40 protein-coding genes and 1 riboswitch (1 of these 41 only partly in view) are annotated in these 57,671 nt (G+C 53.3%); of the genes, 32 read left to right on the forward strand and 8 right to left on the reverse strand.

Annotation, left to right across the window (positions count from 1 at the left end; translation table 11 throughout):
• Positions 1 to 723 precede the first annotated feature (723 nt).
• The 5 genes from AC3Y2E_RS20475 to AC3Y2E_RS20495 all read left to right on the forward strand — a co-directional run bounded on the left by AC3Y2E_RS20475 (position 724) and on the right by AC3Y2E_RS20495 (position 12,570).
• Entirely contained in the window at positions 724 to 2,034 is a 1,311-nt protein-coding gene (locus AC3Y2E_RS20475; protein ID WP_379213604.1) for an ABC transporter substrate-binding protein, read from the forward strand.
• Positions 2,035 to 2,107: 73 nt separating this feature from the next.
• Positions 2,108 to 3,103: a hydroxyacid dehydrogenase gene (locus AC3Y2E_RS20480; protein WP_379213606.1), complete on the forward strand. Its 996-nt coding sequence runs from the start codon at positions 2,108 to 2,110 to the stop codon at positions 3,101 to 3,103.
• Positions 3,104 to 3,357: 254 nt separating this feature from the next.
• On the forward strand, positions 3,358 to 6,147 hold the full coding sequence (locus tag AC3Y2E_RS20485; protein ID WP_379213608.1) for an FIMAH domain-containing protein: 2,790 nt from the start codon (positions 3,358 to 3,360) through the stop codon (positions 6,145 to 6,147).
• Positions 6,148 to 6,205: 58 nt separating this feature from the next.
• On the forward strand, positions 6,206 to 10,924 hold the full coding sequence (locus AC3Y2E_RS20490; protein WP_379213610.1) for a hypothetical protein: 4,719 nt from the start codon (positions 6,206 to 6,208) through the stop codon (positions 10,922 to 10,924).
• Between the two features lie 203 nt (positions 10,925 to 11,127).
• On the forward strand, positions 11,128 to 12,570 hold the full coding sequence (locus AC3Y2E_RS20495) for an extracellular solute-binding protein (RefSeq protein ID WP_379213612.1): 1,443 nt from the start codon (positions 11,128 to 11,130) through the stop codon (positions 12,568 to 12,570).
• A 307-nt stretch (positions 12,571 to 12,877) separates the two neighbouring features.
• Here the strand turns inward: AC3Y2E_RS20495 and AC3Y2E_RS20500 are convergent, their stop codons facing one another.
• On the reverse strand, positions 12,878 to 13,225 hold the full coding sequence (locus tag AC3Y2E_RS20500) for a hypothetical protein (RefSeq protein WP_379213615.1): 348 nt from the start codon (positions 13,223 to 13,225) through the stop codon (positions 12,878 to 12,880).
• Between the two features lie 499 nt (positions 13,226 to 13,724).
• On the opposite strand from AC3Y2E_RS20500, the gene AC3Y2E_RS20505 reads away from it, so the two are divergent.
• The 4 genes from AC3Y2E_RS20505 to AC3Y2E_RS20520 are packed head-to-tail and all read left to right on the forward strand — an operon-like array spanning position 13,725 to position 17,224.
• Complete coding sequence (locus AC3Y2E_RS20505) at positions 13,725 to 14,687, forward strand: metal ABC transporter solute-binding protein, Zn/Mn family (protein ID WP_379213694.1); 963 nt, start codon at positions 13,725 to 13,727, stop codon at positions 14,685 to 14,687.
• Between the two features lies 1 nt (position 14,688).
• On the forward strand, positions 14,689 to 15,426 hold the full coding sequence (locus AC3Y2E_RS20510; RefSeq protein ID WP_332073317.1) for a metal ABC transporter ATP-binding protein: 738 nt from the start codon (positions 14,689 to 14,691) through the stop codon (positions 15,424 to 15,426).
• Positions 15,423 to 16,346, forward strand: a complete 924-nt coding sequence (locus AC3Y2E_RS20515) for a metal ABC transporter permease (RefSeq protein WP_190927524.1) — start codon at positions 15,423 to 15,425, stop codon at positions 16,344 to 16,346. The genes AC3Y2E_RS20510 and AC3Y2E_RS20515 overlap by 4 nt, the downstream gene beginning before the upstream one ends.
• Entirely contained in the window at positions 16,343 to 17,224 is an 882-nt protein-coding gene (locus AC3Y2E_RS20520) for a metal ABC transporter permease (RefSeq protein ID WP_379213618.1), read from the forward strand. Before AC3Y2E_RS20515 ends, AC3Y2E_RS20520 begins: the two co-directional genes overlap by 4 nt.
• Positions 17,225 to 17,344: 120 nt before the next feature.
• Here the strand turns inward: AC3Y2E_RS20520 and AC3Y2E_RS20525 are convergent, their stop codons facing one another.
• Positions 17,345 to 17,893 (reverse strand): AAA family ATPase, encoded by a 549-nt coding sequence (locus tag AC3Y2E_RS20525; protein ID WP_379213620.1) that lies wholly within the window; start codon positions 17,891 to 17,893, stop codon positions 17,345 to 17,347.
• Positions 17,894 to 18,155: 262 nt separating this feature from the next.
• On the opposite strand from AC3Y2E_RS20525, the gene AC3Y2E_RS20530 reads away from it, so the two are divergent.
• From AC3Y2E_RS20530 to AC3Y2E_RS20540, 3 genes are read left to right on the forward strand one after another with little or no spacing between them, the layout of a single operon-like run.
• The gene (locus AC3Y2E_RS20530) at positions 18,156 to 19,133 is read left to right on the forward strand and encodes a glycosyltransferase family 2 protein (protein WP_379213622.1); all 978 of its coding nucleotides are present in this window, start codon (positions 18,156 to 18,158) and stop codon (positions 19,131 to 19,133) included.
• 60 nt (positions 19,134 to 19,193) lie between these two features.
• Entirely contained in the window at positions 19,194 to 19,991 is a 798-nt protein-coding gene (locus AC3Y2E_RS20535) for a DUF6492 family protein (RefSeq protein WP_379213624.1), read from the forward strand.
• Entirely contained in the window at positions 19,988 to 20,842 is an 855-nt protein-coding gene (locus AC3Y2E_RS20540; RefSeq protein WP_379213626.1) for an alpha-1,2-fucosyltransferase, read from the forward strand. The genes AC3Y2E_RS20535 and AC3Y2E_RS20540 overlap by 4 nt, the downstream gene beginning before the upstream one ends.
• 9 nt (positions 20,843 to 20,851) lie before the next feature.
• On the opposite strand, the gene AC3Y2E_RS20545 is transcribed toward AC3Y2E_RS20540, so the two are convergent.
• The 3 genes from AC3Y2E_RS20545 to AC3Y2E_RS20555 all read right to left on the reverse strand — a co-directional run bounded on the left by AC3Y2E_RS20545 (position 20,852) and on the right by AC3Y2E_RS20555 (position 23,318).
• A complete protein-coding gene (locus AC3Y2E_RS20545; protein WP_379213628.1) occupies positions 20,852 to 21,838 on the reverse strand; it encodes a glycosyltransferase family 2 protein in 987 nt (328 codons plus the stop codon).
• 200 nt (positions 21,839 to 22,038) lie between these two features.
• Entirely contained in the window at positions 22,039 to 22,713 is a 675-nt protein-coding gene (locus AC3Y2E_RS20550) for an HAD family hydrolase (protein WP_379213630.1), read from the reverse strand.
• Positions 22,714 to 22,763: 50 nt separating this feature from the next.
• Positions 22,764 to 23,318 (reverse strand): GNAT family N-acetyltransferase, encoded by a 555-nt coding sequence (locus tag AC3Y2E_RS20555; protein ID WP_379213632.1) that lies wholly within the window; start codon positions 23,316 to 23,318, stop codon positions 22,764 to 22,766.
• Positions 23,319 to 24,328: 1,010 nt separating this feature from the next.
• Here AC3Y2E_RS20555 and AC3Y2E_RS20560 point away from each other — a divergent pair.
• Both AC3Y2E_RS20560 and hepB read left to right on the forward strand, forming a co-directional pair.
• A complete protein-coding gene (locus AC3Y2E_RS20560) occupies positions 24,329 to 25,702 on the forward strand; it encodes an extracellular solute-binding protein (RefSeq protein ID WP_379213634.1) in 1,374 nt (457 codons plus the stop codon).
• A 692-nt stretch (positions 25,703 to 26,394) separates the two neighbouring features.
• Positions 26,395 to 31,629, forward strand: coding sequence for a heparin/heparin-sulfate lyase HepB (gene hepB / locus AC3Y2E_RS20565; RefSeq protein ID WP_379213636.1), 5,235 nt, complete (start codon positions 26,395 to 26,397; stop codon positions 31,627 to 31,629).
• Positions 31,630 to 31,877: 248 nt separating this feature from the next.
• Here the strand turns inward: hepB and AC3Y2E_RS20570 are convergent, their stop codons facing one another.
• Both AC3Y2E_RS20570 and AC3Y2E_RS20575 read right to left on the reverse strand, forming a co-directional pair.
• Positions 31,878 to 32,039 carry a hypothetical protein gene (locus AC3Y2E_RS20570; RefSeq protein WP_332073306.1) on the reverse strand — a complete coding sequence of 54 codons (162 nt, stop codon included), beginning with the start codon at positions 32,037 to 32,039 and terminating at the stop codon, positions 31,878 to 31,880.
• 165 nt (positions 32,040 to 32,204) lie between these two features.
• A riboswitch (cyclic di-AMP (ydaO/yuaA leader) is annotated at positions 32,205 to 32,352 on the reverse strand.
• A gap of 519 nt (positions 32,353 to 32,871) precedes the next feature.
• Positions 32,872 to 33,474, reverse strand: a complete 603-nt coding sequence (locus AC3Y2E_RS20575) for a hypothetical protein (RefSeq protein ID WP_379213639.1) — start codon at positions 33,472 to 33,474, stop codon at positions 32,872 to 32,874.
• Positions 33,475 to 34,311: 837 nt separating this feature from the next.
• Between AC3Y2E_RS20575 and AC3Y2E_RS20580 the strand changes: the two genes are divergently transcribed.
• The 16 genes from AC3Y2E_RS20580 to AC3Y2E_RS20655 all read left to right on the forward strand — a co-directional run bounded on the left by AC3Y2E_RS20580 (position 34,312) and on the right by AC3Y2E_RS20655 (position 51,957).
• The gene (locus AC3Y2E_RS20580; RefSeq protein ID WP_379213641.1) at positions 34,312 to 35,100 is read left to right on the forward strand and encodes a nucleotidyltransferase domain-containing protein; all 789 of its coding nucleotides are present in this window, start codon (positions 34,312 to 34,314) and stop codon (positions 35,098 to 35,100) included.
• A gap of 674 nt (positions 35,101 to 35,774) precedes the next feature.
• Positions 35,775 to 36,110, forward strand: a complete 336-nt coding sequence (locus tag AC3Y2E_RS20585) for a hypothetical protein (RefSeq protein WP_379213643.1) — start codon at positions 35,775 to 35,777, stop codon at positions 36,108 to 36,110.
• Between the two features lie 49 nt (positions 36,111 to 36,159).
• Complete coding sequence (locus AC3Y2E_RS20590; RefSeq protein ID WP_379213645.1) at positions 36,160 to 36,627, forward strand: hypothetical protein; 468 nt, start codon at positions 36,160 to 36,162, stop codon at positions 36,625 to 36,627.
• Positions 36,628 to 36,892: 265 nt separating this feature from the next.
• Entirely contained in the window at positions 36,893 to 37,747 is an 855-nt protein-coding gene (locus AC3Y2E_RS20595; protein ID WP_379213647.1) for a hypothetical protein, read from the forward strand.
• A 603-nt stretch (positions 37,748 to 38,350) separates the two neighbouring features.
• A complete protein-coding gene (locus tag AC3Y2E_RS20600; RefSeq protein ID WP_379213649.1) occupies positions 38,351 to 40,780 on the forward strand; it encodes a TOTE conflict system archaeo-eukaryotic primase domain-containing protein in 2,430 nt (809 codons plus the stop codon).
• A gap of 231 nt (positions 40,781 to 41,011) precedes the next feature.
• Positions 41,012 to 41,638 (forward strand): helix-turn-helix domain-containing protein, encoded by a 627-nt coding sequence (locus tag AC3Y2E_RS20605; protein WP_379213651.1) that lies wholly within the window; start codon positions 41,012 to 41,014, stop codon positions 41,636 to 41,638.
• Positions 41,628 to 42,071 carry a toxin-antitoxin system TumE family protein gene (locus AC3Y2E_RS20610; protein WP_379213653.1) on the forward strand — a complete coding sequence of 148 codons (444 nt, stop codon included), beginning with the start codon at positions 41,628 to 41,630 and terminating at the stop codon, positions 42,069 to 42,071. Before AC3Y2E_RS20605 ends, AC3Y2E_RS20610 begins: the two co-directional genes overlap by 11 nt.
• Positions 42,072 to 42,596: 525 nt before the next feature.
• A complete protein-coding gene (locus AC3Y2E_RS20615) occupies positions 42,597 to 44,099 on the forward strand; it encodes a TROVE domain-containing protein (protein WP_379213655.1) in 1,503 nt (500 codons plus the stop codon).
• Positions 44,100 to 44,159: 60 nt separating this feature from the next.
• Positions 44,160 to 45,386: an RtcB family protein gene (locus tag AC3Y2E_RS20620; RefSeq protein WP_379213657.1), complete on the forward strand. Its 1,227-nt coding sequence runs from the start codon at positions 44,160 to 44,162 to the stop codon at positions 45,384 to 45,386.
• A gap of 226 nt (positions 45,387 to 45,612) precedes the next feature.
• A complete protein-coding gene (locus tag AC3Y2E_RS20625) occupies positions 45,613 to 46,167 on the forward strand; it encodes a sigma-70 family RNA polymerase sigma factor (protein ID WP_379213659.1) in 555 nt (184 codons plus the stop codon).
• Positions 46,160 to 47,218, forward strand: coding sequence for a DUF4179 domain-containing protein (locus tag AC3Y2E_RS20630; RefSeq protein WP_379213661.1), 1,059 nt, complete (start codon positions 46,160 to 46,162; stop codon positions 47,216 to 47,218). The genes AC3Y2E_RS20625 and AC3Y2E_RS20630 overlap by 8 nt, the downstream gene beginning before the upstream one ends.
• Positions 47,219 to 47,517: 299 nt before the next feature.
• Positions 47,518 to 48,063 carry an RNA polymerase sigma factor gene (locus AC3Y2E_RS20635; RefSeq protein WP_379213663.1) on the forward strand — a complete coding sequence of 182 codons (546 nt, stop codon included), beginning with the start codon at positions 47,518 to 47,520 and terminating at the stop codon, positions 48,061 to 48,063.
• On the forward strand, positions 48,050 to 48,775 hold the full coding sequence (locus AC3Y2E_RS20640; protein WP_379213665.1) for a hypothetical protein: 726 nt from the start codon (positions 48,050 to 48,052) through the stop codon (positions 48,773 to 48,775). Before AC3Y2E_RS20635 ends, AC3Y2E_RS20640 begins: the two co-directional genes overlap by 14 nt.
• A 155-nt stretch (positions 48,776 to 48,930) precedes the next feature.
• The gene (locus AC3Y2E_RS20645) at positions 48,931 to 50,856 is read left to right on the forward strand and encodes a 3'-5' exonuclease (RefSeq protein WP_379213667.1); all 1,926 of its coding nucleotides are present in this window, start codon (positions 48,931 to 48,933) and stop codon (positions 50,854 to 50,856) included.
• Positions 50,856 to 51,572 carry a restriction endonuclease gene (locus AC3Y2E_RS20650; protein WP_379213669.1) on the forward strand — a complete coding sequence of 239 codons (717 nt, stop codon included), beginning with the start codon at positions 50,856 to 50,858 and terminating at the stop codon, positions 51,570 to 51,572. Before AC3Y2E_RS20645 ends, AC3Y2E_RS20650 begins: the two co-directional genes overlap by 1 nt.
• 4 nt (positions 51,573 to 51,576) lie before the next feature.
• The gene (locus AC3Y2E_RS20655) at positions 51,577 to 51,957 is read left to right on the forward strand and encodes a hypothetical protein (RefSeq protein WP_379213671.1); all 381 of its coding nucleotides are present in this window, start codon (positions 51,577 to 51,579) and stop codon (positions 51,955 to 51,957) included.
• A 296-nt stretch (positions 51,958 to 52,253) separates the two neighbouring features.
• On the opposite strand, the gene AC3Y2E_RS20660 is transcribed toward AC3Y2E_RS20655, so the two are convergent.
• Positions 52,254 to 53,513 (reverse strand): chymotrypsin family serine protease, encoded by a 1,260-nt coding sequence (locus AC3Y2E_RS20660; protein WP_379213673.1) that lies wholly within the window; start codon positions 53,511 to 53,513, stop codon positions 52,254 to 52,256.
• Between the two features lie 453 nt (positions 53,514 to 53,966).
• On the opposite strand from AC3Y2E_RS20660, the gene AC3Y2E_RS20665 reads away from it, so the two are divergent.
• The gene (locus AC3Y2E_RS20665) at positions 53,967 to 56,159 is read left to right on the forward strand and encodes an MrcB family domain-containing protein (RefSeq protein WP_379213696.1); all 2,193 of its coding nucleotides are present in this window, start codon (positions 53,967 to 53,969) and stop codon (positions 56,157 to 56,159) included.
• On the forward strand, positions 56,125 to 57,671 hold the 5' portion of the coding sequence (locus tag AC3Y2E_RS20670; RefSeq protein WP_379213675.1) for a DUF2357 domain-containing protein. It continues 763 nt past the right edge of the window; only the first 1,547 of its 2,310 coding nucleotides appear in the window; the start codon lies at positions 56,125 to 56,127; its stop codon lies beyond the right edge, outside the window. Before AC3Y2E_RS20665 ends, AC3Y2E_RS20670 begins: the two co-directional genes overlap by 35 nt.

Here is a 57,671-nt window from a genome sequence, read left to right on the forward strand (position 1 = left end):
AACCCAAAGCCTAAACCCAAAGCCTAAACCCAAAGCCTAAACCCAAAGCCTAAACCCAAAGCCTAAACCCAAAGCCTAAACCCAAAGCCTAAACCCAAAGCCTAAACCCAAAGCCTAAACCCAAAGCCTAAACCCAAAGCCCAAAGCCCAAAGCCCAAAGCCTAAACCCAAAGCCTAAGCCTAAATCCAAAGCCTAAACCCAAAGCGTAAACTCAGAACATAAACCCAAAACGTAAACCCAAAATGCAAATCCAAAACGTAAATCCAAAGCATAAACCAACATAATTCCAATACGCACCTAGTAAATCCGTGCCTAAAAAATGCCTGCCAATTCTTACATAGATCACATCGTACTGGTTCCTTTTAAACAAACAAAAGAAAACCACAATTATAGACCGGACATTTTTGAAGAAGGTCGGAAACTTGCAGATAAACCAAAACAAACCCTTATTTTATAAGGGTTTGTTTGCAACCCATTCCAAACCAATGTCTTTATATAAGGCTATAAGTAAGGAACCAGTTGACAATAAATAAAGCGCTTTCTAAAATAAACGTTAGAAACATTGGAACTAGAAAGACACCACAACCCGATTCAATACACGATGACCGGCGGGACTACAGAACGATAAGGGGGATGTTTGTCCGTAAGGGGTCGAAGCGAAAGAAACTGTTTTCGCCGTATTGAGACACAACAAACAAGATGTTTAGGGGAGGGTGGTTGCTATGGTTAAAAAGAAGGGGTATATCGCTATAGCTGCTCTGATGTCCGTTCTGGTGTCCGCCTGTGGAGCTCAGGGTACGAAGGAAGGAGGCGATCCGGCACCGGCGGCGCCGAAGCCGAAGGAACCGTATACGTTGAAAATATGGGGCGGCGGCGTGTCGGCGGCGGAATTCAACGAGCGGTTCAAGGCGATGTTCGCTCAGAAGTTCCCGCACATTACGGTCGAGTATATCGTCAACGGGAAAGGAACAACGATGCCGGAGCTGGTGGCGGCGGGGGACATCCCGGATATTATCCGGTTCGACGTGCCCAGTATCCGCACGAGTTACCTCGATCTCGGGATCGGCTACGACTTGTCCGAGCTGATCAAGACGAACAAGTACGATACGCAGCGATTCGTAAAAGTATTTATGGACGAAGTGATCGACGCCGGACGTTCGGAAGCGGTGTACGGGCTGCCGATGCCGCCTTATTTCCCGCAGGTGCTGTATTACAACAAAGATTTGTTCGATAAATTCGGCGTCGCTTATCCGAAGGACGGCATGACCTGGGATGAGATCTATGACATCGCCAAGAAGATGACGCGTGTGGACGGAGGCGTGGAGTACCGGGGCTTCAGCTCCAATCCGGTCAATACGCTGCGCGACAATCCGTTCTCGCTGCCGATTCTCGATCCGACACGGGATCAGCTCGCCGACCCGGAGAAGTGGAAGCTGCTGTTCACAAATCTGAAGCGGTTTTATGAAATTCCGAACAACAAGATCGAGGCGACGAATACGAATGAAAATGCCGCCTTCTCCAAAGGAAAAGTCGCACTCATGCCGAATCAACACAGTGTCTACTTGACGATCCCCGAGTCGGTGAACTGGGACATGGTGACGTACCCGATCATGGAAGGAGCGCCGAAGCTGGCGCCGCAGCGGGGACCGGCCTATCTGGGTCTCTCCAAGACGAGCAAGCATAAGGAAGAAGCGTTCGAGGTGATTATGGCGATGCTCTCGGACGAGATTCAGCTGGCCGATTCCAAGCGGGGCATCACGACTACGCTGAACAGCAAGGAGATCGAAGGTGCGCTCGGCACCGGACATCCGGTATACAGCAAGAAAAACATGAAGGCCGTTAACCATTACCCGCCGACACCTTATACGCAGAAGCGTAAGGCTGATCTGCTGGACGTTCCCGGCGCGACGCAGCAAAACCTCGTCGGCACGACATTCATCGAGGTCGCTCAAGGCAAGGTCGACCTGAACACGGCGATCCGCCAGCTCGAAGAGAAGCTGAAGGCGGAGCTCGACAAGCAGAAGAACAAATAAAGGAACGAACGGGCATAAGCTTAGTGGACCGGGTACGCCGGACACAACTTACAGGGATGGAGATGGAGAGAAGATGGGAGTTCGAATAGCCGTACTGGCAGAACCTCGAATACAGCAACGGATTTTTGGCGAGAAACACTGGGAGCAGCTGAACGCGCTCGGGGAGGTCGCCCGGATCGAGCAGGAAGGGCCGATGCAGCCGGATGCCATGAAGGCGGTTATCGAAGGAGCCGACATCGCGATTACCTCGTGGGGGTGCCCTGCGCTGACTGGAGACATTTTGGAAAGGGCCCCGGGATTAAAAGGAGTGCTCCACGCCGCAGGTACGGTGAAAGGGATCGTTACCCCGGAAGTTTGGCGGCGGGGCATCCGGGTGTCGAGCGCCAACGGGCCGCTTGGCATGGGCGTAGCCGAGACGGCGCTTGGCTTCACGATCGCTTCGCTCAAGCATATGTGGTGGCTGTCGCAGTCGACCCGCCAAGGCGGCTGGGGCTCGGGCAGAGATAAAGTGCGCGAGCTGTACCAGGTGACGATCGGCGTCATCGGCGGCGGCAAAGCGGGCGGCCACTATATCCGTCTGCTGCGCAATTTCGACGTCCATATCATGATCTACGATCCGGTGATGACGGCCGAGCAAGCGGCGGCTATGGGAGCGCAGAAGGCGGAGCTGGAAGTCGTGCTGGCCGCAAGCGACATCGTCTCCATTCACGCCCCGTCCCTTCCGGCGACGTATAAGATGATCAACCGCGAGCGGCTGGCCGTCATGAAGGACGACGCGATCCTGATCAATACGGCCCGGGGCTCCATCGTGGACGAGGAAGCGCTGGTCGAGGAGCTCCGCAAGGGGCGGCTGTTCGCCTGCCTCGACGTCACCGACCCGGAGCCGCCTGCACCGGATCATCCGCTGCGGAGCTTGCCGAATTGCATCTTGACGCCGCATATTGCGGGAGCGGTTAATAACGGGGTGAAGCGGGTCGGCCAATTTGCGATCAACGAATTGAAGCGGCTGCTGGCCGGCACGCCGCTCGAAGGCGAGGTCCGCGAAGAGCAGATGAGCACGCTGGCGTAACAGAAGAGGGAGACCGCCGTCTACCGCAGGGGAAAGCGGCGGCCTTTTATTAACGGAAAGGGGTGATGCCCGTTACCAACAAGTTTGTCTGAGGTGCCGTCCAGTCCTGAACGAAAAGGATGACGCGTGAGGCTTTTCGACCAACGGGGCTGACGGGTGCCGGCTAAGCTTGTCCGCATGTGAAAGCTGCCAACACCATGACGACATCGACGAATCGCATCCCGGAACTTAATCAGGAAAGTGGGGATTCGCTTATGTACGTTCGAAACGGGGCTAAAAACGGCCTCATCTGCTGTCTGGCCATGCTGCTGTGCCTCATCTCGGTTATGGTGCCGGGCAAGGCCGGCCTGGCCAGCTCTCCGGCGATAGCGATTGTGAACGCGGGGTTCGAGCAGCAGGCTCCCGGAGGCGTGATTCCGGGCTGGAGGCAAACGTACGGCAACGGCGTGGCTGCGGCTACGTATGGGATTACGAGTACGTCCAAGTATAGCGGGAGCTTCAGTCTTCATCTGGATGACTTGTCTCCTACGGCGGCGCTTGGGGTGGAGAGCGACAAGTTCGCGATCGTCCCGGGGACCGCTTATTCGGCGTCGGCTATGTTTCAGGTGGAGCGCGGGGCGCTGTCCATCTATTTGCAGTTTTTTAATGAAGCCGGGACCCGGGTGGCGAACACTTCGGCCGGTGTAGATTTGGCGGACGGGGAATGGGTGAAAGGCGGCGTGTCCGGCATTGCTCCGGCGGATGCGGTGACGGCTTCGGTGCTGCTGTATTCTTCGACGACAGGACAGGGGGCGGGTCATATCGACGACGTGAAGGTCGAGGTCAATCCGATCGGTACGTTCGAGCTGTTGGGACAGCCGATTATGAATTTCATTAATCAGGACGCCGCGATCGGACGGGAGCAGGGCAAGGATGTCGCGTATACGGTGGTGAAGGGCGCCAATGACAGCACGGTATTTGCCGTAGTCGACCTGCTCACTGCCGATGTGATCAAAACGATCCCGATGCCCGGCGTCACCGGAGCGTGGGGCGTCAAGGCGGCAAGCGACGGTAAAATCTATGCGGGCACTCATTATGACGGCCATCTGTATCAATACACCCCGGGCAGCGACAGTATCGTCGATCTGGGACGGCTGGGCGCGGAGACGCACATCTGGGCGCTGGTGGCCGGGGCGAACGGTAAAATCTATGCCGGCACGTATCCGAATGCCCACGTGTTCGAGTACGACCCGGCGACGAATCAGGTAAGCGATCTCGGCCGGGTACATCCGACGGAGAAATACGTCCGCTCCATCGCTTACGACGGCGACCGCAACGTCGTGTATGCAGGCGTCGGAGGGGTGACGGCGGGGATCGTCAAGATCGATCTGGCCACCGGGACTCACGAAGAAATTTTGCAGACCCTCCTTCCCGCCGCTTACACAAACTACGATTTTGCTTCCAATATGGGTTATGCGCTCGGCAAGCTGTTCGTCAGGCTGAACAAGCCGGATCACCTGCTGATCGTGGATGTCGCCACGGAGACGGTAGAATATTACGACCCGAACGGTCTCGGCATGGGATCGAGGACGCTGGCGGTTATGCCGGGCGACGATCAGAATATTTATTTCGGTGGCTACGTATTGCGCTCGTATAACGTGGTGACCAAAACGTTTGCTGTAGAGTTTGCGGACCCGAACGCGAGAGCGTTCAACTTCTTCGACGGCAAATTTCTGCAGCTGAACGATCCGCAGCGGCCGGGGTATACGTTTGTCGGTTTTAGCGAGAAAGGCCAGATCTTTTTCAACAACAAGCAAACCGGCAATCTGTCTACTCTACAAGTCGACAATTACGGCTCCCCGATTCTGATTCAAAGTTTGCATACCGGCTATGACGGCAATATATACATCGGCGGTTACTTGGGGGCTACCGGCTTTACATCCTATCGTCCGGCGGACGGCACGTTCACGGACGTGCAGCAGTTCGGCCAGGTCGAATCGGTGGCGAGCGTCAACAACAAGCTGTATATCGGCACGTACGGGAATGCGAGGGTGCACGAATATGATCCGACCGCACCGTGGACGTCCACGAATCCGCGAAGGGTAGCCGAGCTGGTCAGCCACGGCCAGGACCGTCCGTTCGCGATGGTCGGCGTCGACTCGCTCTCCAAGCTGTATGTCGGCTCCGTTCCCGATTACGGTTCGCTGAGCGGGGCGCTGACGGTTTATGACGTGCCGACCCGGCAAGTGCAGGTGCACAAGGATATCGTGCACGACCAGGGGGTCGTTTCCTTGGCGCACAAAGACGGCCTCATCTACGGCGGAACGACGATTTACGGCGGTCTTGGCACGAGTGGGCCGTCGGAGACGGAAGGCAAGCTGTTCGTATTCGATACGGCGACGAACAGCAAAGTATTCGAGATCGTGCCGGTCCCCGGCCGTAAAGTCGTGAGCGGCTTGCTGGACGGCCCGGACGGCCTGATCTGGGGCGTGGCGGAGGATACGATCTTCAAGTTCGATCCGGACACGCGGCAAATCGTCTACAAAGCGGCGAGACTCGGACGGTACGGCACCGGCACGGTATGGGTCGACGCATTCCTGGAGGTCGGCAAGGACGGCAATGTGTACGGGACGAACCGGCAAAAGACGCTGTTTATGATCAAGCCGGACACGATGGAGTTTTTCCGGATCAAAACCGGCGCGGGCAATTATTTGACGCAGGACCATCTGGGCAATTTGTATATGGCGAACGATGCGAATCTGTGGAAGTATACGCTGCCGCAGGAAGAGGAGGAAGTAAGCCTGGACTCGATGCAGGCGGCAGTCGAATCCCATCAGGCTGCGGGCGGCATTAACGGCACGTTCGCCGCCGAGCTCAAGTACCGGCTGACTATCATCGGCATCTTGTCCGGTCAGGGAGCGGCAGGCCAGGCGGCTGCCTACATGCAGGACTTCGTCAGCCATATTCAGGACCCGGCTGTTTTGCAGCAGGGGCTCATATCGGCGGCGGCATCGGAACGTTTAAGCGCGGATGCGGCCGTGCTGATCCAGGCGTGGACCGCTTAAGAGGCTTCGCTCCCGCGAAGGGGAGAAGCGGCTTTCCAAGTGATCGGAGGGGAAAAGGATGGGAAGCACAGGACAGCGCGGCGTACGTTTGCGGACGGCAAAGGCGGCACTAAGCATTCTGCTTGCGGTCGCCGTCGTATTCGGCGGCTTCGGCGCCGGGATCGGACTCGGTCCGGCGGAGGTCCGGGGAGAAGCGGCAGGCGAACGGTTTTACGATTTTGAGAATTTCGCAGTAGGCCCCTTGAACGGACAGCACGGCTGGACGAATGCCGGGCCGGAGGTGACGGTGACCGATCAGGTGTATGCGGTCAGCGGCGCCAAGGCGATGAAGATCGCCGATAACGACAAGACGAAGGCGATGGGAGCGCGGGTGTCGTTCGATCCGATCGAACGCGGCAGCGTCGAGTGGTGGGTGAAGGCGGACACCGCCGACCGGCTGGTCATGCTGCTGGAAAGCACGGGCCCGCAAGGGACGAAGCCGGTCGAGTGGATCGGGCTGCTGGCGAACCGGACGATCGAATATTATGACGGGGCTGTCCGGACGAATTCGAGCGAAACGTACGAACCGGGGAAATGGTACCGGTTCCGGGTCGACTTTGACGCTGCGGCAGGCAAGAAGACGATCACGGTATTAAGCGAAGACGGCTTGCTGATGTTCCGTCAGGATACCGGCTTTCGGGATACTTCGGCATCGATGGTGAATGTGTTCCGGTTTGCGACGATCTCGACCGGTCTCGGCACGTTTTATGTGGATAACGTCCGGATTCGCGATGCCGCGCTTGCCGATCCCGGCAGCCTGAGCGGTCTCCGCGCCGATCCGGAGTCCGTGCAGGTGGTGGCGGGGCAGACGAAGAAGGTGCATATGCTGGGCAGTTATACGAATGGAGATGTACGCGTAATGGATGGTGGGACTGTGAACTATACGTCTGCAAATCCCGGAATTGCGACGGCAAGCGGCGGTATCGTGACCGGCGTATCGCCGGGGGCGACCGTGATAGCCGCTGTATACGGAGGTGCGCAGGCGATGCTGGACGTGAACGTGCTCGATCCGAACGATGTGCCGCCGTACAAAGATTTGCCGCTGCGCCCTCTGCAGCGGACGACGGACCTGAACGGGCTGAAGATCGTCGTGCCGGCCGGTCAGGAGTGGCAGGCGCTTGGTGAGCGGATTGCCACGGCGCTCCAGACGAGATGGGGCATTCAAGCCGTTATGGCGGCGCCGGACCGCGACCGGTTCCGCGACGGCTGGTCCGGCAATACGCTGCTGCTCGGCTCGCTCGGCAATAACGACCTGCTTGCCCGGCTGTACGGGATGCGCGCGTCGTATGCCGACGCCGTTTATCCCGGGGACGACGGATATCAGCTGCTGACGGCGATCGACCCGTTCGGTCTCGGCGGCAATACGATTATCGTCGGAGCGGGAGATACGGCGGGAGCGGCGCTTGGCGTCGACCGGCTGCTGGAGATTATCGGTCAGCAGACGACCGCGGAGCTCCCTTGGCTGGTGGAAGCGAAGCTGTCCGATCAGGCGGCTTCCTATCTGCAATATGACGGCGACCCAAGCCCCGCCGATATTCAGTCGGCGCTGGCCGCTGCGGGGACGCGCCTGTCGAAGCTGAAGCCGACGGCGAATAACGAGACGGATGCCAAAGCATTGCATTCCGTGCTGTCGGCGATCAAAATCTACGGCGAAAACTACCAATTGACCGGCAATCCGGGCTTCGGCGAAGTGTACCGCAAGCTGCTCAAAGGGTATGCGTCTTTCCTGAACCGGCATCCGGCGGAGGCGAAGGCGCAACTGAACGAAAGATCGAACATGTGGACGGACGGCGATACGTTCATTCAGAACTGGACCGTCATGGAGGCATCGCCGCTGTTCACGCCGCTTGAGCGCAAGCAGATCGTCTCCGCCCTGTACTTGACGTTCGAGGCCAATGCGAGAGACGGCTACTTGACGGGGGCCGCAGCCAGCGGACCGCGCTGGAACCATCAGATTTTCCCGGCCTTGTCGCTGATCGCGGGAAGCGATTATTTCCTCCGTTATTACAGCTTGGCCGAAGCTTCGGGATGGAGGCAGCTGGGTGAACGTATTTTTACGGGAAATACGTCGTACATCAGCCTGGACGAAGGTTCGGATTACCTGATGCACGTGCCGATGACGAATATCGATTACGCGATGGCGACGGGCAATCTGGATTTCATGCAGCGGAGCCTGCGTCCGAGCGCCGATCTGAACGCGCTGATGATCGATAATTTGGGCGTGATGGCCGGCGGCGGGGACACGTATCCGTTCGGCTACAGCAGCAGCGGGTTCTCGTGGGGGCACTCTCAAGTGATGAACGCCGCCACGTGGCTGTACGGCGATCCGCTTTACCGGTTCCTGCTGGAGCGGGCGAGAAGCGGACCGTTCCCGGATCAGCGGATGGGTGATCTGGATTATCCGATCCACCGGTATATGGCGGTGAAGCCGGATGAGTCGGCCGGTCCGCCGGAAGGAACATACCCGAGGGTGCAGGCATCCTCCATCGAGCCGGGCATCTATGACGACTTGAGGGAGAAGGAGCAGGCGCCGCTTGACGTGGCGCTGGAGGATACGTTCCATAAGCTGACGTTCCGCGAAGGGTTCGGGCTGGATGACAGCTATCTGATTCTGGACGGCTTCTCGGCCGGAGCGCACGGCCATCAGGACGGCAACGCGATTCTCAATTATACGGCGAACGGCAGGCTGTTCCTGACCGACCGGGATTATATCGAGAATACGCCGGAGCATCATACCGGGCTTGTCATCACGAAGGACGGGGAGCAGCGGAAGAAGCCGCCGCTTGCCGAGCTGCAGTGGTCGGCGGACATTGACGGCATCGGACTTAGCCGCAGCGTCGTGCCGAATTACAACGGAACGGACTGGCAGCGCTCGGTTGTAAGTCCGAACGGCAGCTTTTACGTGATCTACGACGATGTCACGGTGAACGAAGCCGGCGACTATGTTCTGAAAAATCTGTGGCAGACGCTGGGGACGCCGAATATTCGTGGCGGCGACCGCTTCGAAGCGGAGCAGCAGGGCGTGACGATGTCGATCCACAGTCTGGACGCCTCGGATCTGCGCACGCAGGACCGGTACGGCCACTTCCGCAAATATTGGAAGTCCGATTACCCGTATCCGTATGCCGATCAGGAAACGGTGCTCAGCGAAGTGTTCGAGGAGCGCGGTTATGAGGCGGGTGAGAAGACCGGCTTTATCAATGTACTGTCCAGCCGTAAAAGCGGTCCCGCGCTTCAGACGCGGCGGCTGAACGAAACGACGCTGGAAATCCGTCAGCAGGGCGAGCAATGGCTGGCCGTCCAGTCGGCGCTGACGAGCAGCGATTTCGCTTCGGACGGGAAGTTCCATCTGATCGGCGAAGGAAAGCTGCTGGCGGCCGAGGCGACCCAGATCCGGATCGGCTCGCAGACGCTGGCGTTCGCACAGCCCGTTATGTTCTCGATGGATACCGCCAGCGGAGAGTGGACGACGCATTCGCTGCGCAAAGACCGGGTCGTCTATGATGCCCAGGGCGAACCGGTCCGGGAGGAAGCGCTTGATTCCGGTACGGCGGTCTGGTCGAGGCAGATGCTGCAGCAGCTGGAGCGGACGGTGAAGGACCGGGAACATCCGTGCGAGTGGAAGAAGCCGCGGCCGGATCATCCGGAAGGGCTGGCCGACTGGCAGCGGGTACACCGGTTCCCCGAGCAAGTGACGGACAGCGCATGGGGCGAACTGAACGGAGACGGCAAGGAGGAGCTGGTGCTTGGAGGCATTCAAGGCGCGGTGCAGGCGATCAACGATGCCGGCCAGGTGATGTGGAGCTTCGCGGCCGCCGGGCGCGTCAATGAAGTGACGATCCAGCAGTTGAACGGGCAGCCGGTCGTATTCGTCGCTACGGAGAACTGGCACGTGCATGCGCTTAATGCGCAGGGCCAGGAGCTGTGGAGTTACGTATTCCCGAGCGGAGCCGCACAGCGCGAGCGCAAGGGGAATCTGCTCGGCGTCACGAACGTCCGGGTCGCGCATGTGAACGGAGCCGATCAACCGCCTTGGGTGATGGTCGGCACGCAGTACCGGTACATTTACGGGCTGGATTCGAACGGAACGCTTCAATACGAAGAGTTGTTGTATTATTACGGAATCGAAGATATGGCGTTTGCCGACTTTGACGGCGACGGCAAGGAGGAGGGCGTCTACGCGCTGGAATATGCGTATTACGCTTACTGGAACGAACGCGTCGTTACCCGCGGCGGCAGCGGCGGCGGTCCGGGCTGGAAGGTGGCGGACGTGCTGGAGCAGGGCGGCAGCGGAGGGTTGCCCGCTTTCTTGATGGGGACGAAACAGAACGAGGTGCGCCTGGCCGGGTATAACGGGAAGCTGCAGGAGCTGTGGCAGCGGAACGTCGGCGGGGAAGTGAACGCGATCCGGCATGGCGATTTCAACGGGGACGGAGTGCCCGAGATTTTGGCCGGCTCGGACGGCTTCCAGTTGTATGCGCTGAATCCCGACGGCACGGTCCGGTTCCGCAAGGCGCTGGAAGACCGGGTGCGGCATGTGGACGGCTGGAGCCGCGGCGGCGTAACCGAGTATTGGGCGGCTGTGGACCGCGGTTTGTTGGTTCAGTTGTCCGATCAGGGCGAGATCGCCAAGAAGACCCGGTTCCAGCATCCCGTCGCGGCCATTCGGGCGGGAGAGGCGCAGCCGAAACCATGGGTCGTTCTGGAGAACGGAGACGTGTACCGTTACCGGCGCTGACCGGATTCTTTTCCGGATTCTTTTCCGGATTCTTTTTTAGATTGCCGCTTGATTCGTCCGTTTATGCGCGCCTGCACCTGTGTGCCGGCGCGGGAACGGGCGGTCAAGCGTTTTTCATTCCCATTTCTTCGTTAACGGCCGGCGTATCCTTATGTTATATTGAAGAGATAAGAAAACTAACGAACAGTGATGGCGGGATTAACATGAACGAGAAACCGAGCCGTAAAACGTTTCACGCCCGACTGGAAAAACTGGTCGACGAGATTCGCAGCGATATTGTACAAGGAGTATTGCGGGAAGGAGATTTCCTTCCATCGGAAAAAGCGTATGCCAAGCAGCACCGGCTCAGCAACAAGTCGGTGCGTCAAGGGCTGGAAGTGCTGGTCGCCGAACGGCTGATCGAGAAAATACCGCGGGTGGGCAACAAGGTGGCGCGGTACGCCCGGAGCGAGACGGTGGTGCTGAAGTTTGCCTGCCACACTTCGCTGCCTAAGGAAGCCGCAATGAAGACGCTGGTTGCCGAATTCCACAAGCGTCATCCCGGCATTCGCGTAGAATTCGTCACCTATAGCGGGGCGATCAATACGTTCCGTACGGTCAAGCAGCTGATCGAAGAAGAAGCGGTCGACGTGTTCACGATGAACTACAACGGGTATGACGACTTCAAGCGCAACGGCGGTCTTGACTATTTGGAGACGCTGGAGCCGAATCCGAATATTTATCCGTTTCTGACCGACGTCATGACGACGAACGACGGGCAGCTCAAGGGGCAGCCGTTTCTGTTTACGCCGCTCATCCTGTGCTACAACAAGGATCATTTCCGCGAGAAAGGCGTGCTGGAGCCGGACAGCGGCTGGCGCTGGGACGTGTTGTTCGAGCAGGCGTCGAAGCTGGCGGTGGAGAACGAGAGACTGGGCTTTTATTTTCACTTCCCGTCGAGCAACCGGTGGCCGGTATTTCTGCTGCAGAGCGGCATTCGCTTCGACCGCGACGAGCGGAACCGGTTCTCCATCGGCGGCACGCAGCTGCTCGACAGCTTGAGGGCTTGCCGCAAGCTGATTCACATGCAGAAGGGGTTTCCGTTGTTTCTGTCGGAGAGGGATGCCGATGCGGAGGATTTGTTTTTCCGGGGCAAAGTATCGATGATTATGACGACTTATCTAAGCTTGAATCATCACGAGCGGCCGGAAGGGCTGGAGTACGACGTGGCGCCGCTGCCGTATCTGAACGACCCGAAGACGCTGCTGATGACGATCGGGCTGGCGGTGAACGCCTCCTCCAAAGTGAAGGACAGCGCCAAGCTGTTCGTCGATTTCCTGGTCTCGTACGAAGCGCAGCTGATGATCCGGCAGAAAACGTTAAGCATCCCGAGTCTCAAGCCGGCGGCGGAATGGACGGGCAAGGAGTCGATGTACCGGCCGTCGCGCTTCCATATGTATCGCGATATTATTCCGGCGTTCCGGACGTTCGGCGCCTTGAATATGTCGATCAAGGAGCTGGATGCGGTGTATGCGGAAGCGAAGCTGTACTGGTCGGGGCTGGAGACCGAGGAAGGGGTGGCTGCGCGGCTGGAGCAGCTGCTGGACCGGTTGGGCGGCAGCGGGGGCGGTCACGGAGCGGCCGGAGTGGCGAATCTCCCGGTTTGAAAGCCGGAAAGTATGAGGGCGTCCTGCTGCAAGAGCCCCCGCAAGAGCATATCGATTAGAAACGAACGCGTTAGGGCGGCTGCGTGTTTTGCGGGCGGCTGGCGGTTCGGCTGTTATTCACAAAAGTCCAAGCACCGGAAGGGGGCTTGGGCTTTTTGCCGTTTAGGAAACTGTACATCCGCAGTCGGAGCCGCAGTTGCCGCAAGCAACCGTGGCCCTTGCCTTGTATGCTGAAATTCCGTGCACGCGGCGGTCAGTCTTCATTCCCCAGTCTTCAATCCTCAATCCTCCCGACCCGGCCCCACATCTACTTCTGCTTGACCAGAACGACGCCCGCCGCGATCAGACCAAGACCGGCCCATGTTTTCCAACTGGTCGTCTCCTTGAAGAACCAATACCCCATCAGCAAGGAAATCAGAATCTCGATACACTTTGCCGCCACAAGCACATAACCGAGCTGGTGAGTCGCTTTGTACCCGAACCGGACCCCGTACCCGATGCACAGGTTGGCGAGTAGAAACAAGGGGAGCATCAGCGTCTGGAACTTGAACGTACTCCAGAAGTGAGGATCGATCTGTTTGCTCTGATAAGAGAAGATCGCGTTAATGACGGTTAATCCGGTGAATAAGAGCCCGGCGCTGTACAAGTATATCATCCGATCCTCCGCAGCAGCATATGATGGCCTTAGTGTTTCCCTGTGCCAACTTTTTTAACCGTGCGCAGAAAATCGGTCGTCGTCGTCACCGTCACCGTGAAGCGGCATATGGGGCGTCCGGGTCGCAGTCTTGCCCGATCGGAATAACGGGCGCGTGAGCCGCCGCCGGGTTGCATTTCCCCGATTCACACCTTCTGGTGCCTCAACCGTGTCTCGTCCCTCCGGCAGCGGAACCGCTGTGCGATAAAGCGCGGAAAAATAATTTTTGGGAGGGTAAACTATGTTTCCCTTAGGCAAATGCGGAAGTTCCCGTCGTTCCAAGCAATTTTCACTTTTTGGCTTATCGGAATGTTCGCAAAAAGTATTGACAAATTGCTCGTGGACAATTAATTTGTATATAACAATAAATTTTGCCCTAGGGAAAAATATTTGTCGGGGTACAAGTTACATATTCATGCCTGACGGCAAATAAAGGAGGAACAAGAAAGTGGTGAGAACTATGCTGAAGACATCGAAATTATGGGGGATCGGATTGCTGGTGGCTTTATCTGTGGTCGTAACGGCGTGCGCATCCGATTCGAAAAATACGGCAGGCCAGCCGGGCGGATCAACCGCCGGAGGCAAACTTAACGTCATTACGACGATCGCCCAGATCGCCGAGCCGATCTCCGTTATCGGTGGCGACAAGGTCAACGTCCAGAGCTTGATGGGTCCCGGAGTCGACCCGCATCTGTACACAGCCACGCAAGGAGATATCAAGAAGCTGGAGAGCGGCGACATCATTTTCTACAGCGGTTTGCATCTGGAAGCGAATATGGTGAAAGTGTTCGCCGAGATCGGCAAGAAAAAGCCGGTGCTCGCGATCGGCGAGACGCTCCCGAAGGAGAAGCTGCTGAAGGACGAGGCAGGCGCAACCGACCCGCACATCTGGTTCGACATCGATCTGTGGAAGCAGGCGCTCGGAGCCGCGACCGAAGAGCTGAAGAAGGCATCGAAGGAAAACGCCGATTATTTCGAAGCGAACAAAACGAAGTATTTCCAGCAGCTGGACGATCTGAAGAAGGAAGCCAAGGAGAAACTGACGCAAATCCCGAAAGAAAAACGGGTGCTCGTAACGGCGCATGACGCGTTCGGCTACTTCGGCCGCATGCAGGACATCCAGGTCGTCGGCCTGCAAGGCTTGAGCACGGAAGCGGAAATCGGCCTGACCGACATCGAGGATACGATCAAAATTTTGGTCAAGCACAAAGTTCCTGCCGTATTCGTGGAAAGCAGCATCAACCCTGCATCCATTAAGGCTGTAATCGAAGGCGCCAAGAAGCAAGGGCTTGACGTGAAGCTGGGTGGAGAGCTGTTCTCCGACGCCATGGGCGATGCGGGGACGAAGGAAGGCACGTATATCGGCATGTACCGTCACAATGTCGATACGATCTATAAAGCGTTAAGCGGAAAGGGTGAGTGAAATGACTCCGGTACTGAACGTAAACGGCTTGTCTGCCTCGTATCGCAAAAATCAGGTGCTCGACCAGGTGCGGTTTCAAGTGCTGCCGGGGACGATGACCAGTATCGTAGGCCCTAACGGAGCGGGGAAGTCGACGCTGCTCAAGGTGATGCTGGAGCTGCACCCCAGACTTTCCGGATCGGTCTCCTTTTTCGGAACGACCTATAACAAAGCGAAGTCCCGGATCGGCTACGTTCCGCAGCGCGGTTCGGTGGACTGGGATTTCCCGACCAATGCGCTGGATGTCGTCATGATGGGACTGTACGGGCAGATCGGCTGGCTGAAATGGCCGAGACGCACGCACAGGGAGCTGGCGATGAATGCGCTGGCCGAGATGGGGATGGAAGCTTATGCCGGACGGCAGATCAGCCAGTTGTCCGGCGGGCAACAGCAGCGGGTGTTTCTCGCCCGCGCGCTCGTGCAGGACGCGGAGCTGTACTTCCTCGACGAGCCGCTGGCCGGCGTCGACGCGGCGACGGAACGCGCCATCATGGATACGCTGAAGAGGCTGAAGAGCAAGGGAAGAACCGTTATGGTCGTCCATCACGACCTGCAGACGGTGGAAGACTACTTCGATCACGTGCTGCTGCTGAACCGGACCGTCGTCGCCCACGGCGCGACGCAGGATACCTTTACCAAAGAAAACATTTACCGCACCTACGGCGGCACGCTTCGATGGATGGGGGAGAAGTTCGGATGATCACGATGTTGTCGCACAATGCGCAGTGGGTGTTATTAAGTACATTAATATTGGGCACGGCAGCCGGGATCATCGGCTGCTTCTCCTATTGGAAGCGGCAAAGCCTGATGAGCGATGCGCTGTCACACGCGGCGCTGCCCGGAGTGATTGTCGGCTTCGCCATTATGGGCTCCAAAAATTTGTCGGTCATGATCGCCGGAGCCGCGGTCAGCGCCTTGCTCGGCGCCCTATTGATTCATTGGATACGCTCATCCTCGCGCGTGAAGGAGGATGCGGCGATGGGCATTATCTTATCCGTGTTTTTCGGACTCGGCATTATGCTGCTGACGTTCGTCAACCGGACGGCGGGGGGCAGCCAGAGCGGACTGGACAGCTTTATTTTCGGCCAGGCGGCATCGATGGTCAGCAAGGACGTAGTGACGATGTCGGTGCTGGCGCTGCTCGTTATGCTCGTCGCCGTGATCGGCTACAAGGAGTGGAAGCTATTTCTGTTCGATGCCGCCTTTGCCAAAGGGCTCGGCTTGTCCAGCCGCTTGATGAACAGCATCTATATGGCGGTACTGGTGCTGGTCATTGTCATCGGCATTCAGGCGGTAGGCGTCATCCTCATGGCGGCGCTGCTCATTATACCGGCCGTTAGCGCCAGGTATTGGACGAATTCCTTTAAATGGATGGTGGTCCTCTCCGGTCTGTTCGGCGGAGGAGCCGGGATGACGGGCACGCTGATCAGCGCGGCAGGCAAGGGCTGGCCGACAGGTCCGTTCATCGTCATAGCCGCTTCGACCCTGTTCGTCTTTTCGTTGGCGTTCGGACTGCGCAAGGGACTGATCGTGACGTACTTGCAGCAGCGCGCGCAGAAGAAACGTTTGCTGCAACCGATGGCGGGTCAGACAGTATTGGACGGGGGGGTGACCAAATGAGCTACGCAGGCTGGATTCTATTAACCGCATCGCTGGTCGGACTGTCCTGCGGATTTATCGGCGTCCTGCTCATCCTGCGCCGGATGGCGATGATGGCGGATGCGATCAGCCATACGGTCTTGCTTGGCATCGTTACGGCTTTCCTGGTCACCCGGGAACTGAGCGGCATCCATATGCTGATCGGGGCGATTGCGGCCGGACTGCTGACTTCCGTGCTCGTGCAATGGTTCCATGCGCGCGGCGTCCAGCAGGAGGCTTCGATCGGCGTCGTATTCACGACCTTGTTCGCGATCGGCGTCGTCTTGATCGCCACGAAGGTCGGGAACGCGCATCTTGACGTCAAGCATACGTTGATGGGCGAGATTACGTTTATTCCGTGGGAGAAGATCGAGCTGCCGCTGATTGGGGAAATTCCGGAAGCGGTGTTCATCTTATCGCTTGTATTGATTGTCGTGCTGGTGGCGATACTTGCGTTTTATAAAGAGTGGAAAATTACGTCCTTCGATCCCGCGCTCGCCGCAAGTCTGGGAATACCGGCCGTGCTGATGCACTACGTGTTCATGTCGCTCGTCTCGGTGACGACCGTTGCCGCATTCGATGCGGTAGGCGCGATCATGGTGGTCGCCATGCTGATTACGCCTGCGGCGGCGGCGTACCTGTGGACCGACCGGTTGTCGGTTATGCTGATTCTCAGCGGGTTGTTCGGCGTCATCTCGGCCATAACTGGCTATTATATCGCGACTTGGCTGGATACGTCGATCTCCGGATCGATGGCGTTCTCGACGGGCCTTCTGTTTGCCTTCAGCTTCCTCTGTTCGCCCAAGCACGGCGTAATCGCCAAATTCATTCGTCCGGCGGAGACGAAGCTTTCCGCTTGATGGGCGATAGACGAACGCGGAGCTGTGAATCGATACGTGCAACGGTTACCAATAAAGCGCTGCAGAGCTGCGGTCCTTCCGCTTCCTCTGAAGCGCTTTATTCCTTTACCCTGCGAACCTTTAACGGTCTGAAATGAACCCTTCCTGCCAAATGCGCTTTTCGATACATGCGGCTGTCTCCTCCGCCGTCAGATCGGACGAGTCGAGCCACATGCCGATCCGTGGCGTTTCGTCGCGCAGCACGGCGTCCAGCGCTTCCACCGTCCATTCGCCGTATCCTTTTTTGGAACGGGCGGCTTCTCTTGAGGCGACGGCAGCCGGGTTCGGACACAGCACGACCACATAGAGCGGGCGGTGGCGGACATAGGAAATAAAATCGTCAAGCACGCGGCCGACCACGACATCCTGTACAACGGCGTTGAATCCGGCTTCCCGGTAAGTGTCCGCGGTCTGGGCCGCCAGGCGGTATCTCAGCCGCAACTGCTCCATCTCGTCCTGCCCGGAGTCCGGAGTTATTTCCTTGCGGTTATTTACGATCATTCTCCGGAATAAATCTCCACGGATATGGACGGAGTTGTCGAGCCGTTCGGCGAGCAATTGGGCGACAGTCGATTTCCCGCTGGCCATAATGCCTGTCACCAGGATGGTGCAGGGACGTTCTGGAGGCATCGCGATCGTCTCTCCTTTCCTCTATCAGATTCCCCTTATTATAAAGAACCGATACCGATTCGTAGAAGGGGCAGTTTGAATAATAACGATCCTTTACCGCCGTTCCGTCCCATTCGGACGAACAAACAAAGTCTCCCCGGCTCCCGCCGAAAAGCGGAGGCTTTTTCGCCCTGTCTTTTCCTCTTTCTCTTTCATACTAATAATTGTAAAGAAGCAGGTGAGCTCCATCGGGGCGATCGGCCATTTCGAAGGAGGCGGGAGCTTGAAGCTATCGGTAGTGATGGCCGTGTACAACGGCGAACGTTACGTAGAGGAAGCGATCGGCAGCATATTGGCGCAAACGTATACGGATTTTGAGCTGATCGTGGTCGATGACGGTTCTGTCGACCGGACGAGAGACATCCTCCGCTCCATCTCGGACCCAAGGCTGAAAAAAGTGCTGCTGCCGTACAATTGCGGTGCCGCGATGTCTCTGAATATCGGCGTCTGGCAGTCGACCGGGGACTGGATCGCCATCCACGATGCGGACGACCGCAGTATGCCCGACCGGTTTCAGGTGCAGGCCGAATACGTTCGGGCCCGTCCGGAGCTGATCGTGGCCGGTGCGCAAATATCGTGCTTCGGCGACGCCGACGTCTCCCCGGCCTTGCTGCGGGAGCGCGAGCAGGCGCTGAACCAAGGCGAAAGTACGCTGCGTCGCGATCGTTATTCGGTATGTCCGTTTTGCCACGGCACCGCATGGATCTCCCGGGCGAAGTTTATTCAAGCCGGAGGCTACGATCCCGGTTACAAGATCGCCTATGACTACGATTTGTGGCTGAAGCTGTTCCGGCTAGGCCCGATCGGGAAAGTGGACCGGGTTTTGTACGAATACCGGATTCATGCCAGCTCGCTGTCGAATCACAACAAGCGAAACGCGTTTACCGAGAGGCTCCGCTGCTGTGTCCGCCGAATGTGCGAGTCGGATCTGGCCCGCGTCAGCGGCGTGCCCCGGGTACTTGTGATCGGCGGAGAGTACCAGTGCCGGATTATGAAGACCGAGGTGGCCCCGTATTGTCCGATACACGTACAGGCTTATCACGATTCCGGTCTTGCGGGGAAGGTTCAGTCGTTCGTACACGCAGTCAAGTCGGGTGAAGCAGACGCTATCCTTCAAATGAATCATCCCTCGCGAGCGATGATGACCCCGTATTTCCAGTTCCAGGGACTGGTGCAAAACAAACATTTCTTTAATTTATGACAACCCAGCGTCATGCTGAATCGATCCGGGCAACCGGCATACGATGGAGGAGGTTTCGCCTTGCAGCCCTCGCCTACCGCTTCTAGCGGCACGAAAATCGATATCGTCATACCGACGGTAAGGAAAGACTTGGAAGTATTGCCCTATGTCGTGTCCGGCGCCAGAGCCAACATCCGGCATCCGATCGGGCGTGTCTATATCGTCGCGCCGTCCGATCCCGAGATTCGGACGTATTGCGAGCGGAACGGGTGCACGTACGTCGAGGAGTCGGCGCTCTTGCCGATTACGAAGGAAGAGATCGATTATACGGTGAACGGCATCGACCGGTCGGGCTGGCTGCTCCAGCAGTTTATCAAGCTGAGCGGCGACCGGCTGTGCGAGCAGGAGTGTTATCTGGTCATCGATTCGGATACGGTGTTTATCCGCCCGAACTGCTTCGAGCGCGGCGGCCGAGTCGTCTTCCACACTTGCGATGAATACCATCCCCCGTATTTTGCGGCCTATGAGAAGCTGGTAGGACTGAATCCGGCTTCGTCCAAATCGTTTTGCTCGCACTATATGCTTTTCGAGCAATCCCATGTGTCGCTGCTCAAAAAACATATCGAGAACCGATGGCAGACGCCGTGGTACCGCTCGATTATGATGTGCGTGGACCGGACGCATACGTCCGGGTTTGCCGACTACGAGACATACGGCAATTTCGTTTTGTCGATGGACCCGGGGCATGTGGAGCTGCGCTATTGGCATAACCGCAGCATACCGCGGCCCCAACTGAAGCGGACGATGGAGAAGGGGCTGAAGAAGCTCGCTTTAAGCTACAATACGTTATCTTTTCACAGCTGGAACACCGGGCGATGAAGAGGCGGGCCAGCCGAAGCGGGAGCGGGCGGGAGATCGCGATGTCGTCGCTGGGGAGGAACGGCCGTTTCGGCAATCAGCTGTTTCAGTACGCCTTCCTGAATTTGTATGCCAAGCGTTACGGCCTGCAAGTGCGGACGCCGGCGTGGATCGGGCAGACGTTGTTCGGAGTCCGCGATATGCCGGTCGGCCGAACATATCCGGTTGTGAACGAGAAGCTGATCCCTCAGAAGGAACGGCTGCTTACGTCTGCGGCTCCTCTATACGTGGATGTGGACTTTTGGGGATACTTTCAGCTGCATACGCGTCATTACGCCCCTTACCGCGAGTATATCCGGTCTCTGTTCACGCCCGTTCCATCGGTCGAAGCAAGGGTGGCCTCCGGCGTCGGGAAGCTGCGTGCGATGGGCAAGACGGTAGTGGGCCTGCACATCCGGAGAGGGGACTACTTGAGCCGGCAGGATCATGAGATTTACGGAAAGCTGCATTATCTCGCTCCGGCTTCCTGGTATAGGGTGTGGCTGGATGCCGTATGGAGCGGGCTGGATCGTCCGGTCCTGTTCGTGGCCAGCGACGATCCAGCGGCGGCGGACGAATTTCGCGAATACAACCCGGTGACATCCGGGAGGTTGGCTGCGGCCTTGCCGGAGGCCGGGTTTTATCCGGACTTCTACATCTTGTCGCAATGCGACCTGCTCGCGATCTCGAACAGCACGTTCTCGTATATGGCGGGCATGCTGAATCGCCGCGGAACCGTGTATATGCGCCCGGATCTGAACGCCGGGAAGCTGCTGCCGTACGATCCGTGGAACAGCCCGGTGAATCCGTGGCTTTATTTGATCGGGTATTGAATGTACTTCTTACAAGACGAAGAAGTGATGGTTAATTCTCAGGCCGGCTTGCAGCAGAGAAGCTTTAAGCATTTTCTTCATAGGGCCCTCCAGAACGATGATCCCGTCAATTGATCCTTTCTTGTGAAGAAGGCATGCTTCAGACAGCCTGGTATTGAATTGTTCCGTCACATATTGCAGGGTCTCGATCCCAGTGGAAGGGACGATTCGTTTACGGAAGTTTTTGCAGTGTTTCGATTCGCCGAAGACAATGAAACGGGGGGCGGTCTTGCCTGCGAACTGCCTTCGGATCGCTGCGAGCGAACTCCGGAGCTTCTCTTGCAGCATGACGCCCCAGTTCGAATGAGAAAGCGAGGCGGAGTGCACCCGGTATTGATAGAGCACGGCTTCGATTTTGTCGATTTCCCCGATCTCGAACAATCGCATCCATAGATCGTAATCGTAGGTGACTTTATAGGAGGTGTCATAACCGCCCGCTTGTAGAAACGCTTCCTTCAAGAACAGGACGGAGCCGTGGCAGAGTGGGCATCGTTCATAGCGAATATCGCGGAGCTCATCGCGAGTTACGCCAGAATTATAGAACCCGTCAACATTGCGGAGATGATGGGGAGACAGATTTTGATGGCCGGAGATGCTTTTGATCAAAGAACCAGCAGCAACAAGCTCGGGGCGGGCTTTCACATAATCACTCTGCACCTGCAGTCTGTTTGGAAGACTTAGATCGTCGGCATCTTGAACGGCAATCCAATCCCCTTTCGATTGCTGAACGGCTACATTAAGTGCGTTAGCGGCCCCTTGATTCTGCTTTAAATGAACGATGCGAACACGCGGGTCCGCCACTTGGTCGAGAATGCTTGCTGTCCTGTCCGTAGATCCGTCGTTGACGATAATGTACTCCATATCTTTGTAGGTCTGTGCAAGTATGCTCTTGACCGATTGATCCAAATAAGCCTCGCCGTTATATACGGCCGTAATTACGGAGATCTTCAACAGCAAACCACGTCCTTACCTGTTATATCCGGAGTTAAGCTTTTCGGCAGTATTAATATATGACGCCAAACGGGTTTGAGATACTTACTTGGGACGCTGATCGGCAGGGGATCTGAATGCTGGGCGAAGTGGAAGCAGCTTTGCCGTCTGTAGAAAAAGCCGCATGCATGACTATGACAGTGGCTGCTGCCGCTATGATTCGTCGGTCACGGCAGGTGGCCGAAAAGTTCATTCAGAGACGTTATCGTCCTATGGACGGGGACGGCCGGAGTCTGATGGTGCCTGTTCATCCAGATGCCGGTGGCCTGGAGCGCGGCGCAGGGGGCGATGTCCGCGACGGGATCATCGCCTACGTAGATCAGCTCGCGCGGAGAGGTGCCGGTCCTTTCGCAAGCGATAAGAAATAACGCCGGATCAGGCTTGGACACCCCGGCCTCGCCCGAGGCGACGACGATGTCGAAGAAATCCGCCGCCCCGATCCGTTCCAGCTTGAGCCGCTGCTGAACGGGATCCCCGTTCGTAATGACGCCCAGACGTCTGCCCTCCAATCGCCGCAAGCACGGCAGCACGTCATCGTACGGCTTCCAGCCCGCTTCAAAGTGCCGCAGATAACACTCGAAATGATCCAGTGCGTCCCGATCGGACAGCTCCGCTTGGAGCGTCTCCCTAACCCTCGCCGCCTGCTGCTGCCCGAATGTCAGTTCTCCCCGCAGAAACCGGGAGTAGTGCTCGCTGCCGATCCGGCACCACGACTCATAAAATTCGCCGGGATGGTCAATAAGGCCGTATAAGGAGCGGAATTCGGCGTGAAACGCCATAACCCCGGCATACTCGGCGCTTTTGAAATCCAGCAAGGTGCCGTCCAAATCGAAAAATAACATACCGGGTTCCTCCCTTGGTTCTAGACGAGCACCCGTTACGGCCCAGCGCCTCAGTCCAACATCAAATACCAGAACAGCGCAATTTCGTCGGTTTGTTTGCGGATGCCTTGGTACAGTCGTGTATCGAAACCGCCGATTTCGAAGCCGCAGCTCTCATAGAAGCGGCATGCCCGTACATTGTTGCTTTGTGTCTCCAGCATAAGGCCGGGCATCCCGCCTGCGGCCGCCCAGCGCTTGGCCTGTTCGATCAGCATGCGGCCGATGCCGTGTCTGCGGTATAAGCGGTCGACCTGAATATCTTCGATATAAGCGTAGCGGTTCCAATTGCGTCTCAGTATGATCCGGCCTGCTGCGTGCGCTCCCGCGTATGCCAAATAAACGATTTGATCCGGGTTGCCGATGTACGCCGAGAAGTCGGCCTCTTCGTCTGCCGGTGCCGGTTCGTCCGAGTAACGTTTCGTATAGGCGGGTACTTCTGCAATCTCGTATCCGATTCGTCCGTCTGCAAGGGAGAGGACGAGGGTGGAATCGACAATAAAGCTGTCGTCCAGGCGAAGCCAGTCGTCCGGATCGCCGGCCTGTAGTTCGCGGATCGTAATAGTCATCGTGCATCTCCTTTCCGAGCCGCCTGGGCCGGATCGTGGGGTTGCTTTGCACTCCCTAAACAGGGTAATACAAGCTGGTAATACAAGCTTTCGATACCAAGCTGCCGGTTCCTGCTTCGGGATACCCGGGCTGCCGCTTTCGGGAAATGAGGCGGTGGTCGACCGAGCCGGTTTGCGAGCTGGACTCTTTGCGAGAATGTGGTTTGTAACAAGCCCGAAAACGACTGGATATACATCAGAAATGTTGGGTATGCATGGGGATTGTGAAAAAGGCGGCATTTTGTGATTTGTAAATCATTGTTAACGTTGGTTGTCGGTTTATTAATACAGACGTTTTGATGTTCATATAATTTATAGTTCTCTACATCACAAAGGAGTTTAACCCAATTTTTAGGTGAAAAAATAGTTATATTTCGTTGGAAATGTATTGACTGGCCGTGAAATTGGCTGTATGATTCGAATTAACAAACCTATTACAAATTACAGACGGAAAATGAATAAACTTCCACAGTCGTTAATGAATGTTGTGTAACGCATTACAATATAAAGTGTAGTTTGTATGCCCACACCCCTGTCTTTTACCCGCTCATCCCAGCACAAGCGTACTCCGCTTCCTATCCGTCAAGATCATCACACACCCGAGAACATCTTGTCTCAAAATCAAACGCGTAAGTTGAGTAAAATCGGCGCTGTTAACCAAGACGACAGCAGCAAACGAAGCAGCGACGAAGCCAACTGAGCCCGTCCGACTGCTGATTGACAGCAAAATATATGTACATTACGATCAATTAAAGTTGAATTCGTGAAGGATACCCTTGAAGTGTCCACGATCCGAAGGCCCATCCAATCCGAGAATCCAGAGCCACAACACGATGTTCGAAGCTTCAAGCCATTTTTTCGGAACGGAATGCACTTCTTTCCTTCGTTCAATTTGTATAGGGAATAGGTCGAGCTGAGCCCGGACGTTCGTATGGGCCGGCAGCCGGCTAGTCGGAATGGTGGGGAACTAAATGAGGAAACGTCCCAGCCGATTAACGTTTCAATCGCGGTTGGATGAGATGGTCGGTCTTTTACGAAGCGAGATTCGAAGCGGCCGAAGAGCCGACGGGGAGTTTTTGCCCCCGGAGAAAGAGATGGCCGTTCAGTACCGGTTAAGCAACCAGTCGGTGCGCAAAGGCTTGGAGGTGCTGGTAGCCGAAGGCTTGATCGAGAAAATACCGCGGGTCGGCAATAAAGTGACCGCCCCTGCCCCCGCCGGGAACGTCACGGTAAAGCTGTGCTATCAGAACACGATACCCGGCGAGACCGGCCTGTCGGAACTGCTGGCGCGCTTTCGGACGCTGTACCCGCATATCAATGTGCAGGAGGTGGTACTTCCGGCCAATACGCTCGACATCATAACGCAATATATGGATAACGGGATGCTTGATGTCGTGACGATTAACCAGACGTTATTCCGCGGACTCAGGGAGACGGACAATCTCGACCGTCTGCAGCCGTTGGAGGCGAATCCGGATGTTTATCCGTTTTTGGCCGAAGCGTTTCGGGCGGAAGGGGAGCTGCTGTTACAGCCGTTTATATTCTCGCCGGTGGTGATGTGCTACAACCGTGAACACTTCCTGGACAAACAGGTGCCGGAGCCGGACAGCAGCTGGACCTGGCGGCATATGCTCGACCTGGCGGCAAGACTGGAAATTCCGAAGGAACGGGTCAGCTTGGCGTACTTGTTTTATGCGATTAACCGTTTCCCGCTGCTGTTTCTGCAGCATGGCCTCACGTTCGATCGGGACGACAGCGGGAAGAGGCGGATCGACAGGAGCAAGATAAGCGAGCTGCTCAGACTGGCGCGGACCTTGAAGGAGAAGTTTCCGATCTTGTTCGACGGCAGCATCCGGAGCGATATCGAGACGGAGCAGCTGTTTATGCAGAATAAGGCTTCGATCATCTTGACGACTTATTTCCGGCTTAATTCGTTTAAAGATGCGGAAATTCCGTTCGAGCTGTCGCCGATTCCGCATATGGGCGATCCGAGGACGCTGCTTGTTCATATCGGTCTTGGCATCAACCGGAAAACCGAAGTGCAGGAAGCCGCGCGAACGCTGGTCAAGTTCCTGACGTCTTATGAGACGCAGCTTGCGATTCGCCGCAACACGTATTCGCTGCCTGCGCTGAAGCCGGCGGCGGAGTGGGTTGGGAAGGAAACGCTGCCGCGATCGCCCCGGTTCTCGATGTTCCGGGAGATTTTCCCGACGCTGCGCACTTGCGATGATTTGAAAATTAGCGAGGCCGATATGGAGAAGCTGGTATGGGAAATGCGGATGCATATGGCCGGCTTCGATGACGAGGAACAGTTTTGCACCCGGCTGGAAGAACAACTGATGTGAACCGGCAGCAACGGCCGGATCGGGGAGAGCGGCTCTGCAGACGAGCCTCTTTCTCCGGTGCGGGGTCGGCGCGAGAGACGGGAGAAGGGACAGAAGAGAGCCACCGATTTGCAGCCTGTTGTAAGCGCTGTCTAATGCGAAGCTCAGATCAGAAAACCGATATGGGATACGTAAGGGGAATATAATCAAATTAATTATTTGAATATTCAGTTTATTATAGAGGGGCGTGCTTTATCCGAAGGACGGCATGACGTGGGATGAAGAGTACGAGCTCGCCCAATAGATGTCGTGGACGGACGGGGGCGCCGAAGCTGATGCCGCAGCGCGGCCCGGCGTATTTGTCGATTACTACAGCATGATCAGGAAACAGGGCGATGGCGGGAGGCTCGTACAGTCCCCTTCCTTGCGCCACTATGCCGGAAACCGGTGCCGTTCAAGGATACGCCGGGAGGAAGGTGCGTGAGAGCAGGCCGGGAAGGGTACGGCTTGTTCTCCTCCTTAATAGATCAGGCTTCGTATACAAGGAGGTGAAGATTGGCTCGCGGATCTGCGGGAAAAGAAGAAGGGCGCTTCAAGAAAGGCAGAAATCGCCAACACGGGCGAATAAGAAGGGAACTCCGCACCAGAAAGCAAGCGCATCCAAGATCAGCTCGTCCGAATCGGATCAATCGAGATCGAGAGGAGATCAAGTGATGAAGAAGAAAGCTACGGTATGGCTGCTAGTGCTGCTGCTGTGCCTCGGGATGCTGCCGCCGTTATCGCAGCAAGCGAAGGCCGAAGCGCTGGCTTTATTGAACGGCGGGTTCGAATCCGGACTGGTAGGCTGGACCCGCCTGTTCGGCAATGCCGCCAATATGGCCGTGACCAGCGAGCATTATCAGTCCGGCGGGTTCAGTCTGCGCATCGAGGACAAGGAGAACAATACCGGGTACGCCGTCGTCAGCGGCCGCCATCCGGTCGTGCCGGGCAAGCAGTATATGGCGTCGGCCAAAATCAATATTATCAGCGGACATGGCGCGATTTATTTGTATTTCTACGATGCGGCCGGGGCGATGATCCACAGCGTCTCGTCGGCGAAGTCGTCTCCGTTCGGCTCCTGGACCGACGTTGCGATATCCGCAGTGCCTCCGGCGGGGGCGACGGAGGTCGCCGTCGTGCTGGCTACCGGCATGGCGAACGTCGGCCGGGTTTATTTTGACACGGTTACCTTAAATATGGTCAGTCTGATCGCCAACGGCGGCTTCGAGTCGGGACTTCAGAATTGGAACGCCGCCTTTGGCAGCGCCCAGCGGATGACGGCTGTGACCGATCCGAAATTTTCCGGCTCCTACAGCCTGAAGCTCGACGACAACAGCGCCACGAGCTCGCTCGGCATGGAGAGCGACAAGTTCCCCGTCGTCCCGGGCAAAAGCTATACGGCGGAGGCGCGGGTGAGGGTGGACAGCGGCTCGGCGGCACTTTATTTGCGCTACTACAATGCGGCGGGCGTTCAGCTCGATCAGGTGAGCAAAGGGCAGGGCGTCACCCAAGGGTTGTGGCAAGCGGTGACCGCCTCGATGGTCGCGCCCCCTGGCGCCGCGAAGGCGAGCATTATCGTATATTCCTCCTCGGCCAGCGTGGGGGTGATGTATTTCGACGATGTAAGCCTATCGGACAAGACGATGCTCCAGGGCACAGTGACGGATGCGGCGGACGCGGCTCCGGTGCCGTGGGCGAACGCCTACCTGTATGCGGCGACCGATACGGGCCTGCTGGAGCCGATCGATAAAGCAGTGACGGGCGCCGCAGGCAAATATACGTTTGGCAAAGGAGTCCAGGACGGCAGCTATGTCGTGAGCGTGTCCAAGGACGGATACGTCGCCGGCACGATCGCCGTGGAGATCGGCACAAGCCCGGTTAGCGCCGATCTGGCGATCTCCAAAGATACCGCTGCGGAGCGCTACACGGTGGGCGGCAAAGTCCGCGTGCCGGCTGCGGCGACACCGCTGGCCGGTGCGACCGTCTCGCTGTACGACGATAACGATACCGGTTATACAACATCGCTTGGCGCAGCGGTATCGGCGGCGGACGGAACCTTTACGCTCGACCGTCAGGTCGTGAACGGAAGGTACGTGGCCCGCGCCGTGAAGCCGGGTTATTACACGACGACGTTTCCCGTAACGGTGAACGGCGGCTCTTACACCTCGGTCGACCTGCAAATGCCGGTGAAGATCAACGTCACGGCGGAGAGCATGCCGAAGCCACCGGCGGCCCACCCGCGGTTATACGTAACCCCGGAGCTGGTGACGCAGCTGCAGGCCAAAATCGCCACGCCGCACTTCCAGCCGATCTGGACGAAGCTGCTCCAAGGCAGCTACATCCCGGTATATACCGGGAAAAGCAGCGGAGCCACGCTCGATTTCGAGACATATCCGTTCCCGTCCGCCGAGCAGGCCCGCTATGTGAAGCTGTTCGGCCGGGGCAACTCCGTCAATCAATGGAACTCGATCACCGAGACGGAGATTTATACGCAGGATACGGCCGGCGGGAAAGTGAAGCTTCCGGTGCAAAGCGCGGCCTGGAGCAGCCAGGACCGCCAGTACGACGGCAACAATACGATCGACGGCAACCTGGACGCCGAGTCTCGTTGGTCGGCCGAAGGGGCCGCGGAATGGATCGTGTACGATCTCGGTTCCGTGCAATCGGTCAGCGAGGTCGATATCGCCTGGTATAGCGGCAATACTCGCTTTTCCTACTTCGATATTTACGTTTCCGCGGACGGACAGAACTGGAAGCTCATTGAGCTCGGTTTGGGCAAACCGCCGGGCTGGCTTGATCCGCCGCCGCCTGGAGGGATCAACTACTCCGCCCGCACGAAGCAGGCGATCGAATTTAATGCGATGAAATATTTGCTGCAGGGAGATGTTGCAAGCGGACGTCTGGCGATAGAAGCGATCCAAAACTTTATGGACACGGCCGTCTACGGCGGACTGGATACGTTCCGGCCGATCGGCGATACGATGTTCGCGGCGGCGCTCGTGTACGATTGGTGTTATCCGCTGCTGGAGCCGGAGGACAAGACGGCGATCATAGCCGGGCTGAAGCGGCTTGCGGGCCAGATGTCGATCGGGTATCCGAATATCCGGTACGGCGCGATTAACGGGCACTATTCGGAAAATCAGCTGATGAAAGATTTTCTGACCGCAGGCGCGGCGATTTACGATGAGGACCCGGAGATGTACGATTTGTCCGCCAAACGGTTTTTCGAGGAATATGTGCCGGCGCGCAACTTCTGGTATTTGTCCGGCATGCACCATCAAGGCGCTTCCTACGGCTTCGGCGTCCGGTATACCCCGGAATTGTGGGCGCAGTGGCTGTTCGACCGGATGGGACACGGCAGCGTTTTCGTTCCCGAGCAAGGTGAAGTGATCTATCGCGGGATCTACTCGCGCCGCCCCGACGGACAAATGCTCGTAGACGGAGATACGGGGACCGGGCATAATAACGCCCCCGGGGTGTATTGGAAATATACGCCTGCGCTGATGCTCGCCGCTTCGTATTACAAGGACCCGTATTTGCAGGAAGAATTTATGCGGCAATATATGCCGGGAGCGGATGTGTTGACGGAGATCTTGTTCGTCGATCCTGATCTGCCTGCTCAGCCGGCCGGGGAGCTGCCGCTTACCCGTTACTTCGGTTTCCCTTACGGCTCGATGATCGCACGAACCGGCTGGGAGGCGGACGGCACGGGAGGACGCTCTGCCGACGTCGTCGCCGAGATGAAGATCGGCAGCTACCAGTTCGGCAACCATCAGCATTTCGATTCGGGCAGCTTCCAGCTGTACTACAAGGGTGCTCTGGCGATCGATTCCGGCATGTACGGGGGAACGAACGGCCAGTATGGCAGCGAACACGACAGGCATTACTACAAGCGGACGATCGCACATAACGCGATGCTCGTCTACGACCCGGCCGATCCGCAGTTCGGCGATTGGGCGAACGACGGCGGGCAGCGATATATCCCCAGTGCGACCGGGATCGCGGATTTGCTTGGCAAAAACAATTACGTTAGTCCGGTCCTCGGGCACCAGTTCGGCCCGGACTTGCAATCGCCGAATTTCAGCTATATCAAAGGCGATCTGACCGCCGCGTACAGCGACAAAGTGCAGCAGCACGAGCGTTCCTTCGTGTTCCTGAACCTGAAGGATGCGGATCACCCGGCCGCGATGATCGTGTACGACAAAGTGAAGGCGTCCGACCCGAATTTCAAAAAGTACTGGCTCTTGCATAGTATGGAAGAGCCGCAGGTGAACGGCAGCACGACGACGATCGTGCGGAGCGAAGGCGGATACGAAGGGAAGCTGGTCAATGAGACGCTTCTGCCGGGTCCCGGCGGTGCGGTGATCGAGAAGGTCGGCGGACCGGGACACGAGTTCGACGTATTCGGCATGAATTACCCGCAGTCTACGCGGAGCGCGCCGGGCAACCATACGATTGAGGCGGGAGCGTGGCGGGTGCAAGTGTCGCCGGCTGTGCCAAGCGAGACGGACCGCTTCCTGAACGTGCTGCAGGTGATGGACAACGACGGCACGGCTCCGCTGCAGACGGGAGCGATCGACTCGGAGAAGCTGGTCGGGGCGGCGATCGCCGACTACGCCGTGTTGTTCAGCAAAGCCGGCGCGCGCGAGCAGGGCACCGTATCGTTCGCCGTTTACGGAGGAGGAGAGCGGCAATATGTCGTAACGGACCTCGCCAGCGGTACGTGGAAAGTCTCCGGTGTGACCGGGGAGTTCCACGGAGAAGTAAGCGAGGATGGAGGTGTCCTCTACTTCACCGGTCCTGCCGGAAGCTACACGCTGACCTACATGGGGGCGGCCGATCTGGTGCCGCCGGTTACGAAAGCGACGGCTGACGGCGTGACCGGTCCGGGGACGTTCAACAACCGCGACGTAACGGTGACGTTTGACGTGTATGACCTGCTCTCGGGCGTAGACCGGACGGAATACCGGCTGAACGGGGGCGCCTGGATCACGGTGACCGGTTCGGTTTATTTGCAGACGGACGGCGTCTATGCGCTGGATTACCGCTCGGTGGACCGCGCGGGCAATGTGGAGACGGCGAAGCAGCTTCTGATCGGCATCGACCAATCACCGCCGACGGCCACGATCACCTACAGCAGCACCGTCCCGACCCGAGAGGCGGTGACGGCAGTGCTGACGCCGAACAAACCGGTGACGATTACGAATAACGGCGGTTCGGACCGGTACACGTTTACGGAGAACGGCAGCTTTACGTTTGAATTTACTGACGGGGCGGGCCGCTCCGGTAGCGCCACCGCCACTGTAGCGAACATCGTCGCAAGCAGCACCGGAGCGCCGGGCAAGCCGGTATTGTCCGACGACAACGGACGTGATACGGGCATACGGGACGGCACGTATACGGTGACGATGAACATGTGGTGGGGCCATAACGGAACTGCCTACAAGCTGTATGAAAACGAAGTGCTGCTCGACGCGCAAAGCTTGATCGACCGCGGACCGAACGCCCAATCCACTGTCACGAATGTCACGTACAGGGACAACGGCACGTACCGGTATTATGCGGAGCTCAGCAACGCCTACGGGACGACGCGAAGCGACGTGTTGACCGTGGTCGTCTCGCAAGCGGCACCCTCCCAGCCGGTCCTCTCCCACAACAACTGGGACGGCGACGGCCAATATCAGATCGAGATGAACCTGTGGTGGGGGACGAACGGTTCGACGTACCGGCTGTACGAGAATGGAGCTGTGATCGATACGCAGACGCTGGCTGTCCGTACGCCGCAAGCGCAGCGGGCCGTCACGACGGTCCAGGGCAAGCCGCCAGGCGTGTACGAATACCGGGCGGAGCTGGCGAACGCATCGGGAGCGGTGTCCAGCGCGGCACTGATCGTCCATGTGGTGAACTGAATCGGCGGGGCTGACCTCAACGTTGTAGGCAAAACCGGGAACGTCCCAGCTTCCGCAACAAAGACCTCAAATTCCACTGTACAGTGGAGGCTGAGGTCTTTTTTTCGAGAAAAAGCAGTTCGATTCAGCTGTGGGAGCGGAAGAGGGCGTGGGACAACACGAGCGGTACTGCCGCAGCTGAGCGCCAAAAACGAAGGAGCATAGCTTCCAGCATGCGGTTCGCTGGCCGGGCTATGCTCCTTTTTCATTTAGTCGGGCAGTACGAAGAAATTTTTGCCGAATAATTGCGATACGTCCTCTTCTGCAGCGGGTTGGTTTTTCCGGCGGGCCAGTGCTTGAATGAACTCGAAGGCCGCCTTCTGGTCGCGTTCATCCAACTTGTCGAATAGATTCACCAACTTTTCTTTCATTGTAAATCCTCCTCTCAGAATCAAAAGTGAAGCAGCTCAAACCGACATGACAGCACAGTTGACAGGGGAAGGAATACATATAGATGTTTTTCGTTAGTTTTCCGCTTTTTTGCCTGATGAGAGCGCAAAAAACACAAGGCTAGACCTTGTGTTCGAAAACAAATCTATCCTCCCCACCTTCGCCTACGAGGTTAGCTGACGGATTCGGGCGGTGAGAAATCGCCCTTCGGCACGTAAAGGTACGGCCGATTCACCCCATGTACATTGGTTCCCCCGTTTTTCTTCTTAGAAGAAAACTCGGCGACTACAATTATTGAGTTATACTCCATTATAACGTGTTGTCTGGCTAACTGTAAAGATTTATTTTTGGAATTGTCCGAATATGGGATGGATGAAGATCGAAATGATGATGATTTCGGAACGGGCAAGGATCGCAATGCCAAGGAAAGGAAAGGCAAAGCAAGGATCGGGCCACCGGGTTTTCCGTTCGATCCGTTTGGGAATAGTATGGCTTTGCTGCAAATTTCTAACCATTCCAATTAGAATGAAGCCGAGGTTAAAGGCTTGCGAAAACAATGGCACCAGATTCAAGCCATACCGACAGCTTTCTCTTATCACCCGCTGGCTGTCCGCCGTAGACCTGTACGGATGAAGTACTTCATCGAAGATTTAACTTTTGTTGCCGACCGATGGTTCCGATTGGGTCGGGCAGGGGGAGCCCGGCGCAGATGATCGACTGCGTTACAAGGCGGAGCTTCGAACATCGTGGACGCGGCGGGATATGCGGGGACGAAGCGGTTTGGATTCCCGTTACCGCGGCGAACGTCACCTGTTATCTCCTCCCGCCCCGACTTCTGGAGCTTGCTGTAAGGTTTTCCCCGAGGGGGGCGTCCATAGCTTGATCCAAAGTATTATCCCGAGCGTTCTCCCTAGCTTTCTCCAGAGTTTTCTCCGAATCGGCCCAGATCCGACGCATCCATATATTGTTGAGCACGAGAACCGCGATGATGATCCCCATGCCGGATAGAACGGACAGGTCGCCCAGCGGCACGACGGTGGCGTTCAGCCAGCTTACATCCTGGTAGGCGATCGGCACCACGATCATGCACAGGGCGCACCCCGCCAAAGAGACGACGTAGATGAAGACGCACAACCATTTGATCAGCGGTCCGGAACGGAATCCGATGCGAACCAGATCGGATAAGGCGAAGAACAGGCCGGCCAGCAGGAAGCTGGCGATCACCGGCGGCTCGATCTCCACCAGCTTCGTAGACTTCAGAAAACCCAATATTACATAGCTTACTGCTATAAATAAGAGAAGCAGCTCGCCTTGACCGGGAATACCGGGCAGCGGCAGCCGTTGCTTCGGAGGTTTGGTTTTGACGTAGGTTTGCATTCTTCTCGGCGTTTCGCGCTGAATAGAAGGTTCCGGCACGGGATCACTTCCTTTGTCCATATCGGTGCTGCAGAACGGATGAATAAGCACATAGCCTATTCTATCACGATGAGGAATAGACTGGAAATGCATATCGGCGCATATGTGAATTTAGCCGGACAGTAGAGGGGAAGGTGAGGGGTGACCCAGTGGGAGCCAGGCCCGTTCTCGGGTTGAAAATGCGGCATCACTCCGGGCTGTCCCCTCATGGGCGGCGGGGAAATCGAAATAGAAGGTTTTAGAAGCTGCTAATTTTTCCAAAAGGCGCTTTTGTACTTGTTTAAGAGATAATAGGGACCTTTATTCTCGGACAAATGGGTGGCGGATGGACTTTACGGTTCGAATAAGAGCTGCTGCCATTCCTTAATTCCCCATCAAGCTGATTTTGCCAAGAAATAAAAGCTGCTAAAGACCCTTAAGTGGTTCTGCAGCGGCCATAAGGAACAAGTTTGCGCTGCGAATTCCCGAATTCGGAAGGGCTCCTGCTTCAAGATTCATCCGAAGGAAGAGAGCTCCAGCAGAATATTTTATATTGACATAAATTGGTTTCCGGCATATGATTGCCATTATCTAACTCAGAAGGAGGTCCGGGCGGCATGTTCGATCAGCTAACTTACACACTGAATGCTATTCAAGATAAGAAGAATGAAGGTCAGTTCGTCAGCCAATTGAATAGGCTCATCCCCGCTCAACGGACCTGCCGGTCTGTATTCAGGTGAAGGTTATTCCAATCGTACCGTCTGGGTCCGGTTGGCGTAAGTTCATTTTGTATCTGTTCGGCCATGGACTTTGGAGTCGGTGGCTTTTTTGCATTCATTTTGGTAAGGAGGGACTGCCGTGTCCGAGTATCAACGAATCATTCAAGAGGAGCTTCACCAGATCGAACAACAGGAGAACGTCCGCATCCTATACGCCTGCGAGTCGGGGAGCCGGGCATGGGGGTTCCCGTCCAAGGACAGTGACTATGACGTGCGTTTTCTATACATAAGGCCGGTGGACGGGTACCTATCGATCTTTGACAAAAGGGACGTCATCGAACGTCCGGTGAGCGAACTGCTGGATATAAGCGGCTGGGATCTCCGCAAAGCGCTGGTGTTGTTCCGCAAGTCGAATCCGCCGCTGCTGGAATGGTTGCAGTCCCCGATCCGGTATCTCGAAGCGTATACGGTGGCGGAGCAGATCCGAAGCTTATCGCCGTTAACCTTTTCCCCCAAATCGTGCACGTATCATTACTTGAATATGGCGAAGGGGAACTTCCGGGAGTATTTGCAAGGCGAGCAGGTGAGGATCAAGAAATACTTTTATGTGCTGAGGCCGGTGCTTGCCTGCGGCTGGATCGAGCGCTACGGAACCATGCCGCCGATGGAGTTCGACCCGCTCGTAGAGGCGCTGGTGCCGGAGGGCAGCGAGCTGAGAGAGGCGATCCGGACGCTGCTCGTCCGCAAGAAGGCGGGAGAAGAGCTGGACTACGAGCCGAGGGTGAACCCGATCCACGACTATTTGAACGACAAAATCAGCTACTTCGAGCAGACGGCCGCAGCGATGAAAGCAGCCGAAGGGGAGCACGACAGCCAGCTCGACGAGTTGTTCCGGCAGGCATTGCGGGAAGTATGGGGGGAAAGATGAGAAGGAGGAGTTCGTCATCGAGAACGGTAAGCTGGATTATTACACATAGCTTTATTTCTACGAGAGAGTGGATCGACATGAGTGAAGCTGCGAAATGTAATAGGCGGCTTGCCAGCATATTTCCAGAGTGATATGCTTAGAATAGAAAGCAGGAGTCGGGTGCCACCGACTCCCTGTACAAACACTTGGGCGGGGTTCCTCCTAAGTAATTGCTTGCTTGGAAATAACCCGCACCGTGGCAGCTAACCTGGGCGGGTTATTTTCGTTTCAGGTAGGTCAGAAGCGCGAGAAGAAACATCGAAGGGCAAAATGACTTCGTGCAACGAAAAATTCATACGCATTCCCCCTTTCCGGAGGAATACGAAACCGCCCAAGTTCAGTTGTACAACCTATATTCTAAGAGTAAAGAAAGTGTTTCAGCGAAGCTGAACACTTTCTGCTCGCAAGAAAAGCTACCGCTTACGCAGGGTCATTCGTCGTGGAAAAGGCTCCGCATAGAAGCTTTTCTTACCACAAGTCGCTCTTGAGCGGCTTTTTTCTTTTCTATTACTGGGACAAATAATGAACGCTTGACGAGTGAGCAAACTTTGTCGAATTTTAAAATAAACAGGTGCAACTTTCCAAATCATTCGTCGTATATATATTCCATTATACCCAACTAAAGGAGTAATGGAATGCGAACAGTTATGGCTTGGATTAAGTTTCTTATTGTGATCGGACTGATCCTGGGCGCCGTGTACACGCCTTTTTATTTGTACAACAAACGATTCCCACGAATGACCTTAGAGCAGTATGGTCAGCTCGAAATTGGCATGAATGTAGTAGATGCCATAACGGTACTCGGCCAGCCAGGTTATTTAACCACGGACAATACCACAACGTTGTTTACGATTCAAGAATACGTCTATAAAGAGAAGTATCGAAAGACGTTCAAAACATTCATAGATCCTCCGAAAATTACGCTGATGTTTATTAACGGCAGACTGGAGCAAAAAAACTGGGAATCTTAGAGTCTGCAAGGTGCGCTGTTGCCGCACGAACATACGGAGAGGTGAAGGGTTGAACATGATACGGGCGGTTAAACGAATTGCGCTGGGTGTACTGCTGCCAGCCATGATTTTGACATCATGCGGGGGAGCGGACGAATCGGGAGATAGCTATACCGGATACCTGGTGCCGAAGGTGGAATCTTTTGAGGAATTTCAAAGCTCGGTTGAAGTCATTCCATACGACGAGCTGAAAAGAAATCCTAGCTTACATAGGTTGAAGAAGGTCGAGCTTACCGGAAAAATCATATATCTGAAAGAAGATGGTCACTTTATTAATCTCAAAGTACATGTACCAAGCGAAGATCGAAATATTTTACAAGTAAACTTAATTGACGTACATTTTGTCCGTGCCTATGGCGCGGAGCGAATTGTGCTGAATGACACGATAACACTCTGGGGAGTTGCAAAAGGCCTGCAAGAATACGGAATAGAATCAATCCCCGTCGTGGATGCCAAATTTATTGCTGTTCATAAGTAAATGTAAGTTAACGAGCTTTGAAGCAAGCGTAAACGTAACCATTCATTTAAAACAGGAGTCCAGAGAGCCATCGAGCTCATGGGCTCTTTTTTGATCGCTACATGGAGAAGCGTCCCGTTGAGATCATTTGGAAACAGGTCGTTCATCTTCTACGACTAACGCTGTAGGAAAAATGTTAAACCTTGTCGAATGGGTATTAAGAAGTGAATCTAAAGAACCAATCTAGTAACCGGAGATCATGATTTTACGAGAGGGGCATCTACAGATGAGCGCAGTTCAGCGGTTGGTGGATTTTTGGAGAGGGATCTACGAATCACCGGACCCTATGAGAAGAATCCGGGAACTGGAGGGAAACTACCCGCAGGAGTTGATTGATGAGGCACAGACTCCGCACTTCTTATATCCCGAGCCTTTCTACGGGCCGTTGGAAGAAGATATGTCGAACGACTTGCTCGTCCTGCTAATGAATCCCGGTGCCGTTAGGGAAGTGGACAACTATTCCAGCAAGATTAATCATAACGTGGTAGAAAGATATAAGTCGTGGAGAAGAAGCGACTTCCTTCAAGAATGCGGATGTCTGGACACAAAGCCAATTCCGATTCCAAGAACTCGTTCTATATGTAAAGAGTCATGCCCTTTGCATGGAATCCACGCCAACGGATGCGGCTGGAGAAGGACCCGGTATCGCGAAGCCAAGTTCGATGTAGGCCTAAGCTTCGATTTCCTTCATACGATGGAGTATATTCCGTACCATTCCAAGTGGTATAAGGAAATGGACTCCGTAAGAGGTTGGATGAACCGGGCAACAGCAACGAACCTATCCTTCGACGCAGTCTATGAGATTGCAACCGAACGCAAGGTTAAGCACATTGTCAGCTTGGGAGCGGCTTGGATCGATATATTGTCGAGCAGAGGTTTCCAGCCTGAAGAGGATATGCAAGTCCGTAATTCAAATGGTAACGTTCTGGGCAGATTGCTGAAATATCAGCTGACAGCGGATGCTCTTCCAATCGTAATCCACCTTTATCCCAGAGCTGTCCGGCTACCGTCCCATCCTGAGGTAGTTAACGAGATGCGTCGGATGCTTGGACTACCCCTGAAGGCGGATAAGCCCGAATAGTACAAGAAAATCTCCTACGCCACTCAGCGAGGACACAGTCGAGCGGGTCCAGCACTCATCTTTCAATCGAAGATGGGGGTGTCCGATTGGAGCGAATGCAGGGGGAATGGGTTGAAAACTACGCAACAATTGGCTTGCCAGCATATTTCCAGAATGATATGCTTAAAATAGAAAGCAGGAGTCGGACGCCACCGACTCCCTGTACAAACACTTGGGCGGGGTTCCTCCCGAGTAACGTTCTAAACAGGAAATAACCCGTCACCTGGCGCTAACCTGGGCGGGTTATTTTCGTTTCAGGTAGGTCAGAAGCGCGAGAAGGAACATCCCGAGCAAAATGACTTCGTGCAACGAAAAATTCATACGCATTCCCCCTTTCCGGAGGAATACGAACCGCCCAAGCTCAGTTGTACAACCTATATTTTACATAAGTCGCGATCTAGCGGCTTTTTCTTTTTATTTTTCCTTCGCAAAGTAAAGTATTGATCCGTTCAAAAGTTACAAGACTTGCTTCTCCTATTTTTGGAAAAGCGGGCACTTGAAATTTTTCCTCCAATCCTATGATAAAATAAGGGGTATAAACTCTCATGATCCTTCGGAGGAAATATGAATAAACACTTGGAGCAGCAGCTTGCTCGGGCTTGGAGTGAAATAGAAGCACTTAAGCAAGAGAATCGTTTGCTTAAACTCCAATTATCCAAGTACATCAATCTGGAAGAAGCTGCACCAACACAGAACCCTGCTCTGCCCGTCAATGAATTGGAACCAGAAGCATTACCGGCAGGCCGCGTTCATCTCCATTCGAGTCCTGAGGAAAAGATAGCTTTATTCCGTTCGCTATTCCGCGGGAGAGAGGACGTTTACCCGGTCAGGTGGACGAGTAGAGCTGGTAAATCCGGATATTCCCCGGCGTGCCAGAATGAATGGACGTCTGTTTGTAAGAAGCCGCAAATCAAATGTTCGGATTGCACTCATCAAGCTTTTGATCCCGTGTCCGATGATATAATCGCCCGGCATCTGGATGCAAAAATAAATCGCACCCTAGGCGTCTATCCTATGCTCCAAGATGAAACCTGCTGGTTTCTGACTATGGATTTTGATAAGAAAAACTGGCAGCAGGACGCTGTCGCAGTGATGGAAACCTGCAGAGAATGGCGTATCCCTGCGTCCCTGGAGCGATCTCGTTCAGGCGATGGAGGGCATATTTGGCTGTTTTTTGATCAGCCCATAGAAGCAAGCATAGCCAGAAAGCTGGGATGCGCCATATTAACGAAAACGATGGAGCGGCGGTACCAGATTTCATTAGAATCCTACGATAGATTATTTCCGAATCAAGATACGCTTCCTAAAGGCGGATTCGGGAATTTGATTGCCCTTCCGTTACAGGGAATCCCTCGGCGTGAGGGAAATAGCGTCTTTGTAGATGAACAATTCCGGCCGTATGAGGATCAGTGGAGCTATCTCTCGCGAGTGGAGAAGCTTTCTGTCGAACGAGTGCAGAACCTAATTTATGATCTGACCAAAGGGGGATCTCTGCTTAGTATCGATACGTGGAGCGAAGCGGAAGATGACGAGCGTCATTGGGTGCAGACAAGTGCCGACAAACAAGTACCTGCAATAGCAGCCCCTTTACCGCCGCAAGTCCATATAGTTTTATCCAATATGCTTTACGTGGAAAAGAAGGATTTGCCGTCTGCTTTCATTCATCGGCTTCAAAGTTTGGCCGCTTTTCAAAATCCGGATTTTTATAAGACTCAGGCTATGAGGCTGCCAACGTACGGTAAACCCAGAGTTATAGGATGTTACGAGGATTTTTCCAAGTATATCGCGATTCCGCGAGGGTGCTTGGAGAAAGTCGTCGATCTGATGAAAGCTCATCATATTCATGCGGTCGTATCGGATGAGCGCAATCCAGGAAGTTCGATTGAGGTGTCGTTTCACGGAACGCTTACTATGCTGCAAGACGGTGCTGTCCGATCCATGTTGGCACATGACACGGGAATTCTTTCGGCAACGACCGCCTTTGGGAAAACGGTAGCGGCCGCCTCGATTATCGCCTCCAGAAAAGTAAATACTCTCGTACTTGTTCATAGAAGAGAGCTGATGGACCAATGGAGAGAGAGGCTTTGCACTTTTTTAAACCTCGATCAGAAGCATATAGGCATCGTAGGCGGCGGTAAAGACAAACGATCGGGTATGGTGGATATCGCCATCATCCAAAGTTTGAATCAGAAGGGGAACGTTAAGGACTATGTCGAGGAGTATGGACAAATTATCGTAGACGAGTGCCATCATGTATCGGCCTTCAGCTTCGAGCAGGTTTTGAAAAAGGTCAAAGCCCGATATGTCCTAGGTCTAACGGCAACTCCAACGCGGCAGGACGGACATCAACCCATCGTACTTATGCAATGCGGCCCGATTCGAATTCAAATTGACGCCAAGTCTCAAGCGCAAGCTCGAGGAATGGAACATAAAGTGATTCCGCGGTACACGAATTTCCGTATACCGGCCGGTACCGCAGCCTCCGGTATTCAAGAGGTGTATCAGCTACTGGTGCAGGATGAGGAACGCAATAGCATGATTTTTGATGATTTGCTGAAGGCCTTGGACCAAGGGAGGTCCCCGATCTTGCTGGCGGAACGTACCGCACATGTAGAATACTTCGAGAAGCGGTTGAACAAATTAGCTAAGAATGTAATCGTGCCGCGTGGCGGAATGGGGAAAAAGCAGCGTGAAGCAGTAAGGGAGCAAATAGCTGCCATACCCGATAACGAGGAACGGGTATTTATCGCAACCGGCAAACTGATCGGCGAGGGCTTTGACGATGCGCGTCTGGATACGCTATTCTTAGTACACCCGATCTCGTGGAAAGGAACGCTTCAGCAATATGCAGGGAGGCTGCATAGAACGCACGAGAGTAAGCAAGTTGTGCAGATTTACGATTATGTGGATTTGCAAGTACCATTACTTATGGCTATGTACAGAAAAAGAGTCAAAGGGTATCAGGCAATGGGCTATCATGGGATGAGTCTTTGAATAAAGCGTGTTGACGATTAAGCGGCTGCCACCCCGGCAGTCGCTTTTCTATATACAACGTAAAATAATTTTCATTTTAAGTTATCGATGCTTGACGCACTATTTTCAAAGTTAACGAATACATTCGTGTTTTCCGGAGAAACTTGAGCATAGAATGAGTTTAAGTTTAGGTTTAACTTAGGTTGAGGTTTCGGTTTAAGTTAGGTACAATGGAGGCGAGAGGTGATGTTCATGTCCACACAACAAGAGCGCCAATTAGTCGTTGACAAGAGCGAGCTAATACTCGAACAAACCATTAAGCAAACCGATCCTGAATACTATCGCGCCTTTAGCAATATGCTTCAAGATTATATTAGGCTGACTAACCCTCGCCAAAACATAGAACATCAAAAGGAACTTTGCGACTTGATTGGTGTAATGGCGGAAGTGGTAAATCGGGCTCAACCCACAAAGTCATATACTACAGGTGAATTGGCGCGGGTCTTTGGCGTTTCGGTGCAAGCCGTCAATAAGTGGATAGATGAGGGCCGCTTTCTTGGTTATTCGCGGGCGGGAAGGAATCGGCATAATCGAATTCCGGAGACGATTTCCTTTGCAATGAGAACCGGAGAGGTGATTCCGATCCGTGAGGTCGTACTTATGTACGAGCGTCAGCAACAAGAGCACCATGCAGCAGAGATGAGTGCGGATGAGCACCGGGAAGCGGTTCTTAATGAAATCTCCAGATTCATGAGGAAATACGGCGGTACTTACGAAATGACGCTGGGTTTAAAGGCGGAGCGGACGACTCAAGAAGACCGCGATGCGTCGATTTGGCTAGCACTGCTTGATGAGTTGAGGGAACTGAATGAAGCGTAAAAATGACGAGCTTCACGGTACGAACTTTGAATTGTTGAAACGTGCTTTCCCTGATCTTATTGATTCGATTGAAGACGGATTCTTCGGTGAGGAACCTAGCAAGGGACCGTTGGTAAGGAAAACTATCAAGTTCGTAGACGGTTCCTACATGACGGTGTTTGAACTGATCGAATCGAGGACGGGCAGGAAGAAGAAGTACCAGTATGACTGGGAATATCAACGGGGTAATTTGTGGAAGTGGCACAACGAGCCGCATGAACAGAAACAGCACCAAACGGTCACGGAACCCGATCATATGCACCACAACCCCATCGGGATGTACAACGAGCGTCGATTCCCGAACTTCGGCCATCATGACTTGTATACCATCATGGAAACGATTCTTATCGTTAAGGAAATTGAGTCACACAAACAGGCGGGAAAGCCCAAGTAATTGTTGGGAGATTTCGTTAATAACCCCATCCTATCCACATAAGCGGCTGCCATCAGGCAGTCGCTTTCTGCTCTCATCGATAGGAAAAATGTTCCCGTCGTAATACTTCCACCATGTTCGCGGGGCCCCGAATAAGCGATGATGGTACCGAAGGCCAACGCCAACCGGCGAAAGCCGAAACGGAATCTTCGAGGCGCATGGAAGGGATACTTCGCCTGTTAAGCGACGTGCCGTTGGTTCGAATCCAACTTCCGCCGAAAGACGGAATAGCTCAGGGGTAGAGCAGTTATGTACCTTTCCGACCTTTTCCTCGAGGATTCCTCTACTCAATCAATCAACGAAGCGAGGAGCCGGAAAGGGTTCCTTCGACTTTTCCAGCAAATGAATAACCGGCGAGGCGCAGGGATGGGTTCCTTCGAGCTAATCGACCAAAGGAATACCCGGAGCAATACGGCAGGTTCGACTCCTGCAGCAAACCTATTCCGCCTTTTCCTCGCTGGTGTTCGTTAAGGAGGTTTATGAAACATGAGTATCGCGAAAAAGCTTTTTGGTTCCCAAGGAGCGAAGGCGTTCAACAAAGACAACTATCCGGCCTATACGCGCTCTGCCGAGGAACAATATGTGCAGACGCTTCTGACAAATACGATGAGCAATACGTTTTATGCGAGTCAACACGAGCTGATGAACGAAGCGGCCCAACTCCATCATGAGATGGCGGCCACCCGGCCGGACTTTATGGCGAAGGCGATCGTGTTTGCCCGGGGAGAAGGCTTGATGAGGCTGCAGCCGCTGTTTGGGCTGGCGATTCTATCGATCTACCGTCCGGATCTGTTCGCGTTAATCTTCCTGCAGGTCGTACGGATTCCTTCCGATCTGTCGGATTTCCTGACGATCCTGAAAGGACTGGGGCGCGGGGAGGGAGGGCGTGCCGTCAAACGGCAGGTGAACCGTTTCCTGTCCGGGGTGTCCGAATATTGGGCCGTCAAATACAACGGGCGCGGGCGCGGCTACAGTCTGGGCGATGCGATCGCTACGGCGCACCCGAAGCCGGAGGATCTCAAGCAGCAAGCGCTGTTCCGCTATTTGCGGGGACAGGAGGCGAATCTGGCTTTGCTGCCGCAGGTGGAAGCTTTGGAGCAGCTGAAGGCGGCGCAGACCGAGGAGGAGCGAATCGCCTGCATCGAGCGCGGCAAGCTTCCGTACGAGACCGTCACCGGGGCTATCAAACCGTCGAAGGCGGTCTGGGAAGCGCTGCTGTATCAGATGCCGACGTTTGCGCTGCTTCGTCATATGAACGCTTTGCAGAGGGCCGGTGTACTGGAGGAGAAGCGGAACCTGGAGTACGTCGTGAACCGGATGACCGACCAGCAGGCGCTGCGCAAGGCCAAAATCTTGCCGTTCCGTCTGGCGGCGGCATTCCGTGAAGTGGAGCATCCGGAGCTTCGCGACGCTTTGCGGGAAGCGGTGGAGCTTACGTTCGACAACCTGCCCGAGCTCGGGGAGCGTACGGCGATCTTCCTCGATATTTCCGGCTCGATGAACGGCTCGTATTTGGAGACCGGTGCCGTCTTTGCGCTGGCGTTGTATAAGAAGACACAAGGAAGCTCGCTGTTCTGGCTGTTCGATACGAACGTCTACGATGCGAAACCTTCCCGTCACGACAGCATCCTCACCCAAGCGGAGCGAATCCGCGCCGTCGGAGGAACCGATACGGGGGCCCCGGTACGCAAGCTGATCGAGGAACGGAAAGTCGTGGACCAGATCATTATCATCACCGACGAGCAGCAAAACAGCGGCAGCCCGTTCTACGAGCAGCTGAAGCGATACTGTTCAAAGGTGAACCGCGAAACGAAGGCGTTTATCGTCGATCTGGCTCCTTACCGGCATGCGATGGTTCCCGATCAAGATCCGAGGTCCTTCTACATCTACGGTTGGAGCGACACTGTACTTAGCTATATCGCCCAGTCGGTGCAAGGATATCGCTCGATGACGGAGCGGGTAGCCGGAATGGACTTGAACGCTTTATAATAGGAAAAAAATCCGGCCATAGACGCGCTGTCTGTGGCTGCTTACTGGAGTTGAACGAGAGTGGCTTATCAAACGATACAAGGCGTGCGCGTCTGGGGGAAGCCCGACGAAGGCGCGCTGGCGCAAGCAATCACATGCGCGGAGAACGGCAGCGTCGTCCAAACGCTGCTGATGGCCGACCATCACAAAGGATACAGCCAGCCGATCGGTGGCGTCGTCGTGTATGACGGGCAAATCTCCCCATCTGGCGTAGGCTACGATATCGCATGCGGGAACAAGGCGGTACGGACGAATTTGCAGGCGGACGATGTGCTGCCGAGACTCCCGGCGATCATGGACGAAATCGCGCGGAGAATCTCGTTCGGAGTGGGCCGTGTGAATAACCAGAAGGTCGATCATGATCTGTTTGACGATCCGGACTGGGACGTCTACAAGACGATCGGCACCCAGGAGCATGATAAACTGAAAGCACTGGCCCGCGACCAGCTCGGCACCGTCGGCAGCGGCAACCATTTCGTCGATCTGTTCGTAGAAGCGGAGACGTGCCGGGTGTGGATCGGCAACCATTTCGGGAGCCGCGGCTTCGGGCACAAGACGGCCAGTGGCTTCATGAACCTGCAGGCGAACCGGGCTTTCCTGGCGAACGCCCCAGGCGAGAAGATGGAGCAGCCTCCCATCCTGTTCGATCTGAGCAGCGAGCTCGGCGACATGTATTACCGCGCCATGAAGCTCGCCGGCCGTTACGCCTATGCCGGACGCGATTACGTGATCCAGCAAATCTTATCCATCCTGGGAGCGGAAGCGGACCTCGAAGTGCACAACCACCACAACTATGCATGGAAAGAGACACACGACGGCAAAGAGGTCATCGTTGTCCGAAAAGGAGCGACCCCGTCCGCGCCGGGCCAGATCGGTTTTATCGGGGGCAGCATGGGCGACATCTCCGTCATCGTAAGAGGCAAAGATACCGCGGAGAACCGCGAAGCGTACTACAGCACCGTCCACGGAGCCGGACGCATCATGAGCCGCACCCAAGCCGCCGGCAAAATGAACTGGAAAACGCGCACGCGGAGCGGGGGGCAAATTTCCTCCAGGCAGATGCAGGATGCCGTCCAAAGCTTCGGCGTCGAGCTCCGCGGCGCCGGAACGGACGAGAGCCCGTTCGTTTATCGGAAGTTGCAGGAAGTGCTGGATGCGCACTCGGAGACGGTGGAGGTACTGCATGTTTTGAAACCGATCGGGGTTTGTATGGCGGGGGCGGATGAGTTTGATCCTTATAAGGATTAGTTTCGGAGAAATAAGATTGAATAAATAAGGTTAGAAATTCAGCCCAACTCCGTCGTGTTATGTGAGTTGGCTTTTGTTTTGTTAGAACATGTCCGGGATGCTGCTGCATTTCGCTCGAGGTTTCAAGGTTCTGGTAGTACCTGAATAGCAATCGATCTCGAAAATATTAGTTCCCATATGACCCCTTTTGACGTGCTTTAAGCGTATTAGATAGGGAGGTGAGGGGATGTTCCATTCCAAACTGGCCATAGATGCAAAAATGAAATCCGCAGAGCGCGGAGGAGATGCCTTGATCGAGCAGTTAATATCGGAGTATCAAAGTGAGCTGCTTCACTTGGCTATGTCTTATTTAAATGATTACCAGCTTGCGCAAGACTGTGTTCAGGAGATATTTATGACGGCGTATCATAAAGTCGATCCCGATAAGGATCAGCCTGCTCTGCGCAAATGGCTCAAAGTATGTACAGTTAACCGCTGCAAAAGCATGCTCAGGTCTGCCTTTTGGCGAAGAATCGTGCTTTGGGAGCACGATCGGATGAAATCCGTATTGGCAGCAACAAAGGATGAGTATTCCAAACTGGATGACACCGGAGTTTTTGACAAGGTGATGCGGCTGCCTGTTAAGTACCGCGAGATGATTGTGCTTCACTACTATCAGGATATGACACTGCAGGACATTTCCGCTGTGTTGAAAATAAGCCATGAAGCCGTTAAATCGCGTCTCCGCCGGGCTAAGGAACAGTTGAAGGTCATGCTGGAAGGAGAGGATGGTCATGAGTAACCAGCTTGATGAGCTTTTGAAACAAAGTGCCCGTAGCTTGAAACAACACAGGCTCGTATTGGAGGAAAAGCCGCGAACCCTAGCACCTGTAGGGAGACGTTACCCAAAACGGATGGTCATGACTTGCATGTTGCTGTTCATTTGCTTCGCAACGTTGATGCTCCCTTTATCATCCAAAGTATTGGCTTATGTAGTCAATCTGTTGCGAATTGAGGGGTTTCAGCAGGTTGTGGAAAAGGGCTTAAGCACCTCTGTGGGACAAGAGTCGCTTCAACAAGGCATCACACTCAGTGTGGAAAACATATATGCGGATCAAGGCGAACTTGTTTTCGATATGGTGCAGTCGTTTACAAAAGATGCGGTTTCTAGATCCATGTTGAACACGAACGACGTTCAATTGTTTATCGATGGAAAAAAGCTGGCCTTTCACTCCGGAGGTGAATTTCAGGATCTCCAGGATGGCCGGTACGGGGGCATTATTTATTATCACAGTAACTATGGATATGAGGAGGGACTGGGTGGCCTGCTGCCTGAGCAATTTCGGTTAACGATTAAGGTAAGTCGGATTGGAGACATCCAAGGAAATTGGTCCCTCGAGCTGCCGGTGTCCCGTGAACTTTCGGATCAGGCGACCCGAACCTTTGAACCTGGGATCTCTCATGAGGTAAACGGGATTATCATCAACGTAGCACGAGTTGTGATGACACCGCTCAGTACGACGATCGACTACGAAATGACCGTGCCCGAGAATTACTCGTTTACTGACCCGTCTGCTATCAGCAGTATTCAAGTGCAGAATGACAAGGGTTATATTATGGGGATGGGCTTTGTTGGCGGCGAAGGCGAAGCGGTTGAAGGTGATCGAAGGAAATACCGGTTTACAGACGAACATTTACGCACGCCAAAGGAAACGCCGGAGGAACTCGTTATAATTCCTCAGCGCAGAGTAATTGAAAGACAGGGTGAATCGGTTACTTATTTCCGTGGAGAAGCGCTTGAACCCTACGTGTTTCGTGTTCCTTTATTAAGCGGTGCAGAAAAGACGAGGTGAAGACAACGCACCTGGGTTTTTATTTGGCCGAAAAGAGTACTCTTTACTCATATACTAACTACAGAAAAGGAATTTTCAATTTAGCCGCGGTATATACTCCGATGGCCTTTTTTCTTTTTGTGCGTTCCGATGAAACTCAATCCCTCATAAAAGAAGAGCCACCAGCCAATTTCCAATTCAAAAGAAAAGAGTAAAATTACAGCGACCTGTGAGAGCCCAAAATCCGAAACAGATGTAGTTTTTTTTCTTTTTGGGAACCTTCTTTAGTTAGCGCAGTCTATTTATTAAGAGGTGAAAAAATGAATGAGGATTATTTGAGCCATGTCTCCAAAATTGATCATTCCATTATTAGTGATATCACGAAAAAATATTGGAATGATGTATGGAACTATGCCTTCCTAATTACCAAGGACTACGATCAGTCAAATGATATTGCTCAGGATGTTTTTGTAAAAGCTTTTAAATCGATCGATTCTTATAGAGGTGAAGGATCTGTAAAAACATGGCTTTTAGTTATCGCTCGTAACACAGCGTATTCATACTTAAGATCTGCTTTTTTCCGAAAAGTAACCGTATTCGCCGTCGTTCACTCAAACGCGAGTGTGGCATCAGCCGAGAAAGAGTTCTTTGAAAAGAACTTCATAAATGAAATTTGGAAAGCCGTTATGGACCTTCCGAGACATTATCGAGAAGTTATTGTTCTAGATGCACAGTTGGAAATGTCGATTGATGAAATATCAAAATTCTTGAGTGTTTCGCAGGGTACGGTTAAGTCACGTATTCACCGTGCACGCAAAATGTTGACCAAAAAGTTAAAGGAGGAGGTCGGATATGTTAGAAAATAAACCACTTTGGTACGACGATTTAAAAAATGGACCTTTAGTTAGCGTTTCTACGCCAACACAGGAGATAGTAAACGATATTGAAAGAAGAGTACACAGTACCAGCACTAGAAGTATTAGAATGAGGCTCATTTGGATTCCAGTTGCCTTCTGTCTAGTAATTGTCCTAATCACAGGAGTAGGATTAGGTAATAAGGGTAACTTATGGACGACTGATATGGGTAAAAAATCGACCACATATTCACCAGCAGTTGACGAAAGAGTGTTTGACGGGGCAGGGAATTTAATCACTATGGACAAGAAATGGCTCCTGCCAAGATACACATTCGATGCCTACCAGGCGTTTTCCAAAACCAAGAAAGATGAGATGCTTATGGGAATAGAGCCCCTAGATATTTTTCGCATATACATGTATGCCTCAGAAAAGGGTGATTATGAAACGGTATACGCATTATTTATCCAAGGGAATAGTTACGGAACTCCCTCCCGTGAAGAATATCTTTCAGGTGCAACCAAAGACCCCGTAATACAAGAGCAATCAAAAAACCAATGGGCAACTTGGAAAAAAAGTTATCGGTTACAAGAAGAAGTCAAGGGAACCCAAGTAACAATTCGAATGATTTCTCCCGATCCATTAAACAGGAATGGTAGTAGTTTACGTATGATTAAGAACGAGAAAGGTATCTGGAAAGTCGCTTGGCCTGCAATGCAATAAAAGAAGAATTAAGGTGTTTAGACTAGCTTTAAAGTTTATAAGGCTAGTCTTTTTGTTTTGCATAATCTATCGAAATTTGTCAAATTCCTATGTCTAACGGAAGGGATTGGAAGTATAATGAGGATGTAGGAAAATAGAACCAGGAGAGATGGACTATGGCTTATATGGTGCCGGAAAGCATCCCGCGCCTGGCGACAACCGGGGAGCGGCTGCTGTTCCACACGCTACGGGATCATTTGCCGGACGACTACGTTGTTTACTACGAGCCGGAAATTCACGGACGCAGACCCGATTTTGTTGTGATAGGCCCGTATTTGGGGCTGGTTGTGCTGGAAGTCAAGGATTATACGCGCAATACGCTTCATGCGCTGAACAAAGACGAATGGGTCCTTCATACGGCGGCGGGTCAATTGGAAACGGTAAAAAATCCGTATAAACAGGCGCGCGATAATGTCCGCAGGATCGCGGATCAATTAAAGAAGGACAAGCAGCTGATTTTACATGACGGTCCCTATCAAGGGAATCTGAAATTTCCGTACGGATTCGGCACCGTATTTACGCGATTAAAGCAGGAAGATTTCGTACGTCATAATTTATATCATATTATCGAGCCGCAGTTTGTGCTTTGCAGGGATGAAATCGATCCTGAAGACGATAGTTTTACCGCTGATATTTTGTTGGAGAAGATTCACGGCATGTTTACCGTATGGAGCCAGCGGAAGTATGTGCTCTCCGATCAGGATATTAGTGCGATCCGCTTTCATCTGTTCCCTGAAGTTCGAATTAGTGCGGAATTCCGGGCACCGGTACTCGTTCAGGATCAGTTGCTCCTCTCGATGCACAATATCAAGACAATGGATCTTCATCAAGAGAACTTGGCTAAGCAATTGGGAGATAAGCACCGTCTCATACGCGGAGTAGCGGGCAGCGGGAAAACTTTGGTTCTGGCCAGTCGTGCCAAGATGCTGGCGCGATCCCACCCGGAGTGGAGCATACTCGTCCTTTGTTACGGTATACCGTTGTCGAGAAGTTTGAAGCAGATGATTATTCGGATGATGGAAGAGCCGGAAGATTTATTTGATCTTATTCAAGATACGGAACAAGTGAATGAGTGCCCCACTGGCAACGTGGAGATTTATAACTTCCATGAGTGGCTGCGCCATTCGATTGGCATGAAGGACCAGGACATCCCGGCTTTACTTGATAAGCTGGAGGCCAAGGAAGCGATCGTGCCTCGTTATGATGCGATATTAATAGACGAAGGTCAGGATTTCGAGCCGGAGTGGCTTAAGCTGCTCAGTTATTGCCTGAATCCGGATACGCAGTCGCTCCTGCTCGTAGAAGACCGTGCTCAATCGATTTTCAAGCGAAAAGCCAGTCTCATGCAAGATACCGGGCTCGACTTCCGCGGACGATCCAAGATTATGAGCATCAACTACCGGAATACGGCCCAGATTGTTCAATTTGCCTGGGACTTCTACCGGAAGCATTCCGAGTTGCAAGATAAAGTAAAGCAAGGCTCGTTCGAAGGAATTGATATTATTCCGCCTCAAAGCACGAAAAGAAAAGGGCCGCATCCCGTTATTCGAAGATGTTCGGGCCTGGAGGAAGAAATGGCTTTCGTTGCTGAGCAGATTTTTCGGCTTCAAGCGGAGCATCGCATTCCACTGTCCGAAATTGCCGTTTTATACCGTGTGAAAAGCCGGTTCGATACCTCGTACATAGACATTATTCGCAAAGGACTTGAAAGCCGGCAGTTACCTTATACCTGGGTAACCGAAAACTTTGAAACCAAACGAAGCTTCGACCGCAGTGACGAGTCTATCAAAATCTCTACGATCGATAGTGCGAAAGGACTCGATTTCCGCGCCGTCTTCCTAGTAAATATCGAGAGCATGCCTCATCCGCTCGAAGAAATGGAAGAACGTGAAGTGTCGCTGTTCTACATCGGGATGACGAGGGCGCTGGAGTGGCTGATTTTATCGTACAGCGGTGATTCCAAATATACGCGTTATTTGGACGAAGTAAACGAAACAAAGAACAGTAAGTCAGCGGAATTCAAACGATCGGGGGGAGCTTAATGGCAAGAACGTACCAAGCGGAGGGGAAGCAAGTCGCTTATTTTTTCAGAGGGATTTTTATTTTGTCGGGACTCTCTCTCTTCTTCTTCACAGAGCTGAAACAGATCTGGTGGCTCTTCTTTGTTATCTTATTTGGCAGTGTCATCGTGGCGGAAATATTGGGAACGATGTGGGTCCGTAAAAGAAGAAACGACAAAAAGGGGCAAAAAGGCAGCGCTCCAGCCAAAACGACGAGAGCGACAGTGCAAAAAGCGCCAAAGGAAAGCACAGGCAAGCCAAAGATAATGACAGAGCAAGAGCTGCTAGAGGCCGATGTGCGGACATTATCAGGAACGGACTTTGAGAAGCTGATGGAGTTGTACTATCGGGAGCAAGGGTATCAGGTTGAGCGCATCGGCGGTTCAGGTGACCATGAGGTGGATTTGGTCCTGAAAGGGAAGGAAGGCTACAAGATAGCTGTCCAGTGCAAACGATGGAAGCAGGATGTCGGCAATGACATCGTCCTCCGGCTGAAAGCGGGTAAGCAGGTGCATGGATGCTACGACGCCTGGATCGTAACCACAAGCAACTTTACAAAGGCGGCCCGTGAGGCGGCGGAACGCCTTAATATAAAGCTGATTAATGGTTTGATCTTGGAAGACAAGCTGAAGAAATGGAAGAAGGAACGAGTTGGTAAGGTGCGGGCACGGTCAAGTACGTCAAGGTCGGGAGGATAATTGAATGGCACGGAGACAAAAGCAGTCTATCTCTATGTTCCTAGTAAGTGCACTTGGGCTAATGGCAGGAATAAAGGCGTTTCTATGGGTGCTGGAAACCCAGTATTTTAAATTAAAAGTTGATGTTCCTTACCTTAATGTGGCTATAGTGACCGCTATCGTGCTGTTAGCGGTTCGGATAACTTGGGTTCTTTGGAGAGCGAAAGCGAAGAAGAAAGTGCTGCAGGAGGAAGCAGCGACGATTGAGGAGATTACTACGTCTCAGGCTGATACATATCATTGCGCCCGATGCGGCAAGGGGGTCAGTGAGAAGGTGCGGAATTATTGTCTGGGGCGGCCGGAACAGTTTCAGAATCGGGTTTATTGTTATGAACATCAACGATGAAAGAATCAAACGATTTCGAATAAGCTCTATATATAATAAGAAGAATAAGCCATGCGAGTTGATGCTACTGACGAAATGATAGAAATCGGTGGGCTGAAAAAGATAAATTTAATTGATGGAATTATATACAAGAGGAATATAGCGTATGTTAAAAGATTACCGCTGGAGTGATTTCCAGCGGTTTTTTCTTCTCAAGTAAGATGTACATTCCCCAGTCGTCTACTGGAATTAATATATACCCAGGCAGAAACTTCTGCTTCTAGCATTTTCTATCAAAGGGATGCAGATGTTAGTATTTAGTAGTTAGGATCGACAAAAACTCCATTTAACCCCAATCCATTATATACATTGGCAAATTTGCTGAAAGAAGCGCCAACAATTTGACCATTGTTGTTGTCTCTCACCGTGCCCGTATGAATTCCTTCAATTACCGCATAGTTTTTTCCATCCTTATTAATAATTCGATACCAAAGTCCTCCACTATCTCCTTCAACATTGCCAACGTGGCTAGTCAAGACCAGATCTGTTTCTTCGCCTGGAATAGAGATACTGCTATTCTGAATAGTGCTAGAGCCTAAACTTGTTCCACCTCCACTTCTAGCATGTAGATAGACGGTAGTACCTTGGGCTTGTCCTGAACCGTTCCAATCGAATGTACCTATTGTTAATGTGTTGCCACTCAGATAAGGGCTGGTAAGTGCAGAACTATTTAATGCAATAAAACCTGCATCATAGTTGAAACCGAAACCAAATGTTGCATTGCTCATCGTACCAATAGACCCAGTTTGATCTGACAAATCGTAGTATGTATTGTTGCCACAGTGACCAGCGGTAACAGTTACTTTGCTATTATTACTTGTTGAAGCATTAAAACCTACGCTGCAGGTTAAAGGTTCCGACCCCTCGGTGAAGTTAATTTCCTCACCTGGATACAAATACGCAGTTTCTTTGACATATTTAAATTCACCGACTTCCCAATGAATTAGACTCTCATCAACACTCTCTATAATTTTTTCTTTATTTTTTTCAAGTTCATTTGCTGAAATATATACTTTAACTTTATTAAGCTTGGTATCCGTTGCTAATAATACAATTCCCATGTCAGTCATCGTATACAGTTTGTTATGTGCATCATTTAGCTGTTTTTCAGTGTGGCTTACAGTCTGAATTCTGACCTTATCAGCCCGTGAACTGCTCTCTTTGAGTTTCTTCTCTATTTCTGGATTATGGTCAGTTAGTAAAATGACGTTATTACCTGAATCATCGGTGTAAATTCCCCCATAGATCTCCGGGAAAAGATTATTTACTGTTTTTTTGAGGTTTTCTCGGTCATCAATTATTTTCATCTCCTCAATAATTTGCAATTGATCATATTTTTGTTCAATGGCATTGTTATCTGGAACAGTCTGTTCAGAAGGAATTGCCCGATATTCTTTACCTTCGTGTATGAAAACTTGACTAACTTTATCACTAGCTGCATGAGCATTAAAAAGTGGAACCATGATTAGCGTAGCAACTGCAAGGGTAGTAAGAATTGATTTACTTTTCTTTTTCAAACAGAACACACCTTTCTTTTGGGAAAATTTATATTACATAAATAATGTAAATTGACTAATGTTCCTCCATTTTCACGAATTTCCTCCTCTAATTAATGAACCAAATGTGTCCGTCACTTTTTTAGCTTCTCACCCCCAATCCGATATTCAAATATTAATAAAATTTCCCATAATATTCAATAAGTCTTAGATACTATTCCAAATATTAGTATAATGAACTTGAAATCTATCCATTCGACGTTTTTTTGATACTGAATTGAAAGAACCTAGTCATCTGGAATAAGCAGGAATTGAATGAGTATCGGCACGTTACATACAGAAAAATTGACGAACTCCGGGAAACCGAGTTCGTTTTGTTTACCAATCCTCCTTCCAAAGAAGGAATCCATTGGTAAACGTCGAACCATGTAGGAGTACGTCGAAAGTCCCATCAAGACGAACAAGGTGATCGAAATGACGACTCTCCCTTCTTTATTAACGGGCATATTTGCCCATAAGCAGAAATCATATAAAATGGTCCTCACCCTCGCGATTCTCGACATCATGGAAGAGCTGAAGAAACAGGAAGTGCCCGTAAACTTAGTGCGGGCACGTTTCTTAAAGCTGCTGCAATCCAGAGAGTCGCAAGGGCAACCTGTCGATGCCCCGCCTGAAAGTATGGCCCAGCGCTGGAGCCAAGTTCAAGGCTTACAAATCAACGGGCTCCTCCAAACACCGATCAAAGCCTTGAAGGCCGTCCTCGTTCACGACACTGGCAAACAAACGCTGCGTTTCACCGATGAGCTTCGAGTGTTATGGTCAGAGTCGCTAGTCCAGCAACTGCGGGAGTATGCCAATCAGGAACTGGAATCCTACTATGAAAATCAGCAGCCGATCGCCACCACCCTCCGGGACCATCTAGCCAAAGTCATGTCGGATTATGTTGCCGCGAAGCGAGAGCCTTTTACCAGTCACCCGTTAGGCATCTTGGTTCGTAATACGATACCGCAGGAAATTCATAGACTTCCGTTTATCGACCAAAACCTTCGTATCCAAGGCTCGGTTGGAATGGGGAACTGGGCCACTGTACCTTGGGTAGCTATCATGGATCGGCGGATCACCGAGACTACCCAGCGAGGAGAGTACATTGTCTACCTATTCGCCCACGATATGAGTGCCGTGTATTTAACATTAGCTCAAGGGGTCACCGTACCTACCAAGGAAATGGGCAAGACCGAGGGCTACAAGTACCTCCGGCAAAAAGCAGAGCAAATCCAGAGCCTAGTCCCTCTGGAAGGGATGCATAAAGACCAAAACATTCAACTGACCACTTCCGGTCTCGGGCAAGACTATCAGGTCTCTACTGTAGCTTACTACCGTTACGACAAGGACAATCTGCCTAGCGAGGAGCAGCTTTTAGCCGATCTTCGTAATGTGATCGATAATTACCGCATGTACGTGGATATCCAGCTTTCAGGTGAACCAGTAGAGGAGCAGCCACAAGTGGAACCTTTATCCGTACCGGAGCAGCTTCAAGCGATCCAAGCGTTCATTAAGCGGATAGGCTTTATGTACCCGGATCAACTGATCGAGAACCTCTATCTGTCGCTGAAAACAAAACCGTTCGTCATCCTTGCCGGAGTATCCGGTACAGGGAAGACGAAGCTGGTCAAGCTATTTGCCGAAGCGCTAGGAGCGACTAGCTCCAACCAGCAATTTACGCTGATTCCGGTGCGACCGGATTGGAGCGATCCTTCTGATCTGCTCGGCTACAAGGATTTGTCCAATCAGTTCCGCCCTGGCAAGCTTACGGAGGTACTCGCTGAAGCGGCTCGGCCAGCCAATCGGAACAAACCGTATTTCATTTGCTTGGATGAGATGAACCTAGCCCGGGTCGAGCACTATTTCAGCGATCTGCTCAGTGTACTGGAAACACAGGAGTGGCAGGGAGAGCGCATCGTGACAGCACCGCTGATTCATCGTCAGTCCCTCACTAGTGAAGAAGACCAGCGAGAATACGGTGATCTGCATGTACCGGACAATGTGTATCTGATAGGCACAGTCAATATGGACGAGACCACGCATCCGTTCAGCAAGAAGGTGCTGGATCGGGCCAATACGATTGAATTTAACTATATTAACCTTGGGCAATACCCGGGGGACGAAGAAGAAGATTCCGCTCCTGCGATCACACCTGTTCCAAACTCCTTCTTGCGTTCCGAGTACTTACAGCTCGTAGATATGTATCGGGACAATCGGAAGCTGGTCGAAGAGACGACTGAGAAGCTGGTGAAGATCAATGGCATATTAGAGGATATTCATGCTCATGTAGGGTTTCGGATACGTGACGCGGTTTGCTTCTATATGCTGTACAATGAGCGCTTTCAGCTTCTAGAGCCGGATGCGGCGTTCGACCAGCAGTTGCTTCAGAAGATCCTGCCCCGAGTGCAAGGAAGCAGTACGGCGGTGAAGAAAGTATTGCTTCAACTGATGCAAGAGGCATTGGGTCGACGCTTAGCGGTCCAAGACCTGATGGACGATGCGTCCGAACTGTATACGTCCCGCTCTGCGATAGACGGTGCAAAATACCCGCAAAGTGCAAGGAAAATCGCCTTCATGCTACGGAGGTTAGATGAAGATGGCTTCACCTCATACTGGCTATCCTAACCAACAGACCGAGCTGCTTCGGGTGGAGACGAACCTCTTTAATTTGTATATCCAGGGTAAGCCGTTTCATCCGACGGTGGAGACGCTGCAGTTGCATAGACAGTCCGGCGAAGCATGGGCAGAGGCGCATTTTCAAGCTACGTCGCTGGGGACTTCTGTAGCGATCGAGTCCATCTCTATCTTCTCGCCGGAACGCCGGGAGTTGGTACCTTGGACAGTAGGTGGCCCGGCCCAGCCGATCTTTTACGAGACACAGTCCTATGAATTGGTGATTGAGAAAAAGCAAGAAATGCAGCTCATCTTCCACCATGACAACATGCACATAAGGAATGCCATTAAGCCGCTAGGCAAAATGATCCTGTCTGGCATCGTGAACTTCCAGAACGAAGTCGGCCATACGGAACTGGAGCTCCGATATAACGGGGAGGCTGCCTTTCGGCTACAGCTTGAAATCTTCCCGTCGAAGATGGACTATAAGCGGGATTACCAGATGATCTTGAACGATGTGAATGAGCAAATCTATAACTTGTCCTTTGATTTCATGCGCAAGACTTATCATTTAACAGGATTAAAGGACACCCAGCACCAAAGCTTGACTGAGTTTTTCACGATCCTCCAGCACGTGTTCAATCAATTGGTTCATGCCGTCGAGCGCATCCGGCAGTCGCCGCACTCCAAGCTGCAGGTGGAGAATCGACTCGTAGAAGCGGCAAAGGTTCGCAAAGCGGGGAAAGAGAACCTAACGTTTCTAGCAAAACGACCTCACCTTCTTGTTGAGGATTTGAAGAATGGCTTGATCCCGATGGGGGGACAGCGGTATACCCCAAATCACGTCCTGGAGACGAAACGACATGTCGATTACGACACGGCCGAGAACCGCTTCATCCGTTGGGTGTTGCTGCGCATCCAGCAGAAGCTAAAGGATCTGAAGTTTCGTTTAGCTCAGAAGGGAAGACAACAAGACCCGCAGCTTGAACGCAAAATGAACCTGATGCAGACCCACCTCCAACGGTTGCTGAAATACGATTTTCTGGCGGTTGGAGAGATGCGTCAAATGTCCATAACACTAGTGCTGCAAATGGCGGTCGGCTACCGCGAAGTGTATCGGTACTACCTCATGCTCATGAAAGGACTGTCGATCCAAAGCGATCTGTTCCGTTTGTCGATGAAGGATCTGGCGCTGCTTTACGAGTACTGGTGCTTCCTCAAAATTCATCACTTGCTTAGTAAAAATTATGAGCTGCTGAAGCAAGACATCATCCGCGTCAATCGGAACGGCTTATTCGTTACTCTGGATCGAACGCAGAAAGCCAAGATGGTGTACCGGAATCCGACGAATGGTGAGATCTTCACCCTGTTCTACAACTCGCTACCTCATGGGGACAAGACACCGACGCTTCCTCAGAAGCCGGATAACGTCTTAACGCTGAAGAAAAACAACGCTTCGGTCGAATACAAATACATTTTCGATGCCAAATATCGTTTGAACCCAGCCTATGAAGGCACGCCCTA

The sequence above is a fragment of the Paenibacillus sp. MAH-35 genome (assembly GCF_058135425.1).

Coding starts and splice junctions, on each gene's coding strand:
- AC3Y2E_RS20475 (WP_379213604.1), top strand. CDS start 724: ATGGTTAAAAAGAAGGGGTATATCGCTATAGCTGCTCTGATGTCCGTT.
- AC3Y2E_RS20480 (WP_379213606.1), top strand. CDS start 2,108: ATGGGAGTTCGAATAGCCGTACTGGCAGAACCTCGAATACAGCAACGG.
- AC3Y2E_RS20485 (WP_379213608.1), top strand. CDS start 3,358: ATGTACGTTCGAAACGGGGCTAAAAACGGCCTCATCTGCTGTCTGGCC.
- AC3Y2E_RS20490 (WP_379213610.1), top strand. CDS start 6,206: ATGGGAAGCACAGGACAGCGCGGCGTACGTTTGCGGACGGCAAAGGCG.
- AC3Y2E_RS20495 (WP_379213612.1), top strand. CDS start 11,128: ATGAACGAGAAACCGAGCCGTAAAACGTTTCACGCCCGACTGGAAAAA.
- AC3Y2E_RS20500 (WP_379213615.1), bottom strand. CDS start 13,225: ATGATATACTTGTACAGCGCCGGGCTCTTATTCACCGGATTAACCGTC.
- AC3Y2E_RS20505 (WP_379213694.1), top strand. CDS start 13,725: ATGCTGAAGACATCGAAATTATGGGGGATCGGATTGCTGGTGGCTTTA.
- AC3Y2E_RS20510 (WP_332073317.1), top strand. CDS start 14,689: ATGACTCCGGTACTGAACGTAAACGGCTTGTCTGCCTCGTATCGCAAA.
- AC3Y2E_RS20515 (WP_190927524.1), top strand. CDS start 15,423: ATGATCACGATGTTGTCGCACAATGCGCAGTGGGTGTTATTAAGTACA.
- AC3Y2E_RS20520 (WP_379213618.1), top strand. CDS start 16,343: ATGAGCTACGCAGGCTGGATTCTATTAACCGCATCGCTGGTCGGACTG.
- AC3Y2E_RS20525 (WP_379213620.1), bottom strand. CDS start 17,893: ATGCCTCCAGAACGTCCCTGCACCATCCTGGTGACAGGCATTATGGCC.
- AC3Y2E_RS20540 (WP_379213626.1), top strand. CDS start 19,988: ATGAAGAGGCGGGCCAGCCGAAGCGGGAGCGGGCGGGAGATCGCGATG.
- AC3Y2E_RS20550 (WP_379213630.1), bottom strand. CDS start 22,713: ATGTTATTTTTCGATTTGGACGGCACCTTGCTGGATTTCAAAAGCGCC.
- AC3Y2E_RS20555 (WP_379213632.1), bottom strand. CDS start 23,318: ATGACTATTACGATCCGCGAACTACAGGCCGGCGATCCGGACGACTGG.
- AC3Y2E_RS20560 (WP_379213634.1), top strand. CDS start 24,329: ATGAGGAAACGTCCCAGCCGATTAACGTTTCAATCGCGGTTGGATGAG.
- hepB (WP_379213636.1), top strand. CDS start 26,395: ATGAAGAAGAAAGCTACGGTATGGCTGCTAGTGCTGCTGCTGTGCCTC.
- AC3Y2E_RS20570 (WP_332073306.1), bottom strand. CDS start 32,039: ATGAAAGAAAAGTTGGTGAATCTATTCGACAAGTTGGATGAACGCGAC.
- AC3Y2E_RS20585 (WP_379213643.1), top strand. CDS start 35,775: ATGCGAACAGTTATGGCTTGGATTAAGTTTCTTATTGTGATCGGACTG.
- AC3Y2E_RS20595 (WP_379213647.1), top strand. CDS start 36,893: ATGAGCGCAGTTCAGCGGTTGGTGGATTTTTGGAGAGGGATCTACGAA.
- AC3Y2E_RS20600 (WP_379213649.1), top strand. CDS start 38,351: ATGAATAAACACTTGGAGCAGCAGCTTGCTCGGGCTTGGAGTGAAATA.
- AC3Y2E_RS20605 (WP_379213651.1), top strand. CDS start 41,012: ATGTCCACACAACAAGAGCGCCAATTAGTCGTTGACAAGAGCGAGCTA.
- AC3Y2E_RS20610 (WP_379213653.1), top strand. CDS start 41,628: ATGAAGCGTAAAAATGACGAGCTTCACGGTACGAACTTTGAATTGTTG.
- AC3Y2E_RS20615 (WP_379213655.1), top strand. CDS start 42,597: ATGAGTATCGCGAAAAAGCTTTTTGGTTCCCAAGGAGCGAAGGCGTTC.
- AC3Y2E_RS20625 (WP_379213659.1), top strand. CDS start 45,613: ATGTTCCATTCCAAACTGGCCATAGATGCAAAAATGAAATCCGCAGAG.
- AC3Y2E_RS20630 (WP_379213661.1), top strand. CDS start 46,160: ATGAGTAACCAGCTTGATGAGCTTTTGAAACAAAGTGCCCGTAGCTTG.
- AC3Y2E_RS20635 (WP_379213663.1), top strand. CDS start 47,518: ATGAATGAGGATTATTTGAGCCATGTCTCCAAAATTGATCATTCCATT.
- AC3Y2E_RS20640 (WP_379213665.1), top strand. CDS start 48,050: ATGTTAGAAAATAAACCACTTTGGTACGACGATTTAAAAAATGGACCT.
- AC3Y2E_RS20645 (WP_379213667.1), top strand. CDS start 48,931: ATGGCTTATATGGTGCCGGAAAGCATCCCGCGCCTGGCGACAACCGGG.
- AC3Y2E_RS20650 (WP_379213669.1), top strand. CDS start 50,856: ATGGCAAGAACGTACCAAGCGGAGGGGAAGCAAGTCGCTTATTTTTTC.
- AC3Y2E_RS20655 (WP_379213671.1), top strand. CDS start 51,577: ATGGCACGGAGACAAAAGCAGTCTATCTCTATGTTCCTAGTAAGTGCA.
- AC3Y2E_RS20665 (WP_379213696.1), top strand. CDS start 53,967: ATGACGACTCTCCCTTCTTTATTAACGGGCATATTTGCCCATAAGCAG.